Origin of the sequence: Mycobacterium persicum (genome assembly GCF_002086915.1) — a bacterium.
GTDB lineage: Bacteria > Actinomycetota > Actinomycetes > Mycobacteriales > Mycobacteriaceae > Mycobacterium > Mycobacterium persicum.
This window is the reverse complement of record NZ_MWQA01000001.1, coordinates 4,954,734-5,011,626: the sequence shown is the minus strand read 5'-3', so window position 1 is coordinate 5,011,626 and position 56,893 is coordinate 4,954,734. Positions and strand designations below refer to the sequence as shown.

Here is a 56,893-nt window from a genome sequence, read left to right as displayed (position 1 = left end):
ACGGCGGATTCCTCGCGGCCCTTCTGGACGCGGCCACCGGACTGGCGGTCCATTCCGCACTCGATGAACAGCTGACGGCTCCGCATTTCGACTTGACGATTCAGTACCTGCGGCCCGCGGTTCCCGGGACACTGCTGACCTGCGTTGCGCGCACCACCAAGGCCGGTCGCCGCGTCGTCGCTTCGGAGGCGGAGGTTTTCCAGGACGGCAAAATGGTCGCCCGAGCGATCGGCAGTCACGCCGTCGTGTAGTGGACGGCACGCTCCAGGTCTTTGAGTGACGTCTCCAGATGTGCCAGCATCCGCTGCAGATGCGGCATGGCATTGCGGCATCCCACCAGACCGAAGTCGAGGCTGTCGGCGCTGCTGACCAGTGTGATGTTGAGCGCTTGGCCATTTGCCGCGATCGACATCGGATAGTTGCTCTGCAGACGAGCGCCATTGGCATACAGCGGGTTTCGGGAACCTGGCACGTTCGAGATGCACACGTTGAATGGCGGTCGCGTCGCTGACATTCCCGTCACTCCGCCCAGCACCACCGGCGAGAGCAACATCATTCCCAACGCCATCGCCTGCGGCCTGGGCATCTCGGCGAGGACTGCCTTGTTCTGCTGCATGGACGAGCTGATTGCGGCCAGACGCTGAGCGGGGTCGTCGACGTGCGTGGCCAGATTGGCCAGCACCGCCCCGACCGCGTTGCCGCCTGCGGCGTCGCCGGCAGTGCGCAGACTGACCGGAACCATTGCCACCAACGGCTTTTCGGGCAATGCGTGCTGATCGGTCAGATACCCGCGCAGAGCGCCCGCACACATCGCAAGCACCACGTCGTTGACGGAGACGCCCGCGGCATTCTTGACGTCTTTGATGCGCTGCAACGACCACGACTGGGCAGCGCAGCGTCGGGCGCCGCCGATCGGGACGTTGAGCATGGTTCGCGGCGCCTGGAACGGCAGGGTCATCTGCTGTTCGAGCACAGCGGAACGCGCCAAACGGAGGGTCGAGGCTCCAAGGCGCGGGGCCGATTTGATTGTGCTGGCCAGGGTTTGCAGCTTTGACGAAGCTCCGGCGTGCTCGTCGGTTCGAATGGGCGACGCCCACGGCGCACGGATCTCTCGGTCGAGTGGATCCGCACTGAGCGAATTCTGGAGAAAGTTGATGGTCGATATCCCATCGACGAGGCCGTGATGGATCTTGGTGTACACGGCGAAGCGTCCGTCGGCGAGTCCCTCGATGACATGGGTTTCCCACAACGGACGGTGCCGGTCGAGCATGCCGGACTGCAGACGCGATACCAGTTCGAGCAGTTCCCTTACCCGCCCGGGGCCGGGCAGTGCCGAGTGCCGCACGTGGTAGTCGAGGTCGATGTCGGTCGCCGACGACCATGCGGCACTCAGCCCTCCTGGCAGCGTCGCTGGACGCCTGCGAAAAAGAGGCTGCACATCGTCACATGCCCGGAGCCCTTCGTAGTACTCGCGGACGAATTCCCGCCCGGTGTCCTGCGGCGGATCGAACAGCTGCAACCCGGCGACATGCATAGGGTGGCCGGGCGACTCGGCGAGAAACATCATCGACTCGACAGGTGACATCAGGTTCATGGCGTGTCCTTGCGTGGGTAGTTGTTCGAAGGCCCAGACCACAGGCGCGGCGGCGGCGCCGTGCTTGATCATGGGCGAAAAAGCTAGCCGCGCAACGGCTATGAAAGCTCGTGCCGGCGCGCCAACAGCGATCCCGAAGATTGTGAGCGGATTACAAACGCGCCCCCCGCGGTCCCGCTTTTACCCCCGGGCACCGAGGATGGCGCAAAACAGGTTCTCTCGGATCACTCCAGCTGTGCAGACCCAACCTGTTCATCGCATTCGCGCACCCGGTCCCGGTGTCACGACTGTCTGTCCTTCATCGCGTCGGCTGGGCTTGACCACAAGGTCTACCCGGCTGAACCGGGCGATGGCGGCGTCGGCGAATCGTGTCATCGCTCGGCGTCGGATACGTCGACACGCCGCGGCGGGCGCCGGCTCGTTCCTCGCACCAACATTGCCGATCTCCGTTGTGACGTAGTCACAACGGAGTATGTTAAGCCGCCATGGAACCCGCGTGGGAACCACTACGTGAGCCAGACGCCGAGAACGTCTGGAAGGAGCTGCTGCGCCCGATAGCCGCCGAACTGCGTGCTGCCGCCGCGGAATTGGCGCAACGGTGCGTCACCCAGATGCAGACGGAGATGCCGGTCCTATTTCCCGACCCGCAGTCCGTCAGGGAGAACACGGTCAGCACCGAGGCGGGCATCCGCCAACTGGCCGACATCATCGACGTGGCCGGTGACCCTCGCGACGTCGAATTGCCCGCACCGACCCTGGCCATTGCCCGAGCAGGCGTGGTGCGCCAGATTCCGCTGGCCAATTTGATGCGGTTTTACCGGCTGGCCCAAACGTTGCTGTGGCAGTGGATGTGGGACCGGATCACGGCGGCCGCCACCGACCGGACGCAGCAGGCATTGGCGTTTCGACTCGCCACCAGTTGGATGTTCGGCTACGTCGACGCGGCCTTGAACCGCGCGGAGCAGGCCTATGAGGCCGAACGCGAGATCTGGCTGCGTAACACCGCCGCGGCCCGCACGGACGCCATCGACGACATTGTGGCGAGACGCGAGCGTGACCCGCAGCGGGCGTCCAAACGGTTGCGCTACGACGTCAATCGCCACCACGTCGGGGTGGTCGCCTGGGTCGATTCGGCACCGGAGCACCGCGACGCTCAGTCACCGCTGAACGGGGCGCTCACCACGCTTGCACGCGAGATGCGGGCCGACACAACCCTGATCCACCCGGGCGGCTCTCTGGTGGCATTCGGCTGGTTTAGCTGGCGAAGCGACATTGGCACAGCCGGTTTTGACACCACAGGCGTCTCGACACGTCGGCCCACACTTCCGGATGGTGTTCGCGTCGGTATCGGCGAGCCCGGACATGGACTGAAGGGCTTCCGCCGCAGTCATATCGAAGCATCCAATGCCCGTCGGGTCGCGTCGCTGGCCGGCGCCCGCGCCGGCACGCTGACGCATTACCGGGACGTTGCGGTCGCCGCGCTGGCCAGTTGCGACGCCGAACACGCGGCGTCGTTCGTCCATCGGGTGCTTGGTCCGCTGGCCACCGACGACGAGGCGACCTACCGGGTGGCTACGACGTTGTCGGTGTACCTGCAGGAGAACCGCAGCCGGGTCCGAACGGCGCAGCGGCTCACCGTGCATCCCAACACGGTCAGCTACCGCGTTGACCAAGCCGAAAAGATCCTCGGTCGCAGCATCGACACCGACAGCCTCGACCTCGCGGTGGCCCTGGTGCTACTGCCCACGCTGCCGGGGCTCATCCGCGAGCGCCGCGCCGCCGAACCGTGACCTGCCTCCGAGCCGTTCACCACAACCAATTGCCCTCGGGTGTAAGAGATTCCGCGGCAGGGCAGTGCACCTCGTGGCGCCGCGCCACCGGTTGACCAGCCGCTCGGGCAAAGCATCCTGAGCCTTCGTCACGGGTGAGCAAGCCGGCGTGGCTCCATCCGCTCGCACTGTGACGTGAACACAAGCGGGCGCACCAACCTTGGCGTCGCGCGCCAAGGAATTAGCCGCAGCCGCCCTTACCGTTTCAGTCAGTTGGCCGATTGGCCACCAACGATGAAGAAGCAAGGAGCACCCCGATGCAAACGCTGCAAGAGCTCGACGTCAACTACATGAGCGGCGCCGACAATCCCTGGATCCCCTTCACCCCGCTCACCGACAAGGTGTTCCTCAAGTACTGGAAGGTCGACCCGGTTCGCGGCGAGATCATCGTCTCGATGAAGTTTCCCGGCGGGCTCGAGCTGCCCCCTCACTACCACACCGGCATCGTGATCGGGCACACCGTATCCGGGGCTTGGTGCTACCAGGAAAACAACTGGGTCTCCCGCGCCGGCGACACCGTCTACGAGGTGGCCGGCTCCAGGCACACCCCAGAGAGTGTGGAGGATACCGAGGTGTTCTTCGTCATCGTTGGCGAGTTGCTGTTCATCGACGAGAACAACACCATCCTGTGGCAGGAGAACCACAAGACCTCCATCGAGCGCTACACCAGCTACTGCGCCGACCACGGCATCCCAGCCCGCGACCTGACGAGCTGGGACGCGTAATAGACCGGGCGGTCGGCCGAAGCCCTGCTGCAACACCGCCAGTAGGCGGCGCAGGGCGGCCGGCCGCATCCGTGCTAACGAGGTCAGGCCGGCGGCGGAACTTTCCGCCCAAAACTGAGACAATCGCCTCGTGCCCACCGAGCCCCCCAGCCCACGACCGACCGCGCCGAAACCGCGGCAGCACGTCACGGCCGAGGATCTGGAGAGGTTCGGCGACGAGGAGCAGGTGCGCTCGGCGTGGGACGAGAGCCGGCTCCGCGACGAGCAACCGCCGCATCACCATTAGCGTGCCGCGCCGACCCCATCCCAACCGCCGGGGCTGCGCGGAGGCTACCGTGCGCGGCGTTCGATTCGGCCAGTATCCCGGGCCTGCCCGCGTTCGCCGCATCAAAGACCGCGAGATGGGCAGACCGACTCGCACCTCGCGACCTCTGGGACCTCTGGGCGCTAAGCCGGCTCGGCGCAATCGACGCGACCGCTGCCGAGCTGTTCCGCCGATACGGACCTACCGACAAGCCCCCGGCGCCGCACCTGTTCAACCGCGCCGCGTCCGACGCCGACTGGCAGTCACAGCGGGCCGGCCAAACCCGCCTCAGCATCTCCGCGGTGGAAGCGCTCACAGCAGTACGTGAGGCTTGGCGGCAGGCGTTGCTACCCACAGGAACCCTCATCAACGACGAATAGCCGATGACGTCGAAAACTCAGTCTTGAAAAGCATTCTCAGCAGGCGAGGGACCGCCACCAGTGCCGCGCGGCGACCGAGAGCTGTATGCCACGATGGCCCGGGGAACTGGAGCCGACATCGCCGGCTGCCGCGGGTGGACTTCGAGTCAGCCGCGATTCCGCGCCCTAGACGGTTGAGACCTTAAGCGATGCCGCCATATTCGACGCCGCCGTACTTGACACGAAATCCCGGACACACTGTGACGCCGGATCGGAGGAACTGAATTCCTCTGTTGCCGCGGTGTCCTGCGCGAGGCGGAGCAGCTGCGGTCCCTCGTCGATGAGCAATCGGCTAAATCCAAGCGCGGCACAGGTTCTCAGCGCTGGCGCTAGGACGCGCCGCGCTTCGTCGGTCTCGCCAGCTGTCGAGAGGCAGAGCGCCAATTGGAGCGTGGCGCCCAGGTGTGCACGCGGGCGCTTGCCCTGGTCGACATGACGAAGTTGGGCGCGGGCCCGCTCGCAAGCTGCACTGAGCGCCGAGTGGCTGCCGTCGCGCAGGAGCAGTCGGACTTGTGAGTCTTCCCTGAGTTCGGCTGTCTCGTAGCCGATTCCGTCGAGTGCTTGTGCACTTTGACCCATGACTCGCGCAGCGAGCCCCTCGTCGATCTCGTCGGTCGACATCGCGGCTAATCGAACCCGCTCATAAATGAGGCGAGCTTCGAGTCGTGGTAGTCGCGCTGCGGCTGCAATTTCCAGGCCTTCGGCGATACGACGGTCTGCGGCGGGCTTGTCGCCGCGCGCCATTTTCAGCCGTGCTCCCGTCCCGAATGTCGCGAACATGATGTCGACGATTCCACCCTCGGCGCCGAGTTCGTAGGCGTCGTCGAGCAATGCCTCGGCTTCGTCGAGTTGACCGCGTTCGTAGAGAAGCTGCCCCAGCAACGAGCCGGCGAGCTTGGCGATATAGGTGGGGCGACCGGACGGCAGCAGCGCGATTCGGATGCCTTGTCGCAGGTGCGCTTCGGCGCCGGCGACGTCGAGCCGCTCGTTCGCGGCGATCGCGGCAAGACAGTGTCCGTAGGTAACGCTGAGTGCGCCGGAGGTCTTCTGATGGAATGGTCCTGCCCACTTCTGCCAGCGAAGCGCGTCATCGAAGTCCCATACTCGAAGCGCACAAAATGAGGCGAGATCGGCTGCGCGGCAAAGAATCCAGGGGCGCAGTGTATCGGCCCGGTCCACACATGCCTGTACCGCGACATCGGCAAAGGGGTGGACGCGATCCTGGAAGGCGGCGAGTATTGCGACAAGGAGGTCCAATTCGGCGCGCAGGTCGCCGGCCTGATCGCTCGGAACCGAGTCGACGGCGTTCTCAGCCAATCGAAGCGCTTCCAGCACCCCCGCCGAGCGGCTCAGTGCAACGTTCGCCCAGGCAAGGTCTGCCTGCAGCCTGGGGCGCACCTCGGCGTATTGCGCCGGCAACTTGGCCGCAAGCCCGATCAACGTATGCATCTTGTTCTGTTCGTGCAGATCCCCGGCCGCCTGCTCGACAGCGTCGACCGCTTGCCGTGCGTCGCCGGCGAGCAGCAACTGATCGACGGCCTGGCTGAGCATCTGGTGTTCGATAAACCACTGCGCGGCTCGGCGGCGTAGCCCCGGTATGCGGTCAACCGCGTCACGCTCGAGGCGATGCAGCAGGTACTCGGCGAACAGGTCATGATATTGAAACCACGATCCTTTAGCATCGATCCTGCGCAGGAATAGATTGCGCTTTTCAATCTCTTCGAGGAGGCCCTGGCTGTTGTGGTTATTGGTGAGCGCCGTCGCCAACCCGCTGCAGATCTGGTTGGTGACGCAGGTCGACATCAGGAAATCGAGGAGATCCGGCTCAAGGCTGTTTAAGACGTTGGACGCCAAATAGTCGTCTATTGCTTCGTGTGCGTCATGTCGCCCGGACAGATTCTCGATGAGCGCGGCCGGGTCAGCCTGGTCGCGAAGCGACAAGGACGCCAGTTGCAGGGCGGCGGCCCGTCCGCCGGTGGACTCCTCGAGTTCGGCGACATTGGCGGGCGTGAGTTTGAGACCGCGTCGCTTGACCAGCAGCGCCCGGGACTCGTCGATATCGAACTTGAGAAGTGACTCGTCGATTTCTGTGAGCTCCCCCTGGGCCGCCAACCCGTCGAGCGGAAGGCCAGAACGCGTACGACTTGTGACAACCAAATGTAGGTGATGGCAGCCATTCTCAATTAAGTACGCCAATGCGTTCATCGTCTCGCTGTTGTCCACCAGATGCCAATCATCGATCACCAGCGCGAGGGTTTGTTTATCGGAATGTAGGCCATGGAGCAAGGCGTAAAGGACATGTTGTTGTACATTTTCCAAATGCCCTTCGAATTCTTGCTGTAGCGTGTCAGCAAGTTCTGGGAGGGTAGCGCGGACCGCCTTAATCAGGTGAGTGAGAAACCAAACCGCGTTGTTGTCGTCGCTATCTATAGCCAACCATGCGGTCTTCACTTTCTGCTTGGTGAGAGTTTTGACCCACTGCTTGGCGACGGTGCTCTTGCCGTAACCGCCCGGCGCGTGGATCAGGACCAGCTTTGGTCGTGGCCCCGACCCGAGCCGGTCCAGGATTCCTTGCCTCGGCAGGTCTGCGCGCCTCCAGTCGGTGTACGCGTGGAACCCGCTGATGAGTGCCGCGATGAGCACCGGACTCAGAATCGCCAGGGTAAAGCCGATGATGGTCAGGTAGGAGCCGAGAACCGCGGCCATGGTGGGAATCTCTTTCTCCGTACGGCGGATCGGGTGAGCCTGGTGTCGGCGAGGAAATCGTCGACTAGCTCGTCGCAACAGACGGCATGGCCGAAAGATATCGCGGTCATCACGTCGATCGCTGCTCCCCGAAGGGGGTGCTTTTGTCTCCTTTACGGATCATTGCCCAGACCGACACAGCGGTGCACAAGCTTGTTTCCGGCAGGTGAGTTACCCGAACCCTCCGTTCGGGCGATGGTGCTTCGCGGTGCCGCCCCTGTTGACTTGATCCCGACTTGAAATCGGAGGCGTCAACGTGGCAACGGACATCAAGCACTATCAAATGTTCATCAACGGAAAGCATGTCGACTCGGACGAGATGGACGAGATCCGCGACCCGGCGACCGAGGAAGTGTATGCCACGATAGCCCGGGGAACGGCCGAGCACGCCGACGCCGCGGTGGCTGCGGCGCGCGCGGCATTCGAGTCAGCCTCATGGTCGCGGTTGGCTCCAGCCGAGCGATCGCGGGTGCTGACCCAGATCGCCGAGCGCCTAGGCAACGAGATCGAGGACCTCGTCGAGCTGGAGATCCACGCCAACGGCGCCACGGTGCGGCAGGCGACGGGTTTCCATGTCGGCTACGCGGCGCCGCACTTTGCGTACTTCGCCGAGCTTGCCGCCTCTTACCAATGGGAGCGGCAGGTGACGACGCCCGCCTTTCCGACGCTGTCGACGAACGTGATACGCCATGAGCCGCTCGGTGTCTGCGCCGCGATCGTGCCCTGGAATTTCCCTCTGCTGCTGGGCATTTGGAAGATCGGCCCAGCGCTGGCGGCCGGCAACTCGGTGGTCATCAAGCCCGACGAAAAGACTCCGTTGACGCTGCTGCGCCTGTGCGAGATCGCCCACAAATGCGGGGTACCCGACGGTGTCATCAATCTTGTCACCGGTCCCGGCGCAGAAGTGGGGGCCAGGTTGGCCGAACATCCTGATGTCGACAAGGTGGCGTTCACCGGGTCGACCGCAGTCGGCCGCGAAATAATGCGCCTGGCGTCGGGAACCGTGAAGAAGGTCTCCCTCGAGCTCGGCGGCAAGGGCGCGCAGGTGCTGCTCGACGACGCCGACCTCGACGTCGCCATCGACGGGGCACTGTTTGGCTGCATGCTGTACTCCGGCCAGATCTGCGAATCGGGCACCCGCTTGCTGGTGTCCGACAAGATGTACGACCTCGTCGTGGACCGCCTCGTCGACCGCGCGTCGGCGCTCAAGCTCGGGGACACGACCGACTTCAATACCGACGTAGGACCGGTCATTTCCGCCAGACAGCGCGACCGGGTGCTGGCGTTCCTGGACAGCGCGAGGCAAAGCGGCGCCAAGGTCGCTCTCGGTGGCGGCGCGCCGCTGGGAGAGCGGTTCACGAAGGGCTACTGGATCGAGCCGACAATCCTCGCCGAAGTCAGCAATGACATGGAAGTCGCGCGGGAGGAGATCTTCGGGCCGGTCCTGTGTGTCCTGCGCTATACCGATGAAGCCGACGCGATCCGGCAGGCCAACGATTCGCCGTACGGCTTGAGCGCCGGGGTGTGGAGTACCGACTACGAACGTGCGATCGCAGTCGCATCGCAGCTGCGCGCCGGCACAGTGTGGATCAACAACTGGCACCAGATCGATCCGGCACTGCCGTTTGGCGGTTATAAGCAAAGCGGTTTGGGCCGCGAGCTCGGCCCGCACGCGCTCGACGAGTACACCGAGACCAAGCATGTGCATATCGATCTCACGCAGAAGGTCGAGCGCCACATCTTCAATGCGCTGCTGTCGGAGCCACGCGCGTAGCAGACGCTGCCGGGCAGACGCTGCCGGTTCTCGTCGTGACTGCGCGCCGGACGCCGCGGACATTGATGCCACGGTTTGCGGAGCGCCGTCCCAGTCGTCACTTCAGTAACGCGAGCTGGGCGGCACTCGGCCGTGAAACGCGATATCGCCCGCGATATCAACAGGTTTGGGCCTTCGCGCCGATCAGAACATGTCGGTGCCCCCTCGTAGAATCCGGGGTATGTCAGCGAGCACGCGTGAGGAGATCGTGGCAGTCCTTGATGCGTCTGACGACTCCCAGGACCAGTTGTGCGAGTTGACGTTTGATGCGCTGACCACTCCGGAGCTGCTGCGGGTGATGGAGCGCCTGGAACGCCGGGAGCGCCGCTCACGATCGGTGCGCCATGTGCTGATCAACCACCTCGCCACCCGCGCCGGCGAAGAAGAACTCGGCGGCAAACTCCCAGCGGCATTGGCCGATCGGCTGCGCATCACCAAAGCCGAAGCCAACCGCTGGATCGCCGAGGCCGAAGACCTCGGCCAGCGCCGGGCGCTGACCGGGGAGCCGTTGGCGCCGAAGCTGACGGCGACCGCGGCCGCCCAACGCGCCGGGATGATCGGGGACGCGCACATCCGGGTGATCCGTGACTTCGTCTCCCATCTGCCCGCCGCGGTGGACCCCGGCACCCGCGAGGCCGCCGAAAAAGACTTGGCCGGCAAAGCGTGTGACTTCCGCCCCGACCAGGTGGCCAAGTACGCCCATGAGTTGATGGCGCTGCTGCACCCCGATGGCGACTACGCCGAGGAAGAACGGGCCCGCAAACGCGGCCTCATCCTCGGTCGACAGGAATACGACGGTATGTCGCGCCTCAGCGGCCTGATCACCCCCGAACTACGGGCGTTGCTCGAAACCGCCTGGGCCAAACTGGCCGCGCCCGGCGCGTGCCATCCCGAGGACGACACCCCAGTCTTGGAGCCCGACCCGGGCCGCCGCGACACCCGCAGCCAACCCCAACGCCAGCATGACGCCCTGGCCGCCGGTCTGCACGCGCTGTTGGCCTCCGGGGACCTGGGCAGCCACAACGGGCTACCCGTGTCGATCATCGTCACCACCACGCTGAAAGATCTGGAAGCCGGCGCCGGGCGGGCCCGCACCGGCGGGGGGACCCGGGTGCCCATCACTCAGCTGATCCGCTGGGCCGCCACGTCGCATCACTACTTGGCCGTCTTCGATCAAGCCAAACCGCTGGCGTTGTTCCACACCAAGCGCTTTGCCAACCTCGCCCAGCGAATCATGCTGGCGGCCAAGGACGGCGGCTGCACCCGCCCCGGCTGCACCGCCCCGGCCTACCACAGCCAAGCCCATCATGTCAGCGGCTGGCCCAACACTTACTACACCGACATCGGCGACCTGACCCTGGCCTGCGGCGTCGATAACCGCCTCGCCGAAAAAGGTTGGACGACTCGCAAGAATGCAAAAGGTGACACCGAATGGCTCCCACCGGCCCACCTCGACTACGGCCAACCGCGAGTCAACACCTTCCATCACCCCGAGAAACTCTTCGCACCCGACGAGGATGGCGACCCTTAGGTTCAGCCATCAACAGGACCTCCCGCGGCGAATCCGCATGCGCACAACGACTTCGAGCAAACCGAACCGCCGGGCCTTGGTGTGTGCGATCCCCGCACACGTCCACCCCATGCTCTGCTCGACCGCCGGCAGGGCGCCGCAGCGCGTGCTCGTCGCGATCAGCCTGACCTCCGACGAACTTATGGGCGCGGCGTGGCTCGTGCCTAATCACGTTGAGCCGCATGGCTGTCCAATCAAGTCTTGGTGGACTTTTTGGCGACGACCGGCCGCCGGCCGGGCAGCTGCCCGTCGGAGAGCAGTTTGCGCAGCTCCTTCTTGTTGAACTTGCCGACGCTGGTTTTGGGAACCTCGACGATGTAGGCGTACTCGTCGGGAAGCTGCCACTTGGCGAACTGGGCCTTGAGGTGCTCGTTGAGCGCTTCAGGCGTTGCGGCTTCGGCGGCGTCGACCACTACGCACGGCAACGGTCGTTCGGTCCAGCGCTCATCAGGCTTCGCGATCACCGCAACCTCGAGCACCGCCGGGTGCGACATCAGCGCGTTCTCCATCTCTATCGACGAAATCCATTCGCCGCCAGACTTGATCACGTCCTTGGCGCGGTCGGTGATGTGGATATAACCCAGGGGGTCGATTGTCGCGACGTCTCCGGTGCACAACCAGCCGTCATGGAATTTCTCGAGCCCCGCCTGCTGGTCGAGGTAGTAGCCAGACGCGATCCAGGGGCCCGCGAGCTCCAGCTCGCCGCTCTGCTCGCCGTCCCATGGCAGCTCGTTTCCGGATGGGTCGACGATCCGGGCCTCGACAAGCGGGCTGATGCGTCCCGTCTTTGATCGATAGCGCCACAGCTCCTCGCCGGTCGCACCGGCCGGCGCTTCGGCAACCGCTACCAGCGGACTGGTTTCGGTCATGCCGAAGCCCTGGATGAGCGGCGTGCTGAACGCCTCTTCAAACCGTTCCATCAGCGATCTCGGCACAGCCGCCCCGCCGCAGACGACCCGTCGCAGTGTCGACAGTGCCGCCGGCTTGTCCTCAGCTTTGCGCAGCACGTCGCTCCAGATTGTCGGCACCGCAGCGGCATACGTCACACGCTCGGATTCGATCAGCTTCACCAATGGGTCGGCCTGAAGAAAACGGTTCGGCATGATCAGCGGCGCGCCGATCATCCCGCAGGTATACGGCAGGCCCCACGCGTTGGCATGGAACATCGGAACGACCGGAAGGACACGATCGCTGGAACGCACGTCGAGGGTGTCCGTCAGGCACTCGGCCATGGCGTGCAGCACCGTGGAGCGGTGCCCGTAGAGCACGCCCTTCGGGTTGCCGGTGGTGCCGCTGGTGTAACACAGGCTGGCCGCAGCCCGGCCGTCGAGCTCGGGATAGTCGTAGCCGTCAGGCTGATCGGAAATCAGCTCCTCATACCGGCAGACGTTGGGAAGGCTTCCGCTGCTGCCGTCGCCGATGACAATGAACCGCTCGACGCCGCCGATCTCGGGAAGGACCTTCTCGAGCTGCGGAACAAGCGAATCGTCGACGATGATCACCCGGTCTTCCGTGTGGTTGACGACGTAGGCCAGCTGCTCGTCGGAAAGTCGAATGTTCAACGTGTGCAAGACGACACCCATGCAGGGCACCGCAAGATAAGCCTCCAAGTGCTGCTGGGTATTCCACGCGAACGTTGCCACCCGGTCGCCGGGCCGCACACCGAAACCATGCAGAGCGTTGGCTAGTCTGTCGGCTCTGCGAACCACGTCGCCGTACGTGGTTCGAGTGGTGTTCCCGTCGGCGTCGAGCAGTGTGACGACTTCGATCTGGGAGTTCATGGTGCGCATGCGCCGCATGACGTGTTGAAGAGTGATCTCGAACTCGTTTTGGACTAGCGATTCCAACATCGGATTCTTCTCCTCCGGACACAGCGAAGCGGCTCGTCCATGCAAGTCAACGCTATGGACCACCTTGCTCGTGGGCGATCTCCCATCCGTAGGAACTGCCTCTCCCGACCGGCTTTCCAGCCCCAAAGTGGCCTCCTCCGGCAGGTAACGTCCGCGCCGGATGACTTCACAGAGGAGACCAATGAGTACACGCCCAAGTCAGGAGCAGGACTTGGAGACGCGCTTCGTCGACGTCGCCGGCCGCCGAGTGCGGATCGCGGTACGAGAAGGCGACGGGAGCCGTCCCCCGCTGCTGCTGTGCAACGGACTCGGGGTGAGACTCGAGGGACTCCAGCCGTTCGTGGACGCGCTGCGGCCGCAGACGGGTGTGATCCGCTTCGACGTCCCAGGGATCGGGGAGTCGCCGACCCCGTTGCTACCGTATCGGATGTGGGGAATCGCGCGGCTGACAAGCCATTTGCTCGACGTCCTCGAAGTTCCCCAGGTGGACATTCTCGGCGTCTCCTGGGGAGGAGCTCTGGCACAACAGTTTTCGTTCCAACATCGTCACCGGTGCCGCAGGCTGATCCTGGTCAGTACCGCTCTGGGTGTGTTGGGAGGTATACCCGGCCGCCCGCGGGTGATCCCGGAAATGCTTTCCCGCCGGCGTTTCGACGACCCCGAACACGCCCGGCGGATCGCACCGAAAATCTATGGCGGCAAGGCTCGTTCGGAAAAGCAATCAATTCCCATCTTCACGCACATGCGCAATGACCGGCGCGGTCTGTTCTACCAGCAGCTCTCAGCGCTGGGCTGGACCAGCCTTCCGTTTGCCCCCCTGATTCGCCAGCCGACGCTGATCCTGACCGGAGACGACGATCCGGTCATTCCAGCGGTGAACGGCAGGATGCTGCGCCAGGCGCTGCTGAACTCTGAGCTCAAGATTTTTCACGACGGTCACCTGGGACTGGTGACGAGTGCCGACGAGCTCGCCCCTATCGTCGAGGAATTCCTTGATCGGCGATAGCGCGCGAATAGTCGCCTTCGGGGTATAGCGGTGCAACTTCGGCGACCGCCAGCCTGATCGACCGACCAACCGGTCGCAATGACCCGTTACCGCAACCCACCGCAGGGAGAAAAATGATGAATTCCGTTCGCGGCCAGCAAGAGCCGGACTTCTCGACGAGCTTCGTCGAGGTCGACGGCCGTCGGCTCCGGGTCGCCGTCCGAGACGGCGACGGTAGCCGCCCACCGTTGCTGCTGTGCAACGGTCTTGGGGTGAGCCTGGAGGGACTCCAACCTTTCGTCGATGCCCTGCCGCCCCAGACCGGCGTGATCCGCTTCGACGTCCCAGGGGTAGGCGAGTCTGAAACACCATCACGGCCGTATCGGATGCGCGTGCCGGCAAAGTTGACGAGCCACCTGCTCGATGCGCTGCACGTGCCGATCGTCGACGTGCTCGGCGTCTCGTGGGGAGGAGCGCTGGCACAGCAGTTCGCATTTCAATACGGTCACCGGTGCCGCAGGCTGATCGTGGTCAGTAGCACTATGGGCCCCCCGATTCCAGGCGGGCTGGGTGTCGTACGCGAAATGCTTACCCGGCGCCGCTTCGACGATCCCGCCCACGCCCGTCAGGTTGCGCCCACGATTTATGGCGGCAAGGCCAGGACGGGATCCCCGACACCTGCCATCTTCGAGCACATGCACAACGATCGGCGCGGTCTGTTCTACCAGCAGCTCGCCGCGCTGGGTTGGACAAGCGTTCCGTTCGCCCGGTTGATCCGGCAGCCGACGCTGATCCTGACAGGGGACGATGACCCGATCATTCCACCGGTGAACGGAAGACTCATGCGCGCACTACTTCCGAACGCAGAACTGCACGTCTTCCACGATGGTCATCTCGGGCTGGTGACGAGTGCCGACGAGCTCGCCCCGATCGTCGAGGACTTCCTCGATCGGCCCTAACCCGCGAATACTCCCCATTCGGGGTATAACGGTCCATCCTCCGACGGCTTGTCGTGCAATCTCGCACGTCGCACGCTTCGATGACATGCGGTTAGTGATCGTGTCAAAGGAGTTCGGGTGAGCCAAGTTCCGCAGATGCAGGAGCGCACGGTCGAACTGATCGTCGCCGAACGCGAAGAACTCGCCGACGACGTTGTTGGCCTGGTGCTCGAAGAGCCGTCCGGTGGCGACCTGCCGGACTGGAATCCCGGCGCGCACATCGACTTGATATTGACCGACTCGCTGGTGCGACAGTACTCGCTGTGTTCGAGCCCGCTCGACCGGCAGCGATGGAAGGTAGGCGTCCTGCTCGATCCGAACGGCCGCGGCGGATCCAAGCACGTTCATCACGAACTGCACAAGGGCGCCAGGATCCAAGTTCGCGGTCCCCGCAACCATTTCCCTTTCCAACGGGCGAAGCGATACCAGTTTATCGCCGGAGGCATCGGCATCACACCGATGATGCCGATGATCGAGGCGGCTGAGGCGGACGGAGCTGACTGGCACCTGCTGTATGGCGGGCGACAGCGATCATCGATGGCCTTCGTGGATGAACTCTCGAAATACGGTGAGCGGGTCACGATCTGGCCCCTGAACGAGCAGGGAATGCCCGACCTTGCCGGCGTCCTCGGCAGCCCGCGTGACGACACCCTGGTGTACTGCTGCGGGCCCGAAGGCTTACTCAGCGCCGTCGAACAGTTCTGCCAGTCCTGGCCGAAAAACGCTTTGCACATCGAACGATTCGCGGCCAAGCCAGATGCGCACACGCCGTCCGAAGACGCCCTCGACAACTTCCAGGTCGTATGCCAGCGCTCCGGCATCACCGTCGACGTCGGGCCTGGCGAATCAATCCTCGAGGCGATCAAGGCGAAAGGGGTCAGCATGCTGGCGTCGTGTATGGAAGGCATCTGCGGTACGTGCGAGGTGGCCGTGCTGGAAGGCAGCCCCGATCACCGCGATTCGGTGCTCGATGATGACGAAAAGGCCGAGAACGATTGCATGATGATTTGCGTGTCGCGCTCGCTGTCGGAAAAGCTGGTGCTCGACGTATGACCGCGAACTACCCCCGGGACTGCTGGTACGTGGCGGCCGTCAGTGACGAGATCGGCAGAGCGCCCCTTGGCCGCCGGCTGCTGGATCGCCGTGTCGTGCTCTACCGGCAAGAGTCAGGCGAGATCGTTGCGCTGGCCGACCAGTGCGGCCACCGCGGTTATCCGCTGTCCAAGGGACATGTCAAGGGCGACAACATCGAATGTGGTTACCACGGGTTCCAGTACGACCCGACTGGGGCTTGTGTAAAGGTTCCGTCGCAGCCCCACCCGCCGTACGGAGCGTGCGTTGCGCGTTATCCCGTCCGTGAAGTTGCTCCGTTCGTGTGGATTTGGCTCGGCGCGCCCGGGCACTCAGAAGGCCGGCCGCTGCCCGCGCTGCCATGGTTGACCGGGCAGGATTGGGCTTCGTCGGGCACATCGCTTCGCGTGAACGCCAACTACCTGCTCGTGCACGAGCACTATCTCGACCTGACGCACATCCCGTGGGTGCACCCGCAGGAGACGCCGCCGACCATCGGCTCGGTGGCCCCCCTCGACGAAATCGAGGTATCCGAGACGTCGGTGACGTTCTCCCGCGGCATGCCTGTGGCGCCGTTGGCCGACTGGGAAGCGGCGGCAACGTGCCTGCCGCGTGATCGCGATTACCACCGCCGGCATTACGGCACGTTCATCTCGCCCGCCGTGCTGGTGGAAGGGTGGGATCTCTTCGGTGCCGACGGCCAGGCTTTCGGGCAGGTCCGGATTCAAGCCGTGACGCCTGAAACGCCGTGCAGTACTCATCTTTTCTGGCAGTTCGCTCGCAACTACAGCCTCGACGACGAGCAGGTCGGACAGGGGTTACACGAGGTCTTCGAGCGGGTCATGCGGGTCGACGTCGGCGTCGTCGAGACGATCCAGGACACCGTTGGTGAGGCGGGAGCCGCGAATGGATTCCGTGTGTCGGCCGACGCGGGAGTCTTGAAAGCGCGCGGCATCGTCGAGTCGATGCTCACCCAGGAGCGCCAGTACCGCTCCCCCACCGCCGGGACACCGGCGCAAACATGAAAGCGATCAGCACCTGCCTGTCGCCGGAATTGCTCAGTGGCACATCTGCTTTCATCACCGGTGGTGGCAGCGGCATCAACCTGGGCATCGCGCGCTGCTTCGCACAGGTGGGCGCCGACATCGCGATCTGTGGCCGCACCCGGGAGCGGCTGGAGGCGGCCGCCGAAGAACTCGGTCAACTCGGGGCAAGGGTGTCGATATCGGTGGCCGACGTCCGCGACTTGGAGGCGATGTCAGCCGCATTTATTAAGGCGCGCAATGATATCGGTCCGATCTCCACCGTGGTATGCGGGGCCGCCGGCAACTTCCTGGCTCCCGCGGAGAAGATGTCGAGCAATGGATTCCGAACCGTCGTCGACATCGACCTGCTCGGCTCGTTTCATACGGCGCATGCGGCTTTCGATCAACTCAAGGAAACCCGCGGCAGCCTGCTGTTCATCTCGGCGGGTCAGTCCGACGCGCCGTATCTGTATCAGGCACACGTCGGCGCCGCCAAGGCGGCGATCGACAGCCTGGTGCGACACCTCGCCCTGGAGTGGGGTCCGCATGGCATCCGTAGCAACGCCATCGTCCCCGGTCCGATCGAGGGTACGGAAGGAATGAAACGGCTGGCCGCGCAGGCTGGCCGCCAGGCCTGGACCGACGGCATCGCGTTGGGCCGGTTCGGCACGGCCGAAGAGGTCGGAGCCATGGCGGTGGTTCTGGCATCGCCGCTGGCGTCATTCGTGACGGGCGCGCGCATCGTGGTGGACGGTGGCCTGGCGTTGTCCGGGTCGGGCATCTTCAATCACGCGCTCGCGGTGGCGTCGGCAGACCGCACGCCGGCAGGTGATTGATGATGTCGCAATGTGCCTATCGCCATCAGGCACCCCCAACGAGAGATGTGCTTCCGCCGTGTGCCGGATCGTCAGGCGAATCGGCCGGTGGCAACCTGCTTTCATGACCAGATTTGCCGAACACCCCCTGATGATCACGGACCCCGAATTGGACCTAGCCGCCAGGTCATTCTGGGAACAGGACTTCGAGCAACGGGATAAGGCATTCGCGCGATTGCGCACGGAGCAGCCCGTTTCTTATAGCCGGCCGTACGAGTCGACATTGCTCCCGCCGGATGAGAACACGCCCGGATTCTGGTCGGTCACGAAAGCCGCGGATTGTCGCCACGTCTCCCGCAGCAAGGAACTGTTCTGCTCTGGCCTGGGCGTGTTGATGGAGGACATGCCCATAGACGCCATCAGGGCCACAGCGTCGTTTCTGGTGATGGATGGCGAGGACCATCGCAGGCTGCGCGGCCTGATCCAGCAGGCCTTCACCGCGCGCAATATCCGGAAATTGGCTGACTGGGTAGCCCAGACCGCACGGGAGCGCTTGGACGAGATCATCGACCGCGGTGAGGGCGACTTCGCCGATCTGTACGCGAAGTACGTCCCCGGCCGAATCTTCGCTCACTTTTTCGGCGTCGAACGCGACAGTGAAGAGCAACACGTCATCATGGAGGCGGCCGAGCGGATGCTGGCGTGGGACGACCCGCGGATGGCGCTGGGTCGTGACGCCCTGACCACGCACGTAGAGGAAGCCATGCGCATTCAGGCTATCGCGCTCGCGCAGGCTCAGAAGTGCCGCAAGGATCCGAAGGACGATCTGATGAGTTGGGTCGCCAACGCGGAGTTCGAGGGCAAGAAGCTCGACGACCAAGAAATCATGTCGTTTTTCTCGCTGCTGGGTTCGGCCGCCAACGACACCACCCGCCACACCATCGCACACGCGGTGCGGCTGTTCGCGCAGCACCCGGACCAGCGCGATCTGCTGGTTGAGGACCTTCCCGGCCGGCTGGGCACTGCTGTGGAGGAGGTCGTCCGCTACAGCAGCCCGGTCATGCATTTCCGGCGCACCGCCACGGCGGACACGACGATCGGCGACGTTGAGATCAAGAAGGGCGAACACGTCGTGATGTGGTACTGCTCGGCGAACCGCGATGCTGAGGCGTTCGAGAATCCGGGCACGTTCGACATCCTTCGCAACCCGAACGATCACCTTGGCTTCGGCGGCGGCGGCCCGCATTTCTGCCTCGGCAATACCCTTGCGCGTCAGATGCTTAGCGCGGTCTTCACCGAGATTTATACCCGCATTCCCGATATCACGCTGGCTGGTGAGCCCCAGTTCCAGATCAACAATTTCATCCACGGCGTGCACTCGCTGCCGGCGCGCTGGACGCCTCCAACCCGTCGCTGACAATAACCGACAGCAACCGCGCGGCTTTCGGGCTGGCGGGGGGCGCAAAAGTGCTACGGTCACGTTGTCTATGCGATCTAGGGGCGTAATTGGCTCAGGACCTCGTACACGTCGCAGCTCAGGAGGCCGCCGCGGTCGCGGCATCGATTGACGTGGCCGAACTAGCCGAGCGCATCGGCCTGCGCGCGGTGGCGGTGGTCGCAGAACTGCACCAGCCCGAAGACAAGGACCTCGAGCAGTTGACGGTCGAGGCCGCATTGCCCAACGTGCAGGCGGTACTGCGCGGGTTCGCTGCCTGCGAGTCGCCGTCGGCGGCACAGGCCCCGGAGGTGACCCTCAACTGGGTGTCCACCTTGGCGCAGCGAGGCATCAGTGTCGCGGCGATTCCGCGCTGCTATGTGACCGGGTTGGGGTTGTGCGACGCGGCACTACGTGAGGCGGTGCAGCGGCTGGATGTCCCCGAAAAGGTGAAGTGGCAGTTGGCTAATTCCGCCTCCCGGTACCTGTACGGACTCTGCGAAAAGGTCTGCGGTGACCTCGTCGATTATTACCAGCGGGAACGCGAGCTTTGGGTGCGAAGCGCCGACTCGGTTCGCGCGGAACTGGTCCACGCGATGGTGGCGGGGCGTCCAGTTGATCTGCATGCGACGAGCGCGGCGCTCGGATACACCCTGGAACGACGACACGTCGCGTTGATGGTGTGGGTTGATCCCCGCTCGCAACACAAACCGTCGCTGCAGGCATTGAAAGGTGCCGCCGCCGCGGTCGCGCACAAACTCAAGGGCGTCGAGCTGCTGGTCGTTCCGGCGGGCCCGTCGGTGGTTTGGGCTTGGACGGGCGGCCCGAACGTGACCGATTCCCCGCCCGGCGCATTGTCGGTCGACTCCCCGCTGCTCGCCTCGGTCGGGGGAATCGGCGACGGGCTGGACGGGTTTATCCAGTCTCACCGCCAAGCGCGTGACGGCCGCCGCGCGAGCGGTGTGTTTTCCTACGCGGCGGGCACCGTCGCCCGCTACCACGACACGGTGCTGAGCGCTCTGCTGACCCAGGATCTGTCGGCCGCGGGGCAGTTCGTCAAAGCAGAGCTTGGCGAGCTGAGTTTGAACACTGAGCGCAGCCGTAGGCTTCGTGCGACACTTGTCGCCTTCTTCGAGGAGGGGATGAGCTGGTCGAAGACTGCCGAACGGCTGGGCGTGCATCAAAACACCGTGATGTACCGCGTCGAACAGGCGAAGGACCTGCTCGGCCGTTCGCTAGGCGACCGCCGACTCGAGCTTGAGGTGGCGTTACGCCTGGCTGATGCCAGTGCCAACCTCAGCCCCGGCGGGCTGGCCAGTGCGGGCCAATCCGACACGCAAACGTCATAGCGCCGCCCTGTGGCCGGCTTCCAGTGCCCAGTTCGAGATTTGGAAGCGGCTTCCATGTTGAAGGGGCGCACGTCGCCGTAGCTTTGGCCACATGAGTACCGCCACCTTAAATCCACCCGGCACCGCCGATTTCTGGCCCCGATCCGGTGAAAACGTGCTGCGTTTTCCGGAAGTTTGTTCCATCCGCGTTGCCGACGCTGGGGATTGGTCTCTCGTCGGCGAGCCCCTGCGCGATCAGCCATTGAGGGACCGCGTGGTCTCCGCGCTGCACGAGGTCGCCACGCTACCGGGATTCGACAACGTCGGCGCACTCGACGACGACCGCAACTTCATGAGCATTCAAGCGGCCCTGAAGTCGGCCTACGACCGCCTCGCCGAAGTCGCCACCACCAACTCGACAATGATCGCGTTGCTCACCGAAATCTGCCATCTGCAAGTGGAGGTCGCCCAAGCCCAAGGTAGGCAGAAGCAGGACCGTTACGCTGCCACCCGCTCCGCACTGTCGCGATTGCATGGTGTCGACTCGATCGAGCAAATGCTCGAGCGTGCGCCGGCCGAGCTGTGTCGGTGCGGCTTTGACCGCGCCATCGTTTCGCGCGTCGAGGAGTCGACGTGGCGGGTGGAAAGCGTCCATGTCAAGGCCGACGCCGAGTGGGCCAGCGAAATCGCCAGGGTGGGGCGCGCCCATCCGGTGCACATCGACCACATGCTCATTGAAAGCGAAATCATGCGTCGCCGTGCTCCGGTGCTCGTCCGAGACGCGCAACATGCTCGCCGCACCAATGCCGCGATCGGGCAAGCGTCGCTGTCGCGATCCTATGTCGCCGCGCCGATCATGCCCGACGGACGGATCATCGGCTTGCTGCACGCCGACTGCTACGTCAGCCGCCGGCACGTCGATGACGAGGACTTGGCGGTGCTGTGGATGTTCGCCGAGGCGTTCGGCTACGCATTCCAGCGCACGGCGCTCAGCGAGCGATTACGCTCGGCGCGCAACGAGATTCAACGGATGGTGCGTGGCATCGCGACCGCCGCCGATGACCTGTGCACGGCCCGGACCGAGCTCGGCCGCCCGCAGCCACAGACTGATGGTGTCACCGCGCCACCCCCCATCGCCGCATCACTGGCCGCCAATTCCGGCATCGAGTCGCTGCTATCACGCCGTGAAATCGAAGTGGTGGCGCTCATGTCCCAAGGCAAGAGCAACGGTGCGATCGCAACGCACCTGGTGATCTCCGAGGGCACCGTCAAAACGCACGTCAAGCACATTCTGCGAAAGTTGAAGGCATCCAATCGAGCTGAAGCGGTGTTTCGGTACATGCGGCTCAGCGCCGTGCATGGATCCGCACCGCCAGTGCAGGGACGCCTATCAGCCGTCGCGCGCTAGCGACCCGCGCGTTGTTCGAGCTCACCGACGCGCTGCTGTACGCCGACGGGCCGGTGGTCTCGCTGCCCACGCTGGCGCTACCCCACACGTGTCATCAGCTGGGGCCTCGGCGACTCCTGAGCACCGATCTGTTTCGCGAGGCACGGCCATGCCGATAGTGATGCATCATGATGCGGTTGCCGCTATTATCGGATTCGTGCGGACAACGGTGGTGATTGACAGCGATGTCGCCAGTGAGATCGAGCGCCTTCGCCGCGAGGGGATGGGCCTGAGCGAGGCCCTGAATCTCTTGGCGCGCAGAGGGATGGCTCGGGGGGCCCCACCCAAGACGGTTGTGTACAAGCATCGGACCTCGCGTATCGGCCTGAAAGTAGACGTCACGAACGTCGCCGACGTGCTCGATCTGCTCGACGATGATCGTTGACGCGAATTTGCTGCTGTATGCCGTCGACGAGAGCAGCGCCCATAACGTCGCCGCCGCGTCCTGGCTAGAAGAAGTGCTTGACGGCGATAGCCGAGTCGGCTTGCCCTGGCAGACAATTGGTGCGTTCTTGCGAATCGCTACCCATCCAAGAGTCGCCGAGAATCCGTTGTCCGGCCCCGCCGCTTGGAGATACGTAGCGGAGTGGCTCGCCGTCCCAGTGGTGTGGATCCCACCCGCGACCGAGACCACAGCGCGGGTCTACGCGAGACTGTCCGAACAAGTCGAGATCACGGGTAATCTCGTGCCAGATGCGCAACTGGCCGCGCTCGCGGTCGAACACGGGGTCGAATTAGCCTCTGCCGACCCAGATTTCATGCGTTTCCCCGTACTTCGCTGGATTAACCCGCTGAGCGCATAGCTGTCCGCCGGATGAGCGGGTTTGCGGGACAACACTTTCCATAGACTTCCCGGCAAGTATTGGGCTCAGATAGCACTGTCTTGGTGGTTGTCGTGAGGAGCGAGGTCGGGTGGTTCAGTCGCATTGCTGGGCAATGGCTCTGAGGAAGGCGATCGTTTCGATTTCCCGGTTGGTCGACTCGTCGGGAGTGGTGCCGTAGGCGCGGTTGGCGGACAGCTTGACAATGACCACGTCGCGGGAGGGGTCGACGTAGACGAATTGGTTGTAGATGCCGATCGCGGAAAATTCGCCGTGGTCGCCGTCGGGCAGCCACCACTGGTAGCCGTAGCCGAGCGGGACGGCGTGGTCGTTGAGGATGACGCGGCCGGGCTTCAGGTGCGGCGCGCCGGCGGTGATCGAGGAGCGCACCCACGCAGCCGGCACTACCTGCTGACCGCGCCAGGCGCCCGAGTTGCGGAATAGCTCTCCGATTTTGGCGAAGTCTTGCGGGGTGAGCATGAGACCGGCGAAGGCCATCTCCATACCGGTGCTGTCGAGCAGCCAGTAGCCCGGTGCGGCGATGCCGAGCGGCTCGATGAGCTTTTCCTGCATGTATTCCGACAGTGAGCGGTTCGTGGCGTGCACGAGCAGGGAGCCGAGCGCCTGGGTGTCGGTCGAGTTGTAGCGGCACACCGTTCCGGGTTCGCTTTCGCGAACCATGTTGGCCACGAAGGCTTCCAGCGTGCTGATGCCGGCCATCACCGCGCCCAGACGGATGATGTCGGACTCCGGGTCGGAATAGTCCTCTTTCCACCGCGCCCCCGATGACATCTGCAGGACGTGGCCGATGGCGACTCCGTCGTAGGCCGACCCCGGGGACACCGGGATGTAGTCGCTGATCGGATCGTCGATGTCGCCGATGAACCCCTCGTCGATCGCGATACCCACCAGGGCGGAGATGAAGCTCTTGGCGACCGACCACGAGATCCACTGCGTATCAGGCCCGCCGGTCAAGGCATAGGTTTCGTGTCGCACTGCCCCGTTCTGCATGACGAGCAGGGCGGCGGTATCGGTGTCGACGAAGAAGTCGTGCATGGATTTCGTCGAGCCCTCGAAGTCATAGGTGGCCGGCAATTCGACCGGCTCGCCGTGCGGAAAGGTGAATGGCGCGCGGGAGGGCGTCATCTCCCGCGAGGCCACGAAGTCTCTGAGGCGGGGGAAGTTCTGGTGCTGCGGCGCGCCGGTGAACAGGCCGAGGTCGAGGAGCGAGACAGAAGGGGTATTGGGTTCCATGCTCGACCATACTAGCCGTACCAAATGGTTTGTCAACCGTTTGGTACGGCTAGTGTAGGATCCGCGTCATGACAGAGCCGGCATCGCGCATCGACGGCCGCGCGCTGCGCTACCAGCACCGCCGCCCCCAGCTATTGGCAGCCGCCGCCGAATATGTCCTCGACCACGGCATCGCCGACTTGTCGCTCCGACCGCTGGCTCAGGCACTCGGCGTCACTCATGCGACGGTGATCCGGCACTTCACCTCCAAGGAAGCACTGCTCGCCGAGGTCGTCGAGCATCTCCGCGCTGAGCTGCTGACCCAGATAGTTCGCGACGGCGACCTGAGCGCCGCATCCACCGCCGAGCTGCTGCGAGCGTTCTGGCGTCGACTCGATGACCCCAAAGAACGCCGGCAGTTCCTATTGCTGGCCGAGATCTACGGACTGGCCCTGCGCGATCGCAGCAAGTACGCCGGCATCCTGGAGTCAACCTCGCACGCATTCATCACACCGATTGAAGACAGGCTCATCCGCGAGGGATTCTCGCCCAGCCGCGCGCCTGCCGTCGCAACAGCGCTGCTCGCCCAGATCCGCGGCCTTCAACTCGACCTGGCAGCCACCGAGGACCATGACCGCATCGACGAAGCATTCACAATCACACTTGATGCGCTCCTGACAACGCACCAAAATCCCTAAGCGCGACTGGCCAAGTGCCGTGTCCGGAGCCGGACCGCGCGCACCCCGGCCTATTGACCGGCAATCGGAAGAAGACAACGGCGATCACCGCCTGTGCCACCATGCGCCTGCGGTGCAAACAGATTGGCCACGCGCTCGGCGACGAACTTCACGACGGTGACCGCTGGATCGCGAGCCGCCCCCAATCGACTCGGCAGGCCGCTCGTCTCGCATGGCGGGCTCTTCGACTCGACGGAGCGCCCGGGTTTGAGGTCATCACCGCTATCGGCGACGAGTAGCGCCCGACCGTAGGAATCGAAGCGGTCCGTGAGACAAACCGCCTCTCGATCGCCGTGAGACAACTGGAAGTGCCACAGGTCAGCGGACGCCGGACATGTCGTCGAGGATGGGAACCTACAGCGACCGCCTTTGTAGGCTCTCAAGTTTGACTGCACTTTCTCAAGTTCGGCTGCACCAGCGCTGCACTTGTGCATCGAACTTGAGACACCCTGGCGTGGACGGGCTGCCCCAATTTCGACACTGTCATTCGTCCGTAGCCGGGGGCTACTCGATGCTTCCTGCGGGCACGACCCATCGGCAGAGTTGGCCGGTGACCGAGGCGATGAGATCGAAGTCCGCGTCGTAATGCAGAACAGGGATGCCGAGTTCTTCGGCCGCGGCAGCGACGAGCAGGTCGGGAATCTTTCGTCCCCGCTGGCGGCGTGTAGCGAGCAGCCGCTGAACCTGCAACGCTCTATTCACATGAGCGGCAGTTGTTTCCAATGCGTCGAACGCATCGAGGGATCCCACGAGGAGATCCCATTCGTCGGCATTGCGGGCCGAGTAGCCCACTTCGAGGTCGCAGATGCGGGGCCGGCCGAGTTGCCCACCGAGGGCCAGTGGCTCGACGACCTCACGGACCTCGGGCCGTCCGAGCCGCTTGACTACGCTGGTGTCGAGTACGAAGCTCAGCGCCACGCTTCGGAGCGATCGTCGAGGCTGGCCTTTGCGAGCACGTCCATAGCCGCTGTGATCCGGTGTCCGCGAACGGCCGTTGCGCGGCGCAACGCCTCGTTCACCGTGTCCTTTATCGTGCTGGTGCCCAACTCGGCGCGGGCAGCGCCCAGCGTCTCGTCGTCGATGTCGATCAGATGCTTCGTCATCGCACTAGTATATATGTTACCGGTGACGTATATATTCGTTCGGATAGGATAGAGAGCCGGAACCCCTCGCGACCAGCCGCGTGCAGCAATCCGCCTAGGAAATACGGCAATTCGTGAGACAAACCGGCCGGCACCGTCGTGAGACAACTCGGGTAAAGCGCTGCTCGCGGCCGTGGCGAGATGCCATCCGTGGTGAGAACCTACACATATGTAGGCACATATGTAGGTTCTCACGGATCCTGGCGGAATCTCACGAATGATGGCGGAGTGATGGCGGATCCGCCAAGTTCGTGAGACACGCCGGTTACCATGGGCTCGAAGTCCGGGTGTCGCAGAGATCGCGGAGGGCTCGAATGTCGCTCAGCGCCAGCAGTTGAGTGCGCTTCGACCCGACCCAATTCACACGTCGCCGCGATTCTTGTCACGTGCCGCCTTCGCGCTTGCCGGGCGTGAAGGTGACCGGCATCGAGGTCAGTTCGTTGGAGAAGTTCGATGTCAAGCGGGTGATCGGGCCGGCGAATTGCATGTCGGGGGTCCGTCGCATCAGTTCTTCGAAAAGTACCCGCAGTTCGAGGCGCGCCAGTGCGTTGCCGAGGCAGAAATGTGCGCCGCCGCCGCCGAAAGCTTGATGGGGAGGTTTGTGCCGAGACACGTCGAAACGGTCGGGGTTGTCGATTGCCTCCGGGTCACGCGACCCGGCCGGATACCACATCGCGACCCGTTCGCCCTCCTGTAGACGGCGTCCACCAACTTCGGTGTCGCACTGTGTCGTTCGAGTGAAGTAGACGATCGGTGTGACCCAGCGCAACATTTCCTCCACGGCGTTCGGGATGGCGTCGGGGTTGTCGACGAGCTTTAGGCGCTCGCTTTCGTTTTCGATCAGGGCGCGCATGCCACCGGACGCGGTGTTTCGGGTGGTGTCGTTGCCGGCGAACATCAAGATGCCGAAGAAGAAGGTCGCCTCGGCCTCGCTGAGGCGCTCGCCGTCAACTTCCGCGGCGATCAACCTGGACACCAGGTCATCGCCGGGATTCGCCTTGCGCTGCGCGGTAAGTCCCGTCATGTATCCACCGATCTCGATCAAGGCGCCCAACCCCAACTGCGGGTCGGCGGTCGCCGCCGCACGAGACAGGACGTTCGTCCATTCGAACAGCTGCCGGCGGTCGTCCTGCGGCACGCCGAGCATGTCGGCGATGATCCGCAGCGGCAATTCGACGGCGATGTCGTCGACGAAGTCGCAGGCACCCTTTTCGATCACGTCGTCGATGAGCGTCGTGACGGTCGCGCGGATGTTCTCCTCTTTCTGGCGGATCAGCTTGGGAGTGAAGGCAACCTGGACAATGTTGCGGTGTTTGGTGTGACGGGGCGGATCCATGCCGAGGATTGTCTGTGCCAGCATCTCTGGCGGCACTGCCCCCTGCGTGGTCGTGAATACCCCGCCACGGGCGGACGAAAATGTCGCCGGGTCGCGGCTGATGGCCGCGATGTCGGCGGCCTTGGTGAACGACCAGAATCCCGGCTCGTCACCGGTGAGCGCATTCCAGTGTGGGCTTGCTTCGCGGCGCATGCGCGCGAACAGCTCGTAGGGCGGGCCATCGGTGAAGTACGAGAGATCGGTCAGGTCAACCCGGGATAGGTCGACGTTGGCCAGATTAACTGTCGTGGTCATTTTCGGCTCCTTTCACGGCCGTGATGGGATACAAATTCAGTTGTTGACAGGGTTTTTCGCTGTTGCCCAGCCGGGGCGAAGGGCGGCGCGACCCGCTTCTTTGGCGAGCATGACCGCGACGATGTGTCGCGCGCGTAGGGCCGCGGCGTCGGCTTGGAACTCCACCCCGGACCGCCAGCCGTCGTAGCCGGTATGGGCGGCGACTCTTTCCAGGATGACCCGGTCTCGCTCGACGAGCGTGTCGACGACTGATCGCAGCGTGGCGGCTACCGTTTCGTCATCTGGGGCATAGTTGTATGACGCGTACATGAAGACGTGTGTCGCCGTGTCGGTTTCGGGGGAGATCGCATGCGTGCGAACGTTGAAGTAGTTCTTGGCGCCGACCTCCAGGTCCCACCGCTGGATGTGCATCGCCGGTGAGGCGAAGGTCCCGCTTTCGCGGCGGGTGCAAGAACCTGCGTGATCCAGTCCGGTGGCCTCGGCCTCCCATTCCGCGAGCGGCGCCTGCGGTAGCAGACGACTGTAGGAGACGGTGGTCTCGCTGACCTCGACGTCGTTGAACGCCGGCAACCGCCGCATCCCGGGCGGTACCTGCTGGCGGTAAACGATGGGCGCGTAGGAGAAGTCCAGGTAATGCTCGTGCACCATCAGGTAGTTGGCCCGCACCCGCCAGGCGTCGTTGAAGGACGACCATCCCGCCTCGTGCAGCCATGGGGTGCGCGGTGGTCGACTCAGTGCGGCGGCCGCAGGCGGTCCGAGCCAGATCCAGATGAAGGGCGGTTCCTCCAGTATCGGGAACGACCGTACGCCCATCCGCGCCGGAACGTCGGATTGTGTTGGAACGTGCACGCATTGGCCGTCGGCGACGTAGCAGCAGCCGTGGTATCCGCACACCAGGCGGTCGCCATCAACATGGCCGTCCGACAGTGGGAAGCCACGATGCGCGCAGCGGTCGTCGAATGCCACGGCCTGGCCGTCGTGCGATCGCCATAGAACGATGTCGCGGTCGAGCAACCGACGCCCTAGCGGAGCACCCGCAAGCTCCTCGGAGGTGGCGGCCACATACCAGCACTTGGTGGGATAGTTCGCGGTCATAGATCTAACACCAACTTCTCGCTGCACGAACGGGATACACACGTGAGGATCTTGTTGCCGCAGGCCCGTTCGGCCTCGGTCAGCATGGAGTCGCGATGATCCGGTGTGCCCTCCAACACCGTTGCCTCGCAGGTGCCGCAGATCCCTTCCAAACATGACGACAGGATCGGGACTTCAGCGCCCTCCAACGCCTCCAGGATCGACGTATCCTCGGGCACCTCTACGGTCACACCGGAGCGCTGGCACACCACCTGGAATACCTCCAGGGCCTCGACGCGGGGTTCGGCGACTTGCGCCTTGGCCGCGAATCGCTCAATGTGCAGGCTGCCCTCTGGCCAAGGGCTGCACTCCGCCTCGACCGCAGACAGCAGTGGTTCAGGTCCGCAGCAATACACCAGCGTCTGATCCGCGGGCTCGCTGAGCGCGGCCTTGAGGTCGAATCGCCCGTTCTCGTCGTCCGGCCAAAGGGTGACGGGGTCACCGTAGGTGTCGGACAGCTCTGCAGCGAACGCCATCGTCGAGCGGCTTCGCCCCAGGTAGAGCAGTGTCCAGTCGCCGCCGGCACTGTGCGCGGAAGTAATCATCGACATGATCGGGGTGATCCCGATGCCGCCGGCGATGAACAGGTATCGGGGTGCGTCCACGAGCGCGAAATGGTTGCGCGGCCCCCGGACTCGCACTTTGGTGCCTTCGAGAAGGTGGTCGTGGACGTGGCGTGAGCCGCCGCGGCTTTGGGGGTCGAGCAGCACACCGACCCGCCAGGTTTTCGCATCGCGCGGATCACCGCACAGGGAGTACTGGCGGACCAGCCCCTCGTCGAGCAGTAGGTCGATGTGGGCCCCGGGCTCCCAGGCCGGCAGCTCGCCGCCCTGCGGGTCCACCAGGTCTAGCGCCACGACCCCGTCGGCCGCCGTCTGCCGTCGGCGCACGACCAGGTCGGTGGTGAATTCGTGCACCTTTGCGGCGGAGGCGAGCGCCGGCGCTTCTTGAGTCCAAGTCATCAGCTTGAACTCCCTTCTGTGGTGACCAACCCGGCCAGTTCGGCCAATTCCAGGCCGATGTCGTGCATCAATTCCCATGCGTCCGGTAGTGATTGGGCGTCTGCGACGATCCCGATATCGAGTCCGTTGCGGTAGCTGGTGACCGTGATGTTGAGGGTGAATCCGTGGAACACCAGGCTCGTCGGGTAGTGTGCGAGCAGCGGCGCGCCGCAGCAGGTCAGCTGCACCGGCGACCCCGGCACGTTTGAGATGATCAGGTTTACCGGGGGGCGCACGAATCGGGACGACACCAATTCCATCAGCCCTTTGGCGGCGACGCCGAAGATCGGCACCGGGATGGGTTCGTTCACGTCGCTCATCAGCGTCGGCGGCGCTTGGCGTGAGCGCTCCTTCCCGCGCGCCAACGTTTCGTGGGTGAATCTGAGGCGTTCACGGGCGCAGGCCAGGTGGGTCGGGATCGGCGCGATGATCGAGGAGATCGCGTTGCCGTAGCGGTCTTTCGCGTCCGGCAGCCTGGTCGACACGGGAATGTAGGCGACCAGCGGTTCTGCCGGCAGATCGCCGGTCGAGGTCATCCTGCGACGCAAGGCACCGGCACACAGGGCGATCACGACGTCGTTGACGGTAACGCCCAGCTCGTACTTTATCGCCTTGACGGTGGTCAACGAGATGGTGCCGAACGCAACGGAGCGTCGGTCCGAAAGCTTGGCGTTGAAGCGAGTCCGGGGTGCGTCGAGCCGCTTGGCACTCAGGTCACCCCTTCCGATCCGCGACAAAGTATGGGTCCCTGGCAGGGACCGCAACACCGGAACTTGATCCAGATGCGCCAGGGTGCCGGGGAGAGACCGCAGAGCGCGGATTCGCCGACCCGGAATGGCTGCAATACCACGCGCCACCAATGCGGCCCTGTTCGGCGCGGCATCAGCGTGAATCTCGCTGGGGTCCGAGGATATTTCTGCCGGCCCGTCGAGCAGCGTCGCGAAGATCTCAGCCGCCGCGACGCCGTCCGCCGCGGCATGATGCAGCGTCATGACTACGGCGGTGCGTCCTGGCATTCCATGGAACACCCGCAGGCTCCACAATGGCTTGTTGCGGTTCAGCGGCGCCGCGAGCATCGTCGCTACCTCGCCAGCCAGCGCCACTTCGTCGGCGGGCGCGGCCAGTGTCGTCTCGGTGACGTGATGGTTGAGATCGACCTCGGTGTCGACAAACACCGGGTGGTCCAGACCGAGCGGAACCATGACCACCTTCCACCGCAGGGGTGGGCAATGGCCCAACCTCGTGGCGAACCGTTCCCGCATCGTCGCGGCCGTGATCGGCTTCGCCTTGCCGGTCTGATAGATCGCGATCCCGCAGTAGTGCGAGATGGCATTGCCGCTCTCGGCGGCCAAGAACTGCGCGTCCAAGCTTGAAAGGCGATGCATCAGAAAATCTTTCGCATGACCTGGACCGCGTTCCTGGTGTACGGCGGATACACCATCTGCAAATCGGGCCGGGCCCGCTTGGCCAGGACCGCCCTGCGGTGACTCATCGCCTCGAAGCCCCAGCGACCGTGGTAGGCGCCCATTCCGCTGGCGCCGACGCCGCCGAACGGCAGCTGTGGCACCATGCAGTGCATGGCGACGTGGTTGACCACCGCGCCGCCCGACGGGATCCGGTCGATGAGTGCCCGCGCAACACGTCGCGAGCCCGTAAATACATATAACGCCAACGATTTTGGCTTGCCGTTGACGAAATCGGCGGCTGAATCGAGAGAGTCGACCGCCATGACGGGCAGGATCGGGCCGAAAATCTCGTCGGTCATCACCGCGTCGGTGTGCGACGGACCGACGACCACGGTGGGTTCGATGCGTAACGCGGAGCGCTCCGAGCCGCCGCCCGTGACGATCTTGCCGTCGGTGGCCGCGAGCAGGGAGACGAGACGATCGAACTGGCGCGCATTGACGATCCGCAGCGACGGATCGCTGTGGCCGGAACGGAATTCGCGGATGTTGGCGACGATCTTGTCGGTAAGCTCATCGGCGATGGACTTCTCGGCAAGCACATAGTCGGGAGCGATGCAGGTTTGGCCGGAGTTCAGTAGCTTCACCCAGGCGATGCGCCGAGCCGCCACGTCGATGTCGGCGTCGGCCGCCACGATGACCGGGCTCTTGCCACCGAGCTCGAGCGTGACCGGCGTCAACGTCGGGGCGGCGGCGGCCATGATCTTCTGGCCGACCTCGGTGCCGCCGGTGAATAGGGCGTGGTCGAAACCCTGAGCCAGCAGCGCCTGGGTGACCGCCGCGTCGCCCTCGACGACCCGTACCGCCTCGGGATCCAGGTACCGCGGCACGAGTCGCGCCAGCAGAGCCGAGGTGGCCGGCGCGAGTTCCGACGGCTTGACCACGGCGCAGTTTCCGGCGGACACCGCCGCCACCAGCGGTGCCAGACTCAGGTACAGCGGGTAGTTCCACGGGCCGATCACCAGCACCACCCCGAGCGGGTCGTATTGCACCCAGGCTCGCCCGGGTAATTGGTTCAGCGGCAGCCGAACTCGGCGGCGACGCAGCCACCTCTTCAGGTGCTTGCGGGCATACGTCGCCTCCGCCTTGGTCGAGGCGATGTCGCCGAGCCACGCCTCCACCGGCCCGCGGCCCAGATCCTCGGCCAGGGCCGCGGCGACCTCCGCTTCCCGCTCGTCGCAGAGCCGCTCAATCCCACGTAGTTGGTTGAGGCGCCATGACAATTCGCGGGTGCGCCCGCTGCTGAACACCCGTTGTAGTTCGTGGAGCGCGGTAGCGGCGTCGACGGACGCGGTCTGGCTTGGCATGTCAGATCTCCGGCGCCGGGATGACCCCGGTGAGCACCGCTCCGGTCGCCCCGCCGTCGACGACGAGGGCGTGCCCGTTGATCCACTGCGCCTGCTCGGAGGCGAGAAAGACGATCACGCCCGCAACGTCGTGCGGAGTGGCGTGACGCCCGAGGAGGGCCTTCAGGCCGTCGAGGGTGGCCTTGCCCATGGTGTCCTCGAAGTCGGCCAAGATGGGCGTCTGCACCGGGCCGGGCAGCACCGCGTTGATGCGAAACCCGTTCTGAGCAACCAGAATTCCCATGGACATCGCGTACACGGTCGCGGCTTCCTTGGAGAAGTTGTACGCGTTGCCCTGCTGGGGGTTCGCCTTGAACCAAGCCGCTCCATCGTCAAAGCTATTGGTCGCGAGCAGCTCTTCGATCACGTGCAGCCGCGCGGGCCAGCCGAAGCCTGCCGTCGACGACACGATCGTCACTGTCCCCCCGGGCTTGAGCCGCGCGAACATCGACTCGGACAAGTGCCGCACGGCGAGGGTGTTGACGGCCAGCACGACGTCGGCGGGTGCGGTGCCGGGAACACCGGCCACGTTCATCAACCCGTCGAACTCGCCGTCGAGTTGCTCCACGGCCGCGTCGATGCTTTGTGGGTTCGCCAAGTCGACATCAATGTGGCCGGTGACCGTGGCCGTCGGGCGGTTGCGGTCCAGCGAGTAAACCTGGGCCCCGACCGCGAGCAGCCGCTCAGCCACCGCGTGGCCGATCCCCGATGCCGCGCCGGTGACGACGAAGCGTTTGGTGGCGAACTCAGACATGGGTGCTTCCCCTTGTGTAGCGGTCGGCAAGGACTCGTTTGACCAGCTTTCCCGTTGCCGACCTGGGTAATTCGGTGACGAAGTCCACCGACTTGGGCGCCTTGTAGCGCGCGATGCGCTCCCGGACGTAGGCGATGATCTCGGCTGCCAGGTCGTCGGACGGTGCGATGCCGTCCCGCAGCGCCACGACGGCCTTCACCTGTTCACCCATCTCGGGATCCGGCACGCCGATCACGGCGACGTCGAAGATCTTCGGGTGCAGGGCGAGGACGTTCTCTATCTCCTGGGGGTAAATGTTGACCCCGCCGGAGATGATCATGAAGCCCTTGCGATCCGTCAGGAACAGGTAGCCGTCCTCGTCGAGGTAGCCCACATCGCCGACCGTGCACCAGTTGTCATGCGCGGGATGCCGTGACGCCGAGGTCTTTTCCGGGTCGTTGTGGTATTCGAACGGCGCGGCGTCGCGCTCGAAGTAGATCGTGCCGATCTCGCCGGCGGTGAGGTCATTGCCGTCGTCGTCGCAGATATGCAGCACGCCCATCGCGGCCCTGCCGACCGACCCCCGTTTGGTCCGCCATTCGTCGGTCGTGATGACCGTGGTGCCGTGCTGCTCGGTGGCGCCGTAGTATTCGACGAGAATCGGGCCCCACCACGAGATCATCGCGTCCTTCACCTCGGGTGGGCACGGCGCGGCGGCGTGCACGGCCAGTCGCAGGGAGGACGTGTCATATGCGGTCCGGGTCTGTTTGGGCAACTGCAGCATTCGCACGAACATGGTGGGCACCACTTGGGTGGCCGTGACCCGGAACCGCTCGATCGCGGCCAGCGTTTCCTCGGCGTCGAAGCGTTCCATCAGCACGACCGTTCCGCCCAGAGCCTGGACCGCTGCGCACCACTTCAGCGGTGCGGTGTGATAGATGGGCGCCGGCGAGAGGTAGACGTCGTTCTGGTTGATCCCGAACGCGCTCCCGAGGAGCGCGACCACCGGGTCGCCCGGCTCGTCGACGTCACCGGGCAGCCGACGGGGCTTGATGCCCTTGGGCCTGCCGGTGGTGCCCGACGAGTACAGCATCTCCGCACCGCGGGGCGCCTCGGCAAGACGTGGCCCCGCGGTCGCCAGCAACTCGGCGTAGGGCTGGTAACCGGGTACTTTCCCGCCGAACACATACCAATGACGAACCCCGGGGACCAGCGAGACGATGGGTTCGGCCACAGCCCGGACTCCGGCCGAGACGATCACGGCTCGAGCGCCGCTGTCACGCAGGATGTAGGCGGCCTCTTCCGGCGACAGGTGCCAGTTCACGGCCGTGATGTACAGCCCGGAACGCAGTGCGGCCCAATATACTTCAAACGCCTCGGCCGAATTGTCGGAGATCAGGGCAACCACGTCGCCCGGACGCAGCCCGAGGGCGTGCAGGGCCGCCGCGAGGCGTGCCGAGTTGTCGTCGAGCTCGCGGTAGGTCAACGTCTTGCCCGAGCCGGCCATCACGACGGCTGGACGCTTGGGCGCGGTTGCCGCGTGGCTTCCAGGAAACATAGTGGTCTTTCGTGATCAGGCTGACGCCGGCTGCGGCTCGGCGACGAGTGAAAGCAGTTCTCTTGTTTGCAATCTGGCGTTCGAATTTCGCCGTCACCGGAAACGTTATGGAGGGCGACGTGGTCTCACTACGTCGTCCGTCGACCAACTTTCGACCGGCATTCATCGAATCGTTGTCGGCCACCCACAAAACTGGCGTCCAGCCTCATTGCATGGAGTTCGGGCGCAGCGCGCCATAGAGTCGACCAATGGCAGGCAGATGCCCCGAGGACGAGGCGCTGGTCGCCGAGTCGACTGCGCTGATCGTCGGCCGGCTCGATGACAAGCTGGCCGACATCACGCGATCTCTGCAGGAGGTGCTGGTCAGCGAGCTGCCAGAGATTGGCGGCGACGGTGAGCTGCTGGCGTTGGTGCATGACTCGGTGAAGGGAAACCTCGACACCTTCTTTCCGGCCATTCGCCACGGCATCTCCATCGATCGCATCGCGCCGCCCGCGGCGGCGCTTGAGCATGCGCGGCGTTTGGCGCAACGCGAAGTGGACGCCGACTTCTTGGTGCGGACCTACCGGCTCGGTCACCAGTGGTTACTGCGAATCGTCCTCGAGGAAATTCGCGCCGCGAAGTTGGATGCCCACCACGCGCTCGACGTGTTCGAAGAGATCACCTCAAGGTCGTTTCGGTATATCGACAGGGTGTCGCGATTGGTGTTGGCCGACTACCACAGTGAACGGGACCGGTGGTTGGCGAATCAGAACCGGGTGCGGGCACTGCGCGTGCGTGAGGTCATCGATGGGAGCGAGGTCGACGTCGACGAGGTGACGAATTCCATTCGCTACCCGCTGCACAGAATTCACCTGTCTCTCATCCTGTGGTGCGACGAGTCCGACACTGCAAACGAACTCGTCGGGATGGAGCGAACTGCGAACGAACTGGCGAGTGCGTTGGGCTCGAATGAGCGGCCGTTGTTCGTCGCCGCGGACCGCGTCACCGGATGGGCATGGATACCGCTCGCGGTCGAAACGGCACGAGGTGTGAAGGGCCGCATTCGCGAATTCGCCGAGGCGCGCACGGACGCGCCCTGGATTGCGGCCGGTGATCCGCTGACCGGCGTCGACGGCTTCCGCCGCTCGCATCGGCAGGCACAGCTCGCGCGCGCTGTGGTGCTGGCGTCGGGATCACACCCACGCGCGGTCACGATGTACAACGATCCCGGCCTCGTGGTGGCCGCCCAGTTCTGCGCTGACCTCGAGCACACCCGGGCCTGGGTCCGCGACGTGCTGGGACCTCTTGCTTCCGCGACGGACAGCGACGAACGGATGCGTGAAACACTGCGGAGTTTCCTGCGCACCGGATCCAGCCTCAAGGCCACCGCCGACGAGTTGCACTTGCACGTCAATTCGGTGAAGTACCGGGTGCAGCGCGCACTCGAACGTCGCGGCAAGCCGATCACCGACGATCGACTTGATGTGGAAGTCACTCTGCTCCTCTGCAATTGGTTCGACACTGCGGTTCTGAGCTAGCGACCGCGATGCGCTGCAGGCGGCGATGCTCACGGCTCAAGCAGGATCTACCAACACGCGAAGATCGACATCGTTGAGGGCGCGAAAGAGGTGCTGCAATGCGGCATTGCTCGGCCCTTGACCGCGCCATCAAGACGCTGCCGGAGGCCGTCGCCGTACTCAACGACCGTGGACGCCTTCCGCACCCGACCACTGGGCGCCGGCCCTATACGTTCGTGGCCGCCGACGCGCTGGTGCTCAAAGTCAGCGCTGGCGGTCACACGTCTTCCACGACACCCGACCGAGCAGGGCCACCCCCGCGGCACTGACTGCCTGAACCATCACATCGAAGAATCACACGACGACGTCTTTTACCACGTCCGGGGACTTGACCAAGCGGGGCAGCCGCCTAACGGCTCCGCAGGCCCGTGTGCTGGCCCACACCATCGAACAGCTGGTGCGCGGCCGATTATTCACAGATGCACCGACCGGCTGGCACAGCAACCAAGCTTGACACGAACGACGGTTGGAAGTGTGTGCGGCCTCTAGTCACTGGCGGCGCCCCACACATTTTCTCGTCCAACGTTGGCAGGCGTCACCGACAGCAGCCGATTTGGGGTGGCAGGTAACCCGTTTGAGAGATCGACCCCCGCCAGGCCAGGCGGTTTACTGGCAATCTGCCCTCGAGCAGCGACGAGGTAGTCATGGCTTTCGTGATAGCAGCACCATGTGTGGCCGATTATTCATGCCTGGAGAGTTGTCCGGTCGGGTGTATCCACCCCGCTCCCGATGATCCGGCGTTCGATCGGGCCGAACAGCTCTATATCGACCCCGCTTCATGTATCGATTGCGCGGCCTGTGTTGAGGCGTGCCCGGTCAACGCCGTGTTCGATGCCGCACAACTCCCCGAACGGTGGCGCCACTACATGGACGTCAATCGGGACTACTTCGGAGCTGATGCACGTGGCTAGTACAGAGAGGCTTCGGATCGCCGTGGTGGGGGCGGGACCGGCGGGTGTATATGCCGCCAGGCATCTACTCGGCGTCGACGGCGGCACCTATGTCGCCGGGCGCACAGCGCCGTTGACCGACCGCGCGGTCGAAGTCGACCTGTTCGAAAGGCTGCCGACTCCGCATGGACTGGTTCGAGCCGGTGTGGCTCCGGACCACCCGGAGAAGAAGTTGATGGGCCAGCTGTTCGATGCTATTGCCAGGCGTCCGGAATTCAGATTTTTCGGCAATGTCGAGATTGGCCGGGACGTTACCGTCGGGGAGTTATCCGACTGGTACGACGCGGTGGTCTATGCGGTCGGTGCCGCGAGCGACCGCGCTCTCGGCATCCCTGGCGAGGATTTGCCGGGTAGCCCGAAGTTGCGACCGTCTGGATAGGTGATTTGGGCTTTGACGTGGGGTTTTGATGGTTTTGGGTGTTTTGGGTCTGACTACGCTGCGATGGCGAGGGGGATGGTGGCCTTGATGAGGTCGAAGGCGCGGCGTTGGTCGTGGGTGGGTTCGGTGAGAGTCTCGATTTCGATGTTGGTGTCCTGGTAGCGGATTCGGTTGCGGGTCAAGGTGGCCAGGTGATCGAGCAGAGCGCGGAAGCTGCGCAGTGGGGTGGCGTCGGTGGTTTGGTGGCGAGATGCTTTGGTGTGCGCGTGTGGTGAGCGTTGTGCGGGTGCGACGGGGTTGTCGCGGGTTGGTGGGTGTTCGTCGGTGTAGGTCAGCGGCGCCCAGGCTTTGCGTAAGTGCCAGGTCACATAGCAGGCCAGCAGGCAGATCAGTACGTGGGCTTTGACGCGCTCAGACAGCCGGTGGTGGATGGGGCGTAGGTCGAGGTCGTCGGTTTTGATGCTGCGGAAGTCGCGTTCGACATGGGCCAGGTTTTTATACCCGGTGACCACGGCAGGGGCGTTGAGGTCGGTGGCGGGCACCGAGGTGCGCAGGACGTAGATGCCGTCGAGGGCGGCTTCGGCGGTGATGGCTGCGTGGTCGCGTTCATAGGCGAAGCTGGTGTCGGTGATGGTGCGGTGAAAGTGCTTGCTTACCTTGTATTTGTTGACGATCTGCCCGACAGCTTCGCCGATCTTGCCGGCCCCGGCCAGGCTGCCGCGCTCGACCCGTTCGGCGATGCGCGCGAGGGCGGTCTCGGTGGCGGCCAGCAGTTCATTGCGTTTGCGGGCCCGTTCGGCGGCCAGGGCGGGGTTGCGGCAGGCGATCAGCCGTTCGTGTGGGTAGTCGGGGTGGGTGATCTCGGCCAGGTCGTGGGTATCGAACAGGCTCATCTGCAGCGGCCCGTCGTCGGCGGCCAGTTTGGCAATCGCTGGCGCGCGCAGCGCGGTGATCCACCCGAAATCGGTTCCGGTGTCGTTGAGTTCTTTGATCGCGGCGATGCGAGCGGCGGTGATCATGCCGCGGTCGCCGACTAGCACCAGCCGGTCCAGCCCGAAGCCGGTGCGGATGACCTCGACGATGTCGGTGAAGGCGACCGGATCGGCGGTATCACCGGCAAAGACCCGCACCGCCACCGGCCGGCCGGCGGGGTCGGTGAGTACCCCGTATTCGATTTGCGGTAAGCCCTTTTTGCGGTCGCGGGAATAGCCGCGCTTGGCCAGCTCGCAATGGCGGCCCGTCACCCACGATGAGGTCAGGTCAAACAACGCCATCCGTGACGGATTGGCTTGTGGACCAAGGTGTTTAGCGGCGAGCCTGTTTTCGATGCCGTCTTGGCGGTCGCTGAGCCAGTCCATCGCCGCATAGATCTCGTCGGTGGATGCGTCGGCGATCTGCAGGTCTGCGCCCAGGGTGCAATCGGCCCAGCGCGACAGCGTCGAGAGCTTGGATGCCGGATTGATCACCCGCGAGACGATCAGCCCGTAGATCAGATCGCGGGACCGACACGGCGACCCCAGCAGGGCGGGCAGTCCCAGATGGCGGGCCATCGCCGCGACCGCGGCTACATGCCCATGCGGCAACGCGCGTAGCACCGTCAACTCCTGACCAGCGGGCACCAGGCTGTGTCCCTTCAGCGTCGCCTCCAGCGCGGCGATCGCCGCCTCGGGCAACATCGACAAGTTGGCCACGGTCTCGTTGCGCACCTTGGGCCCGTCGCGGAAGGTGCGGCGCAACAGCACCGACTGATAGACGCGCTGTTTGCCCTGCTTATCCACATGCGTCTTTTTAACTCTGACTACGTGAGCTTTGCCCTGGTTGCGCGGCATACAAAGCATCATAGACTGATTGCGCCGATCAGACACGAATGACACACACATATTCGTGACTACACATCAGGACGAGACAGCAGCCCATATCGCCAGCTCAGAACACTAATCCCCAGTCAGAACCCGTCGTAACTTCGGGCGTGGCGGCGCGTCAGTTCGTCGGCTGGTACAACGGCCATCCCGATCACGCCGACCTTGACGTCGACCTCGGCAGCGAGCGGGCAGTGATCATCGGCAACGGCAATGTCGCTCTCGACGTAGCGCGGGTGCTGTGCCTGCGCCCAGAAGAGTTGCGGCACACCGACATAGCTCCGCACGCCCTAGCGGCGCTGGAAGACAGTCGAATTCGAGAAGTCGTCGTCATGGGCCGTCGAAGTCACCTTCATGCCGCATTCGCCAACGCCGAGCTGGAGGAACTCGGCCGACTCGACGACGTCGAGATCGCCGTGGATGCAGGCGAGTTGGCGCTCGCCGAGGACACGCCCGGCCATGGGCCAGTCCGGCGCAAGCACGACCTCCTGGTCCAGTACGCGGCCAACCGTCGTACGAACGCACGCCGACGGATAGCACTGCGCTTCCTGTGCACGCCGACAGAGGTCATGGGCGCCGACAAGGTCGAGGGCTTGCTTTGGACGCGGACGAAGGCCCAGCCCGCTGCCACGGACGTCATCCCGACGGGCCTGCTGATCAGGTCCATCGGCTATCGGGGAAATCCCCTGCCGGGGTTGCCGTTCGACGACACTCACGGCGTCATCGAGCACTCCGATGGCCGCGTAGTAGGGCGCCCGGGGAGCTACGTCACGGGATGGATCAAACGCGGACCCACAGGCGTGATCGGGACCAATAAGAAGTGCGCCCGCGACACCGTGCGGGCACTGCTGGACGACGCCGATGCCGGTCTGCTGTCCACCGACCGCTCACTCGATCGGCCTGCGGTTGCTGCGCGGCTACGGCAGCGTAGACGAGACGTCGTGGATCTGACCGGGTGGAATGCGATCGATCTCAGCGAACGCCGGGCCGGCCGCGCCGAGGGACGCCCGCGTCACAAGCTCACCCGGGTGCCAGAGCTGGTCGCGGCCTCGCAGGACAGCCGCTCCGGCAGTCCTCGCCGCTACGACGTCATCGTGGTCGGATCGGGACTGGGCGGTTTGTCCAGCGCGGCGTGTCTTGCGGCGTCGGGCAAGTCCGTTCTGGTGCTCGAGCAGCATGAGATTCTCGGCGGATGCTCCCAGGTGTTTCGACGTAAGGGCAAGTGGGAGTTCGATTGTGGCGTTCACTACGTCGGCGGGTGCGTGCCCGGTTCGGATGGTCTCATTCCGACGGTTCTTCGGGGCTTGGGAGTCGAGGACCGCATCGAGTGGTCTCGGTTGGATGACGACGGGATGGACACCGTCGTGCTGCCGGAGCACACCTTTCGGGTGCCGACCAACTGGGACGGATTCGCCCAGAACCTGGCCGAAACCTTTCCGGCGGACGCCGCCGGGCTCCGCAGCTGCGTCGCGGAACTGCGCGTCATCGGTGAGGGCGCCGACCGCATCAACGACGTCCCGCACTCGGTACGGGTCGTACTACCTCTGGCCCGACGCCCGCGCGAGTTGGCTGTCATCGTGCGGGCACTGGAGCAGCCGATCGGCCGCCTGTTCGACCGCCACCGGCTCGGCCCGCATGCCCGCGCCGCGCTGCTGTCGTTGATCCATCTGCACAACACGCCGCCGTCACGGACGCCGGCGTTGCTGGTGGCGGTGCTCTTGCGGCACTACTTCAAGGCCGGCGCGTACTTCCCCACCCAGGGCGGTCAGGTGCTCGCCGCCAACCTCGTCGAGGTGATCCTCGGACATGGCGGAACGGTCCGCACGAAGGCACGGGTGCGCTCGATCGACGTCGAAGGGGGCCGGGTTACCGGTGTCACCTTGACCGACGGCGAAACCATCCGCGCCGACGTCGTGGTCAGCAACGCCGATGCCCATCGCACCTTCCAGGACCTCATCGCACCTCAGCATCTGCGCCGCCGCACACTTGACCGAATCCGGAACTTGCGGCGCCCCCATTCGATTTTCTCCACCTACATCGCCGCCGATATCGACATCTCCGCAACGCGGCCGGCGACGAACTACCTCCTCCATGACCGCTACGACTTCCAGACGACCTACGACATGCTCGACGCGGGGCAGTGGGATCCGCGGGGCTGGTTGGCGATCAGCTCACCGACGCTGAAAACCGGTGGCCGTCGACACTTCGGAGCGGCCGGTCACAGCAGTATCGAAGCCTTCATGGCCGTCCCCGCGGAATACGAGTTCTGGGGCGGTGGTGATCCCATGAAGGGCACCGACTACAAGTGGTCGCCCACCTACATCAAGCGCAAGGCGGAAATCGAGGAGACCGTCATGGAGCGGCTTCTGGACACGCTGCCGGAACTGAATGGCCATGTGGTGTGGCAGGAATCGGCCACGCCGCTGACCCATGAGCGCTTCACGCTGTCGCGGATGCCGTACGGACCCGAGCTCGCCAAGGACCAGATCGGACCCGGGCGCCGTCTGTCGGTGCGCACCGAGATCGACGGTCTGTTTCTGGCCGGTGCATCGACGGTGTACCTCTTCGGCATCGCGTTCACCCTGCGCGGCGGTGTCGGCACCGCGTCGCACATTCTCGGACGCGACCTGCTCAAAGCCTTCTGGGCCGGCGAGGTCATCAGCGATCCTGCCGCGCTGCCGGCACACGGTCCTGACTGGGATCCGTTCGACGTCTGTCGTAGTCATGCGCTCAAGGGGAGCCGGCGGGAGCACCAGCTGTCAGCGGCCACGCTCACCGGGGCGTAGCGCGGCGCTTCGGGCACTGCGCTCGTATCTGTAACTCATCTGGGCACAGCGTTCCCTCCTTGAGCGACAAACCGCGATCAGAGCACGCTTGCGGGACTTAGGCATCCAAGTTGAAGGCGAGCCCCCGCCCGCCCAGGTCCGGCAGGCCCACAACCGAACCGAGGGCTGCCTCCGAACGGCAATTCCCCTCCTGCCGAGGGGAACCCGGAGGTGGGACCGGCCAGTCGCCCTAGCGAAAAGCCCCTCGGCGGCCAGAGCCTCTGGGACGAAAACGGTGGCGAATGGCGCTACTTTCCTGGAGATCGATAGCCCAATGCGCATTGGGATTATAATCCTCATGCCACCGCGAACTCTCGGTGGCAAACATTCCTATCGGAGATCTCCCATCTCCCAAATGATTGGAGAAGAATGGCCGTCTTTCGCGTGAAAGCCGATAGCTACTGTGGCGACGAAGCCATTCTAGCTTATGCGGATCGTGCGGGAATGCGTATGTTTAATTCGGCTGTGATCTCAGCGCAAAAAAACGGCCAAGCGAGTTTCGAGGTCGATGGAATTGAACATCAAATAACCCGGCAAGAAAATGCGGCCGATATCGAGCAGTGGTCGCGAACCGTAGTGTGGCGACTCGACGATGCAAAACTAGTGGAACTCCTTGATCTAATAGAACCCCTGATTGATGCTGAGGGCCGTGGTCATCAATACTTAGACATAAATAGCCCAGCTTCAACACTCACCTTATCCGTTGACGAGTACAACTTACTTGATCCAGACCACCCGGTGGGGGTCCCAAGGCGAAATGGTTCGAGCAGGCGTTAGGTTTCACCCGCCAGAATGAATCCGACCTTGCCAGGCAGATCGTTTCTAACGATAGCAAAGCTGTACAAACGGGTGTGACACAATATGGGATAAATACAATCAAGTAATCTCAATCACGGGAGCGAATGGAAAGATTATTGACGTAACACTTGCATGGATACGCGGCAATGACGGAGTCGTGCCTTTGGTGACGGCGATTCCTGCCAGTAGATGAGAGAACGACAGACATGAAACCCAAAGAACACGATGTAGTCCAATTGCGGCGGCCACTGTTGGAGTACAACCTTCCGGCCGGTTCAAGGGGGGCAGTCGTGTTGGACTATACGAAGTCTTCGCATGGCGACCTGCCCCCTGCTTACGAAGTGGAATTCTCAGACGCCGACGGTATCACCCAAGCCTTGGTCACAGTTCGCGAAGAGGACCTGGAGGTCGTCTGGCGTCCAGATCCGGACAAGTAGCCGTCCGCCCCGACTCAGCTTTTGTGTTCTCGTGCCTTGGTTCTGTCTGCTCAAGATATTCGATTCCGCTCGCGCGGCCTCCTTCGCCGTAACTGAATACCGGGTACGCGAGAGCGCCGAGGTTGACGAGGTGCAGTCATCGGCAGAGAGCGAATGAGTCATTTCGCAGGGGTCAAGGCCACATCGCCGTATTGTGCTGTGCCACAGCCGTGTAGTTGCGATGCGCTAGTTCAGTATTTTTCCGCAGCGCGGAAAGCCGTTCGCGCATCTGCTGGTCGGCTGTTACCCACTCCTGGTGATATTCACGTTCGGCCTCAGCGCCCTGACCCTGCCAGGTGCCGTGCAGCTCAGCTACGCATTGGTCTACGGCCGTCGCAATCTGTTCGGCTTGCGAATTGAAATTGGCCAAGGCGCTCCTGCATGTCCAACCACAAATCGGCCATACCGCCGGACACCGTTCCCACCTTGCTCGCGGGCTGGACCGGTCACGATCTGGCCGCCCACATCGTGTCGCGCGAGCGCGGTCTGGCGGCCGGCGTATGCATTGTGCTTGTTTCGCGGCAGTTTTCGTGAGTCAAGCCGGGCACTTGCGGTTTGGCGCTCCTGGCGCCAATATAGCGCCATGCCCAGTGTGCAGATCAAGGACGTTCCGGAGGACACTCACCGAGTTCTGCGGGAGCGAGCCGCACGCGCACATCAATCCCTACAGGAATACCTCCGAAGTCGGCTGATCGCCGACGCGAATCAACCCACGCTGGATGAGGTGTTCGACCGCATCACCACACGTCGCGGCGGCCGCGTGTCTTTCAGAGCCGCCGTCGATGACGTTCGGGCTGATCGTGATCGTCGTTGATGCGAGCGTACTGGCCGTAGCGCTGGGCGACGACGGGTCGGACGGCCGGCTCGCGCGGGAACGTTTGGCGCACGAGACGCTGGTTGCTCCGGAACTCATCGACCTCGAGGTGGTCTCGGTGTGGCGCCGCCACGTCGCGGCAAAACGGATGCCGGCTCGCAGGGCCGCGAGCGCGGTGGCGGACCTGACGGATCTGGCGCTGCGTCGGTCCCCACATCAGCCATTGCTCCACCGGGTATGGGAACTGCGGCATGTCCTGACAACCTACGATGCCGCCTACGTTGCGCTGGCCGAGGCTCTCGACGTCGTACTGGTCACCGCAGATGCACGCCTTTCCGGGGCTTCGGGCACCCGTTGCGAGATCGATGTTTTGGGCAAAGTCGGCGACTACTGACAGCCGTCGCGGGGTCTGCTGGAGACCAGGCCCGCCACCACAATGGACGATGGCGGGACGGCGTTGATCTGGTTGCCGCGCTCACCGGAGTCCTGGTGCGCCAGTCACATTGGTAATATCGGTTTTCGCCGAACCGGTAGGCAATTTGCCGGGCTCACTCGGAAGTTCATGGTGACCAGTAGTTGGTGGGCCGGCTGCCCGCAGGTGTTGGGCGGCGTCGGTGGGGTTGGTGGCGGCGCCGACGGGCGTGTGGGGGTGCCGGTGAGATTCGTGCGTTCGAGCCGCAACGATGGCGGTTCGCCCGGCGGCGGATGGCTGATCCGACTGTCATTCCGCCGTATCGACTGTGCGGTGGCGGCTTTGAGTGTGTGTGTAGGGCGGCACCCAAGGCGGGACCGAATTTTCGCCATGAGTACACGCTCGGCGCGGGTCTACGTGTGAACGATCGGCTTGTGCTCATCGGTCCGACGTGGGCGACACGGGCGGCTACCGAACCGATCGCACCCGGCGGACGCGCTTTCGGGTCTCGAACAGCCCTCAGTCGCAACATCGTCCGCATCCGGCCACCCAAGTAAGCTGCTAACGGACCTCGATGACGGCGTTCGATAACACCGGCGTGCCGCGGTCCTTGCAGAGCGCTTCGACGAACACCGCCTCGGGTTCCTGCCACATCCGAACGGTGATCGTTTCCCCGGGGAATACCACTCCGGCGAATCGGGCGCGGTAGCGTCCGACCCGGCCGACATCTCCGTCCAGCGCCGAGTCGACCACCGCCTTCAAGACCATCCCGTAGCTGCACAGGCCGTGCAGAATGGGCTGATCGAAACCGCCCTTGCGGGCGAACTCGGGGTCGGCATGGATCGGGTTCATGTCACCGGACAGGCGATAAAGCAGCGCCTGTTGCGGCAGGGTCCGGCAGTCAACTTCGAAGTCCGGCTGCCGGGCCGGTGGAGCCGGCGGCGGTGATGCCGATCGCGCACCATCGCCTTGGCCAAACCCTCCCTCACCCCGAATGAACGCGCTGAACCGGTTGGTGACCAGAGGCTGATCGCTCTCGGCGTCGCGGGTGACGGTCTCGAGCACCACCAGCGCCGCCTTGCCCTTATCCACGACGTCGCGAATCCTTGCCGACGTTCGAACCGCGCCATTGATGGGCAGAGGTCCGTACAGTTCCATCTCCTGCTCGCCGTGCAGAAGCTTGCTCAGGTCGACGTCCATGCCGGGCAGCTCCAGCATGTCGAACAACATTGGGGAGGCAGGGATCACCCCGAATGACGGCAGAACTTTGAGCTGGCCTTCATAGGTATAGGCAAGCTCAGCGGGATCGGTGGGCGGAAAGCCGGCGCCCAAACCCAGGTGGTAGAGGATGACATCGCTCGCGTTCCACGAGCCCTGCCGCTCCGCGAGCTCTGCGCCAAGGACCGAATCGACATCAATGGGCATGTCATCAACCCTGGGACTGCTTGAAGACGTACGTGCCGGGAGCCGGGTCGAGCGGCGTGTACCGACTATTGCCGAGTCGGTCTGGTGCCGTTGTCTTCTCGCCCGCCCGCTCGGCGAGCCACGGCGCCCAGTCCTGCCACCAGGTGCCCTTGTGCACCTGCGCGGACCGCAGCCATTCCTCCGGCGTCGGGCACAACTCGTCGCCAATGCGGTAGGCCGATTTCGGATTCCCGGGAGGGTGGATGACCGCGGCGATGTGGCCGCTGGTCGACAGAGCGAAACGTGTCTTGCCGCCCAGCATTTCGACGCTGCGATAGCAACTCGGCCAGGGCGTGAGGTGGTCGGTTTCGCCCGCGGCGATATAGGCGTCGCAGGTGATCTGGGCCAGATCGATCGGCGTGCCGAGCACCCTGAGGGCACCCGGGTTCGCTAACGGATTGGCGAGCGCGAGGTCCACCAGATCGGCGTGCAGCCCCGCCGGCATGTTCATCGAGTCCAGATTCCAGAACAACAGGTCGAGCGCCGGCGGTTTGTTGCCGAGGTAGTAGTTGTTGACAAAGTTGTTCCACACCATGTCGTTGGGTCGCAGCCACGCGAAAGTTCGCGACAACTCTGTTCCGGCGAGGTAACCCTTGCGCTTGATTTTCGCTTTGGCCGCTTTGGCGACATCGGGCGAGGCGATGCTGAGGATGGGACCGCCGCGGCGGACGTCAAGCACGGTGACCATAAGGCTCAGACTCGCGACCCGATCGATGTGGCCCAGCGCGGCCAGATGCGCGACGGCGGTAGTGGTGGCGATTCCGCCAGCACAGAAGGCCACCACGTGAACCGCGTCGGCTCCGGCGATCTCGCGTGTGGTCTCGATCGCCTCGACGATTGATTCGAGGTAGTCCTCGAGGTTCCAGCCTGCGTTGTCGCGGGTCGGGTTCGCCCACGACAGTGCGAACGGCTGCAGCCCGCGGTCACCAAGAAACTCCACCATGCTCTTGCCCGGCGAAAGGTCAACGACATAGAACTTGCTGATCATTGGTGGGATGAGCAGTACCGGGACCTTATGCACCTCTTCGGCTCGCGGCTCGTACTGGATGAGTTCGAAGCGATCATCGCGGCGCACCACGGCACCGGGCGATGCGGCCATCGTCTTCCCGACTTCGAACGGGGTGCGATCGACACTAGCCGGCAGCTTTATCGGGGAACGGGCATCGCGCACTGCGGCGCGTGCGCCCGTGACGAAGTTCTCTCCTCCGCGATCGATCGTCGTCTTCCACACGGTGGGGTTGGTCAGCGGAAAGTTCGTCGGGGCCAGCGCGTCGATCAGGTTGTCGACCACCAGGCGCAGGCGTTCGTGGTCGGCCCAGTCCAAGCCTGACTCATCGGCCAGAGCGCGCGCGTAGTCGCTGATGCTCAGATACCCCTGGCAGATCCGACGAAATAGCCAACTTTGCGTCCAGGCGGGATCGCGGAATCGTGAATCACCTTTTGGCGGAGTGCGTCCGGACCGACCCGCGATCACCCGGGCAAGATCGGCTGCGACCGTCGCGGTTTGGTTCGCTAGTAGGCGGGGCCGCAGCGCAAGCCCACCGGCCGCCTTGAGAAACTCCGCGCCGGGGACGAACCGGCTCTCGGCGCTGGCAGCCTCGGTCAGCAGCTGGTCGAGGCCGACATTCTGCACCTGACCGCTGCGATCGGTGATCTCCGGCCGCACGGCCCCGGATCGCGCCTGCGCCGGCGGCCCACCGTCGTTGTCGGACCTCGATGATCGCGTTCCCGCTCTAGACTTCGGCTCGGCGCCGTTCGTCCCCGAAACGGGAGTCGCCCTCGAAGCACGGCTTCTTCGCGTTGGTGCGTCCATAGCAACACGGTATGAACCTCGCGAAGTGTTGGGGACCTCCCGTTCGCCGTAACTACCTCTCCCAAATGGGCTTTCGCGAGCCGAAGCAGCCCCAATCCTGGGTACCGTTCATGTCGTGCCATGTAATTCGGCACTGTTCTTCGCATCGAAAGGAGTTCGCGTGCCTGTCGATCGCCTGCTGCCCACCGACGAGGCTCGCGAGCTGATCCGTCTCACGCGGGAAATCGCAGATAAGGCGCTCGAGCCGATCGTCGACCACCACGAGCGGATGGAGACCTATCCAGAGGGGGCCTTCGCGATCCTCGGCGCCGCGGGGCTGCTGAGCCTGCCGTATCCCGAGGAATGGGGGGGCGGGAATCAGCCGTACGAGGTTTACCTGCAAGTGTTGGAAGAGATCGCCGCACGATGGGCGGCGGTCGCGGTGGCAGTGAGCGTCCACAGCCTGGCCTGCCATCCGTTGGTCGCGTTCGGCACCGACGCGCAGAAGCACACATGGCTTCCAGAGATGCTGAGCGGCAACATGATCGGCGCCTACAGCCTGTCCGAACCACAGGCCGGCTCCGACGCGGCCGCGCTGCTATGCAGTGCTGCTGCCGTGGACAATGGGTACCGGGTTAACGGCGCCAAGGCGTGGATCACGCACGGTGGTATCGCCGACTTCTACACCCTGTTCGCGCGCACCGCCAAAGGCGCACAAGGCATTTCCTGCTTCCTGGTGCCCAAAGACGCCGAGGGGCTCACCTTCGGCAGACCCGAAGAGAAGATGGGCCTGCACGCGGTGCCGACAACGACGGCGCACTACGACGACGTGTTCATCGCTGTTGAGCGGCGCATCGGCAACGAAGGACAGGGCCTACCAATCGCGTTCAGCGCACTGGACAGCGGACGCCTCGGAATCGCCGCCATTGCCGTCGGATTAGCGCAGGCCGCGCTCCATGAAGCGGTCGCCTATAGCCAGCAGCGGACCACCTTCGGCCGCAAGATCATCGACCACCAGGGCCTGGGATTCCTGCTGGCGGACGCCGCCGCAGCGGTGGATTCCGCACGCGCGACGTACTTGGACGCCGCCCGACGCCGCGATGCGGGGCTACCCTACTCTCGGCACGCGTCCGTCGCAAAGCTGGTCGCCACCGACGCCGCCATGAAAGTCACCACCGACGCTGTCCAGGTGTTCGGCGGCGTCGGTTACACCCGTGACTACCGCGTGGAACGCTACATGCGGGAGGCCAAGATCATGCAGATCTTCGAGGGCACCAATCAAATCCAGCGACTGGTGATCAGTCGCAGTCTCGCCAGTCACTAGGCAGCTCCCGCAAGAGGAGCCGCGGGCGCGAACCGCACTGAAACGAAAGGAGATGCCGAGTGGAGACCAAAGACGCGGTGGCCGTAGTCACCGGAGGCACGTCCGGCCTCGGTCTAGCCACCACGAGGCGGCTGCTTGACGCAGGTGCGCACGTCGTCGCGCTCGATCTGAAGGGCGAGGAGGTGCTCGCCGAGCTCGGCAGCGATCGTGTCCAGTTCGCCGGGGGCAGCGTCACCGACGAGGTGGCCGTGGCCGCGGCGCTAGACGCCGCGGAATCGCTGGGCCCGCTGCGCATTGTGGTCAACTGTGCCGGGGTGGTCAACGCCGACGAGTACGCCGCGTTGGCCGTCCACATCGTCGAGAACCCCATGCTCAACGGCGAAGTCATTCGCCTCGACGGCGCGATCCGGATGGCGCCGCGATGAACGTTTCCGAGAAGAGCGAAGCAGAACCGATGCCTGCGCCCGCGATCGCCCGATGGCTCGAGTTCATGGAGCACGGAAAGATAGACGTCCTCGACAATTTGCTCGCCGCAGATGCCGTCTTCTACTCCCCAGCTGCATTCGCCCCACAAGAGGGTCGGGCGAAGGTAGCCGGGTACTTGCGCGCCGCAGAGCTCATGTTCTGCGACGCCGACTTCCGCTATGTCGCACAGTGGTTCGACGATCGCTGCGCCGTTCTGCAATTCACCGCGAATCTCGAAGGCGTGCATATCGGCGAGTTGTTAGCGCGGGACGAACGGCAATGAAGGTCTTCTCGCTGCTCGACAGGCCATCCGGGACAGCTAGTCCAACTGTGGAGCATCGAACGCCGCAGATTAGGAAGGAGACAACGAATGCAAATCTCAGCTGCGGTGGTGCCAGAAGTGGGCGCGCCGTTCACTCTCACCGAGGTCGAACTTCAAGACCCAGCACCTGATGAGGTGCTAATCGAGATCGCCGGAGCCGGCATCTGTCACACCGACATCGCGGTGCAGCACGGGCAATTGCCGTTCCCGCTGCCCGGCGTCCTGGGCCATGAGGGCAGTGGAACCGTGGTGCAGGTCGGCGCCGACGTGAAGTCGCTCACCGTAGGTGATCAGGTCGCTGTCAGCTTTAACAGCTGCGGCGCATGCCCCACTTGCGCGACAGGTGAACCCGCCTATTGTCAGGACTTTCTCGCATACAACTTTGGCGGCGTGCGCCCCAACGGATCCTCCGGGTTAGCCTCTGCCGGAACAACATTGGGGGCCAACTTCTTCGGCCAGTCATCGTTGGCGACGCACGCGCTGGCTCACGAACGCAACGTGGTGAAGCTACCGCCGGGTACCCCGGTCGAACTCGTGGGGCCGCTCGGATGCGGCATCCAGACCGGGGCCGGCGCAGTGATGAATTCGCTTGACGTCCAACCCGAATCGACGGTGGTAGTCGCCGGCGCGGGGGCGGTCGGCCTGTCCGCGGTGCTGGCGGCCGTGGTGCGCGAGGCCACGTCCATCATCGCAATCGATCTGCACGAGAGCAGGCGGAAGCTGGCCATCGATCTTGGCGCCACCCATGCTATCGACCCGAACGCTGGCCCTCTGGCCGACCAGATTAGAGAGATCTCACCGGCGGGCGCCGGTTACGCGATTGACACTACGGCGGTGCCGCCCGTCACCGAGCAGCTGCTTGCCTGCCTTGGCGTGCGGGGCAAGCTGGGGTTGCTGGGCGTGCCTGCCAGTCCGGAGGCCGTCTTTTCGGTTGGGCTATTCCAGCCACCCCTGCTCGGCCTCACTATCCGAGGCATCATCGAAGGCGACGCCGACCCGCAAGTCTTCATCCCCTACCTGCTCGATCTGCATCGTCAGGGCAAGTTCCCGTTCGACAAGCTGATCACCACGATGCCGCTGGCCCAGATCAACGAGGCGGTGCAGGCACAGCACCGCGGCGAGATCCTCAAAGCCGTGCTGACTCCGTGATTGGAGTTGCGCAATGACCGAATACGAGGCCATCGTCCTTGAGTCATCCGGGCCGATTGCCCGCATCACCTTGAATCGCCCCGATACCGCTAACGCGATGAATGACACACTGCTCCGCGAGCTTGCTGATGCGGCCAAGCGCTGCGATCGCGGTGCCACCAAGGTTGTCGTCCTCACCGGTGCTGGACGATTCTTCAGCGCCGGCGGAGATCTCAGGGCGATGGCATCGTCATCGAGCACGCCCGGCGACTACGTCAAGGCGATGGCCGACGACCTGCACCGCGCCATCTCCACGTTCGCCCGGATGGACGCGGTACTGATCACCGCCGTCAACGGGGTTGCGGCTGGAGCCGGTTTCAGTCTGGCGGTGACGGGCGACCTGGTGCTTGCGGCAGAGTCGGCGTCGTTCACGATGGCTTACACCACAGCCGGTTTGAGCCCCGACGGCAGCTCGTCGTTCTATCTGCCCCGGCTCATCGGCGTCCGCAGGACGCAGGAGTTGATGTTGACCAATCGAGCACTGTCCGCGGCTGAGGCGTTGGCGTGGGGCTTGGTGACGGAAGTCGCCGAGGGTACGGAGCTGGCTGCCCGCACGGATGCGCTCGCGGAGAAAGTCGCTTCTGGCGCAAGGCAATCCGCGTCAGCAGTGAAGAAGCTGGTGTTGATGTCGTTCAAAAACGGCCTCGAGGAACAGATGGAGTTGGAGGGTCGGCTCATCGCCGAATGCGCCGATTCCTCCGACGGAAACGAGGGCATCAACGCGTTTCTCGAAAAGCGCCGACCGCAGTTCGCACATTAAGCGCCGAGCGACTGGACCGAATCTCCACGCAAGGAAACCGGCTGCAGCTGCTGTCGGGTCGAGACCTGACCCGCACACTGCCAGGAGCAGCCAGAATATTTGATCAGGTACGACGCTGACGTTTCCGCTGTATTGTCGTCAATTCGGCGGAGCCCGCCCGGATGCCGCCGCGGTGTGCAACGCGTTGACGGCTACGGCCCTAGCGCCGAGATCGGCAGGACGTGAACCCCGTCGGTTCGTTTCCCACCACCGCCGGTCGCAGTCACGACAACGAGAGCAGACGGGTTGCCATGCTTCGAGGCATCCACGTCGGTCGCGAAGTGTAGGAGGCCCTTCGCCGCGCTGTCGATGACGTTTTGGTCGCCCGTCAGCTTCACCTCGAATGCGGCCCAGCCGTCCGGTGTGTCGACGATCGCATCAACCTCCTTGCGACCATGAGACTCGCGCCAGGAGTACATCGCGCCGCCGAGCGGCTGGGCATAGATGCGAAGGTCGCGGACTGCCATCGCCTCGAAGTGGAATCCGGCGGCCTCGATGTCAGCAAGCAGATCCCGCGATCCAACCTGGAGCGCGGCGGTGCCCAGTGACGGGTCGACGAAGTAACGAACCGGCGCCTCGCGTAGTTCGGTGCGCGAACGCATCTGGGGCTTCCACGCCGGCGAGTTCTCGGTCAGCTTGAGTCGGTCAAGCGCGTCGAGGTAGGAGTTCACCGTCTCCTTTGCCGGAGCCCGGTGATCGTCACCGGCGATGTCTGCGCCTAGTGCGGTGACTTTGATCGCCGTCCCGACGGATCGCCCGAGCGACGCGAGTGCACGGCGAAGTCGGTCCGGAGTGCGCTTGCCGGTGCCGAGCTCAGGAATGTCGATGTCGACGACTTGGGCAAGGTAGTCGGCAAGCCACCCCCGCGCAGTGCGCTCGGACTGATCGAGCAACGCCGGCCAGCCGCCGATGACGATCCGCTCCATGAGGCCCGGGACCGTCATTGCGGTCCGCTTCGCTTGCTGGTCTTCGCCGCGCAGCAGAGCAGCCAGCGAAACCTCACCCGTCGAGTGGCCGGATTCGAATAGGCTCATCGGCCGCATCCGGAGGGTGCCGATCCGACCCGCGCCGGAGTGCAATTCGCGCTCATATCTCGGAGTCGCCGATCCGGTCAAGATGTACAGGCCACGGCGGCGCAGATCGTCGACATGCCGCCGTACCTGGTCCCATATCTCCGGCGCGCGCTGCCATTCATCGAAGAGAATCGGCGTTTCTTGGTCGAACAGCTCGTCCGGGTTGAGTCCCAGTAGCGCCCGCGCGTTCGGGTCGGTATCGAAGCGAACTGAACTCTTCGCCTGCTGGAGGGCGGTTTCCGTCTTGCCGCAGCCCTTCGGCCCATCGATGAGAACAGCACCGATCGAGGTCAGCCGCTCGGACAGCTCGGCGTCGAGGACGCGTGCGCGATAGTCGAACATGACGCCAGTCTACGTTTCCGACAACTTTCATTCGCTGTTTTCGACAGTTCATCCTCGCCGTTTTCGACAGTCTAGATTCGCCCGTTCCGGCAACCGCGGGCGATACATCAAAATCCATGAAGTAATCCCGCCAGGAAACCGGACCATGTCCCCATGCCTGAATGCGCGACACCCTAACCGCTCGTTGTCGCCAAAAATCGACCCAGACGACCCGAACAGCTAACGTCGTAGCGAAGAGTAAGGCGCGGTCAGGATGGATTGATCACTGGTGGAGCTAAGGGGACTCGAACCCCTGGATCTGGTCCTCGTCAACCCCACTAGCTGGGCCTTTGACCTTACTCGATCGATTTCAGTGCAATTCGTCACCTGCGGTTTTCGGTTCGGCGCGTTGACGGCGTCAACACAGCGCAACGTCTCCATTGTTTCAGCGATGGTCTCAGGCTTGGACCGAAAAAATAACTCGACCATCGCCGAACACCGCGGGTGCTGCCACCTGTCACACGGACACCACCCCCGACGACCTGCACCTACTGGGACAAGGCCGGCTGGGATGCCGAGGCCGTGCGCGACGATCTGAGACAACGTCGTCTTAGTGGCCCCGCCCGTTATCAACGGGTAGCAACACGCTCGAATCTATGTATGCGACAAGGGGGCTGATGCTGGGCAAGTCATCGTTGTTGCCGGTTCATGGGCTGGCGAAGCAGCACGCCTGGACCGTGATCATGTCGACCTCGACGCCGGTGTGGTGCGCATCGCTAACTCGAAATACGACAAATCCAGGCAGATCTTGCTGCACCACACCACAATTGCGGTGCTGCGCGATTACAGCCAGCTGCGAGAGCACACCGCCGGCACCGAGGGGTGGTCAGCGTTTTTCGTCTCGGCCAGCGGCCGATTGGTGGTCAACACGATCGACTACACCTTCGCCGATCTGCTCGGTCCCGCCGGAATCCATACCACCACCGGCCAGCCGCATCCGAGGGTCGGTGATCTGCGTCATTCCTTCGCAGTGCGCACTCTTCTGGAGTGCTATCGCGGTGGCGCCGACGTCCAAGCGCAGCTGCCGCTGCTATCGACTTGGATGGGCCATATTTCGCCACGAAGGTGGGCCTCCGCTGCTGATCGGGGCGGGGGGACGCCACGAATCGACGGGTCGTCGAGTTCGGGGGCGGGTGGATTTCTGGTGGTGGCGACGTGGAGCAATTCGCTCAGACCGCGCGCGGAGTGCGAACTGCGTAGAAGGAGGCGGGTCGAGACGGTTCGCCTCGGCTGGTCGCATTGGGCTATTTCGCGCTCGGGGATGGTGCCGCCGTGGCCGCGAGGACCTACCTGGGTCACTATTACGGCTTCAGCGGTGAGTATGCCAAGCACGTGATCTCGGGGGCGATGAAGAGCCGCGATGAGGTGGTCGAAGCCATCGGCGCCTTCAGCGCGGCGGGCTGCGACGAGCTGATCATGTTTCCGTGCATCGCCGATCCCGAGCAGGTCGATCATCTCGCCGTCGCTGCGAACCTCAAACCGGGCAGCACCCAGTGACAGTGCGTTCGCTCACGACGCCATCTCAGCCGAATACCAAGACGCAAATAGCGGGGGATTTCATGACGAATACCAGTAAAGATCCCATCGTGGTCATTGGAGCGACCGGCCAGCAGGGTTCGGCAACGGTGGACGCATTGGTCGATCGTGGGATGGCTGTCCGCGCTCTTACGCGCAGCGTCGACAGCGCTGCAGCGCGGGCGCTGGCCGGACGTGGAGTGGAAGTCGTTGAGGCCGAGTTGGATGCGCCGGACTCCATCCGGCGTGCCTTCGAGGGCGCCGGAGCCGCTTTCGCGATGACGAGCTTGTTGGGACCGCGCGGCGTCGACGGTGAGGTCGCGCACGGCAAAGTTATCGTCGAGGCGGCGCACGCCGCCCAACTACCATTTCTCGTGTACAGCTCGGTTGGTGGTGCCGAGCGCAAGTCCGGGGTGCCCCATTTCGAGAGCAAGAGGCGGGTCGAGGAGTTTCTGATCGGCGCGGTGCCCGCGAACATCATCCGGCCGGCGTTCTTCATGGAGAACCTGTTGGAGATGATCGATAGAAAGGATGGCAAGCTGGCGTTCAGCATGGCCATGCCCGGAAACGTTCCGCTGCAGATGATTTCGGTTCGCGACATCGGTAGCGTGGCCGCGACTCTACTGGTTCGCCGCGACTCCGCCGCTGCGCCGGTGGAGATTGCCGGCGACGAAGTTAGCGGCGAGCAGATCGCCAACCTGGTGGCTCAGCGGTTTGGTGAATCTGCCACATTCGTTGAGCTGCCGCTCGATGTATTCGGCGACGATGACGACGGCAGAGCTATGTTTCGTTGGTTCTCCGATCCGCCTTCCTATCGCGCCGATTTCGCTCGTACTCGCGACCTCGGCGACGACGTAGAGGATCTGTCGCGCTGGCTGGCGAGGCAGCCCAGCCCGTACTCCGAGGCTCAATCCTAGGATCTGAAAACTCTTCCGCCCCAACGCGGTTGATCGGGCCACCCACTCCGCAGGGCCTGTGCTCCCGAGATATGAGCATCATTCGTTTCGCGCCTCACCAAAACACCCGTGTCACGGGCCTGAGGAAAGTCCGACACGCTTCTGAGCTCGTCTATGCGGCTCGGTATACCTTGTGCTGCATGCCCAGTCGGTTGTCGCCGGCGGGGAGTAGACGGCCTTCGCCGATAAAGACTGCACGGTTGACCCAGTTGTAGCGCGGATCGCCGGTGGTCAGCGTCCAGGTGGTGCGAATCGATTGGTCGGTGAATTCGGTTGGTGTGAGCGATTGGACGGCCTGTAAGAAGGCCTCGGTGGGTTCGACGAAGCCTTGGTACGCGACGTGGATGAGTGCTCCGTCGTCGGTTTGCATCAGGACGCGCACGTCGATGGCGGCGTAGCCGTCATCGAGTTGGCGGAACAGGTCGGTGCCGGGGTGAACGCTGTTTGCGTTCAATCGGTCACCGATGAGCCGTGCCGAGGGAAGTACATGGTGGTGAAGCACGCCGTTGTCGAGTCGACCTATGTCGGAGGGCTGTTCGGCCGCGACGGTCCACTCAAATTCGTAGGTCAAACGCATCGATTTCTCTCCTCCCACCGCTGACGGTTAGTTAATTATCGATGATCTTCAGGACATCAATTACCGCAGAGCCCGGATCGATGAGAGCGCCGAATTCTTTGATGGACGAACGAAAGTGCGCGCTTTGTTCATGCTCGGCGACCGCGGCGATCGAGGCCCACCGATCATGGAGGTAGAAGGTGAGGCCGTCTTCGCCGCGGCTGACGGTGTATAG

General features: G+C 64.0%; 54 protein-coding genes and 3 pseudogenes (2 of these 57 only partly in view). 37 read left to right on the top strand and 20 right to left on the bottom strand.

All coding sequences use genetic code 11. The features are described from left to right. Positions 1-251, top strand: the 3' portion of a protein-coding gene (locus tag B4U45_RS29565; protein WP_239988057.1) for a PaaI family thioesterase. Its footprint begins 115 nt before the window's first position; only the last 251 of its 366 coding nucleotides appear in the window; the start codon falls outside the window, past its left edge; the stop codon is at positions 249-251. On the opposite strand, the gene B4U45_RS22925 is transcribed toward B4U45_RS29565, so the two are convergent. Next, positions 236-1,594 (bottom strand): WS/DGAT/MGAT family O-acyltransferase, encoded by a 1,359-nt coding sequence (locus tag B4U45_RS22925; protein WP_075546571.1) that lies wholly within the window; start codon positions 1,592-1,594, stop codon positions 236-238. The two genes, B4U45_RS29565 and B4U45_RS22925, sit on opposite strands and share 16 nt — an antisense overlap. A 485-nt stretch (positions 1,595-2,079) precedes the next feature. Here B4U45_RS22925 and B4U45_RS22920 point away from each other — a divergent pair, with 485 nt between their 5' ends. The 4 genes from B4U45_RS22920 to B4U45_RS22905 all read left to right on the top strand — a co-directional run bounded on the left by B4U45_RS22920 (position 2,080) and on the right by B4U45_RS22905 (position 4,832). After that, positions 2,080-3,384, top strand: coding sequence for a PucR family transcriptional regulator (locus tag B4U45_RS22920; protein ID WP_075546535.1), 1,305 nt, complete (start codon positions 2,080-2,082; stop codon positions 3,382-3,384). A 296-nt stretch (positions 3,385-3,680) separates the two neighbouring features. Then, the gene (locus B4U45_RS22915) at positions 3,681-4,148 is read left to right on the top strand and encodes a 2,4'-dihydroxyacetophenone dioxygenase family protein (protein ID WP_075546536.1); all 468 of its coding nucleotides are present in this window, start codon (positions 3,681-3,683) and stop codon (positions 4,146-4,148) included. 130 nt (positions 4,149-4,278) lie between these two features. After that, positions 4,279-4,434: a hypothetical protein gene (locus tag B4U45_RS22910; protein WP_162877273.1), complete on the top strand. Its 156-nt coding sequence runs from the start codon at positions 4,279-4,281 to the stop codon at positions 4,432-4,434. After that, the gene (locus tag B4U45_RS22905; protein ID WP_116526583.1) at positions 4,386-4,832 is read left to right on the top strand and encodes a nucleotidyl transferase AbiEii/AbiGii toxin family protein; all 447 of its coding nucleotides are present in this window, start codon (positions 4,386-4,388) and stop codon (positions 4,830-4,832) included. The genes B4U45_RS22910 and B4U45_RS22905 overlap by 49 nt, the downstream gene beginning before the upstream one ends. Positions 4,833-4,997: 165 nt before the next feature. Here the strand turns inward: B4U45_RS22905 and B4U45_RS22900 are convergent, their stop codons facing one another. Then, positions 4,998-7,577, bottom strand: coding sequence for a winged helix-turn-helix domain-containing protein (locus B4U45_RS22900; RefSeq protein ID WP_075546537.1), 2,580 nt, complete (start codon positions 7,575-7,577; stop codon positions 4,998-5,000). A 322-nt stretch (positions 7,578-7,899) separates the two neighbouring features. Here B4U45_RS22900 and B4U45_RS22895 point away from each other — a divergent pair, with 322 nt between their 5' ends. Both B4U45_RS22895 and B4U45_RS22890 read left to right on the top strand, forming a co-directional pair. Beyond that, the gene (locus B4U45_RS22895) at positions 7,900-9,390 is read left to right on the top strand and encodes an aldehyde dehydrogenase family protein (RefSeq protein WP_075546572.1); all 1,491 of its coding nucleotides are present in this window, start codon (positions 7,900-7,902) and stop codon (positions 9,388-9,390) included. Between the two features lie 220 nt (positions 9,391-9,610). Then, a complete protein-coding gene (locus B4U45_RS22890; protein WP_075546538.1) occupies positions 9,611-10,960 on the top strand; it encodes an HNH endonuclease signature motif containing protein in 1,350 nt (449 codons plus the stop codon). A 233-nt stretch (positions 10,961-11,193) separates the two neighbouring features. Here B4U45_RS22890 and B4U45_RS22885 read toward each other — a convergent pair whose 3' ends face one another. Then, positions 11,194-12,849 carry a long-chain fatty acid--CoA ligase gene (locus tag B4U45_RS22885; protein WP_075546539.1) on the bottom strand — a complete coding sequence of 552 codons (1,656 nt, stop codon included), beginning with the start codon at positions 12,847-12,849 and terminating at the stop codon, positions 11,194-11,196. 181 nt (positions 12,850-13,030) lie between these two features. Here B4U45_RS22885 and phaZ point away from each other — a divergent pair, with 181 nt between their 5' ends. The 10 genes from phaZ to B4U45_RS22835 all read left to right on the top strand — a co-directional run bounded on the left by phaZ (position 13,031) and on the right by B4U45_RS22835 (position 22,756). Further along, complete coding sequence (gene phaZ, locus B4U45_RS22880; RefSeq protein ID WP_075546540.1) at positions 13,031-13,855, top strand: poly(3-hydroxyalkanoate) depolymerase; 825 nt, start codon at positions 13,031-13,033, stop codon at positions 13,853-13,855. Between the two features lie 116 nt (positions 13,856-13,971). Next, on the top strand, positions 13,972-14,793 hold the full coding sequence (locus B4U45_RS22875; RefSeq protein WP_075546573.1) for an alpha/beta fold hydrolase: 822 nt from the start codon (positions 13,972-13,974) through the stop codon (positions 14,791-14,793). Positions 14,794-14,928: 135 nt separating this feature from the next. Beyond that, positions 14,929-15,885, top strand: coding sequence for a PDR/VanB family oxidoreductase (locus tag B4U45_RS22870; RefSeq protein ID WP_075546541.1), 957 nt, complete (start codon positions 14,929-14,931; stop codon positions 15,883-15,885). After that, positions 15,882-16,928, top strand: a complete 1,047-nt coding sequence (locus B4U45_RS22865) for an aromatic ring-hydroxylating oxygenase subunit alpha (RefSeq protein ID WP_083135048.1) — start codon at positions 15,882-15,884, stop codon at positions 16,926-16,928. Before B4U45_RS22870 ends, B4U45_RS22865 begins: the two co-directional genes overlap by 4 nt. Further along, positions 16,925-17,764 carry an SDR family oxidoreductase gene (locus B4U45_RS22860; RefSeq protein WP_075546543.1) on the top strand — a complete coding sequence of 280 codons (840 nt, stop codon included), beginning with the start codon at positions 16,925-16,927 and terminating at the stop codon, positions 17,762-17,764. Before B4U45_RS22865 ends, B4U45_RS22860 begins: the two co-directional genes overlap by 4 nt. A 130-nt stretch (positions 17,765-17,894) precedes the next feature. Further along, a complete protein-coding gene (locus B4U45_RS22855; RefSeq protein WP_244899386.1) occupies positions 17,895-19,160 on the top strand; it encodes a cytochrome P450 in 1,266 nt (421 codons plus the stop codon). 89 nt (positions 19,161-19,249) lie between these two features. Next, positions 19,250-20,527 (top strand): PucR family transcriptional regulator, encoded by a 1,278-nt coding sequence (locus B4U45_RS22850; protein WP_122526390.1) that lies wholly within the window; start codon positions 19,250-19,252, stop codon positions 20,525-20,527. Positions 20,528-20,618: 91 nt separating this feature from the next. Beyond that, positions 20,619-21,914 (top strand): LuxR C-terminal-related transcriptional regulator, encoded by a 1,296-nt coding sequence (locus tag B4U45_RS22845; RefSeq protein WP_075546546.1) that lies wholly within the window; start codon positions 20,619-20,621, stop codon positions 21,912-21,914. A gap of 196 nt (positions 21,915-22,110) precedes the next feature. Next, complete coding sequence (locus B4U45_RS22840; RefSeq protein WP_075546574.1) at positions 22,111-22,338, top strand: CopG family transcriptional regulator; 228 nt, start codon at positions 22,111-22,113, stop codon at positions 22,336-22,338. Then, a complete protein-coding gene (locus B4U45_RS22835; RefSeq protein WP_075546547.1) occupies positions 22,328-22,756 on the top strand; it encodes a TA system VapC family ribonuclease toxin in 429 nt (142 codons plus the stop codon). Before B4U45_RS22840 ends, B4U45_RS22835 begins: the two co-directional genes overlap by 11 nt. A 114-nt stretch (positions 22,757-22,870) precedes the next feature. Here B4U45_RS22835 and B4U45_RS22830 read toward each other — a convergent pair whose 3' ends face one another. After that, entirely contained in the window at positions 22,871-24,028 is a 1,158-nt protein-coding gene (locus B4U45_RS22830; protein WP_075546548.1) for a serine hydrolase domain-containing protein, read from the bottom strand. Between the two features lie 68 nt (positions 24,029-24,096). On the opposite strand from B4U45_RS22830, the gene B4U45_RS22825 reads away from it, so the two are divergent. Next, complete coding sequence (locus B4U45_RS22825; RefSeq protein ID WP_075546549.1) at positions 24,097-24,705, top strand: TetR/AcrR family transcriptional regulator; 609 nt, start codon at positions 24,097-24,099, stop codon at positions 24,703-24,705. Between the two features lie 543 nt (positions 24,706-25,248). Here the strand turns inward: B4U45_RS22825 and B4U45_RS22820 are convergent. From B4U45_RS22820 to B4U45_RS22780, 9 genes are all read right to left on the bottom strand, one after another. Then, a complete protein-coding gene (locus B4U45_RS22820) occupies positions 25,249-25,662 on the bottom strand; it encodes a PIN domain nuclease (protein ID WP_075546551.1) in 414 nt (137 codons plus the stop codon). Next, positions 25,653-25,847: a hypothetical protein gene (locus B4U45_RS22815; RefSeq protein ID WP_075546552.1), complete on the bottom strand. Its 195-nt coding sequence runs from the start codon at positions 25,845-25,847 to the stop codon at positions 25,653-25,655. The genes B4U45_RS22820 and B4U45_RS22815 overlap by 10 nt, the downstream gene beginning before the upstream one ends. Positions 25,848-26,268: 421 nt before the next feature. Continuing rightward, positions 26,269-27,516 carry a cytochrome P450 gene (locus B4U45_RS22810; protein WP_075546553.1) on the bottom strand — a complete coding sequence of 416 codons (1,248 nt, stop codon included), beginning with the start codon at positions 27,514-27,516 and terminating at the stop codon, positions 26,269-26,271. Positions 27,517-27,552: 36 nt separating this feature from the next. After that, entirely contained in the window at positions 27,553-28,611 is a 1,059-nt protein-coding gene (locus B4U45_RS22805) for an aromatic ring-hydroxylating dioxygenase subunit alpha (RefSeq protein ID WP_075546554.1), read from the bottom strand. Next, complete coding sequence (locus B4U45_RS22800) at positions 28,608-29,612, bottom strand: PDR/VanB family oxidoreductase (RefSeq protein ID WP_075546555.1); 1,005 nt, start codon at positions 29,610-29,612, stop codon at positions 28,608-28,610. The genes B4U45_RS22805 and B4U45_RS22800 overlap by 4 nt, the downstream gene beginning before the upstream one ends. Further along, the gene (locus B4U45_RS22795) at positions 29,612-31,036 is read right to left on the bottom strand and encodes a wax ester/triacylglycerol synthase family O-acyltransferase (RefSeq protein WP_075546556.1); all 1,425 of its coding nucleotides are present in this window, start codon (positions 31,034-31,036) and stop codon (positions 29,612-29,614) included. The genes B4U45_RS22800 and B4U45_RS22795 overlap by 1 nt, the downstream gene beginning before the upstream one ends. Next, positions 31,036-32,421, bottom strand: a complete 1,386-nt coding sequence (locus B4U45_RS22790) for an aldehyde dehydrogenase family protein (protein WP_075546557.1) — start codon at positions 32,419-32,421, stop codon at positions 31,036-31,038. The genes B4U45_RS22795 and B4U45_RS22790 overlap by 1 nt, the downstream gene beginning before the upstream one ends. A gap of 1 nt (position 32,422) precedes the next feature. Further along, entirely contained in the window at positions 32,423-33,214 is a 792-nt protein-coding gene (locus tag B4U45_RS22785) for a coniferyl-alcohol dehydrogenase (RefSeq protein ID WP_075546558.1), read from the bottom strand. Then, on the bottom strand, positions 33,207-34,751 hold the full coding sequence (locus tag B4U45_RS22780; RefSeq protein WP_075546559.1) for an acyl-CoA synthetase: 1,545 nt from the start codon (positions 34,749-34,751) through the stop codon (positions 33,207-33,209). The genes B4U45_RS22785 and B4U45_RS22780 overlap by 8 nt, the downstream gene beginning before the upstream one ends. Positions 34,752-34,999: 248 nt before the next feature. Here B4U45_RS22780 and B4U45_RS22775 point away from each other — a divergent pair, with 248 nt between their 5' ends. The 4 genes and pseudogenes from B4U45_RS22775 (at position 35,000) to B4U45_RS22760 (ending at position 37,639) form a co-directional block, all read left to right on the top strand. Then, complete coding sequence (locus B4U45_RS22775; protein WP_075546560.1) at positions 35,000-36,271, top strand: RsbRD N-terminal domain-containing protein; 1,272 nt, start codon at positions 35,000-35,002, stop codon at positions 36,269-36,271. A gap of 168 nt (positions 36,272-36,439) precedes the next feature. Beyond that, a pseudogene (locus tag B4U45_RS30560) lies at positions 36,440-36,528 on the top strand (hypothetical protein); the annotation flags it as partial. A 426-nt stretch (positions 36,529-36,954) separates the two neighbouring features. After that, positions 36,955-37,221 (top strand): 4Fe-4S dicluster domain-containing protein, encoded by a 267-nt coding sequence (locus tag B4U45_RS22765; protein WP_075546562.1) that lies wholly within the window; start codon positions 36,955-36,957, stop codon positions 37,219-37,221. Continuing rightward, positions 37,214-37,639: an FAD-dependent oxidoreductase gene (locus B4U45_RS22760; protein WP_131808278.1), complete on the top strand. Its 426-nt coding sequence runs from the start codon at positions 37,214-37,216 to the stop codon at positions 37,637-37,639. Before B4U45_RS22765 ends, B4U45_RS22760 begins: the two co-directional genes overlap by 8 nt. A 53-nt stretch (positions 37,640-37,692) precedes the next feature. Here the strand turns inward: B4U45_RS22760 and B4U45_RS22755 are convergent, their stop codons facing one another. Continuing rightward, on the bottom strand, positions 37,693-39,468 hold the full coding sequence (locus B4U45_RS22755) for an IS1634 family transposase (protein WP_240316428.1): 1,776 nt from the start codon (positions 39,466-39,468) through the stop codon (positions 37,693-37,695). A gap of 140 nt (positions 39,469-39,608) precedes the next feature. Here B4U45_RS22755 and B4U45_RS22750 point away from each other — a divergent pair, with 140 nt between their 5' ends. The 4 genes and pseudogenes from B4U45_RS22750 to B4U45_RS22740 all read left to right on the top strand — a co-directional run bounded on the left by B4U45_RS22750 (position 39,609) and on the right by B4U45_RS22740 (position 43,558). Further along, the gene (locus B4U45_RS22750) at positions 39,609-42,284 is read left to right on the top strand and encodes an FAD-dependent oxidoreductase (RefSeq protein ID WP_241780178.1); all 2,676 of its coding nucleotides are present in this window, start codon (positions 39,609-39,611) and stop codon (positions 42,282-42,284) included. 52 nt (positions 42,285-42,336) lie between these two features. Further along, positions 42,337-42,682, top strand: a pseudogene (locus B4U45_RS30555) (hypothetical protein); the annotation flags it as partial. A gap of 10 nt (positions 42,683-42,692) precedes the next feature. Further along, positions 42,693-43,100, top strand: a complete 408-nt coding sequence (locus tag B4U45_RS22745; protein WP_241780180.1) for a hypothetical protein — start codon at positions 42,693-42,695, stop codon at positions 43,098-43,100. A gap of 227 nt (positions 43,101-43,327) precedes the next feature. After that, positions 43,328-43,558: a DUF4926 domain-containing protein gene (locus B4U45_RS22740; protein ID WP_075545888.1), complete on the top strand. Its 231-nt coding sequence runs from the start codon at positions 43,328-43,330 to the stop codon at positions 43,556-43,558. A 172-nt stretch (positions 43,559-43,730) separates the two neighbouring features. On the opposite strand, the gene B4U45_RS22735 is transcribed toward B4U45_RS22740, so the two are convergent. Continuing rightward, positions 43,731-43,967 (bottom strand): WXG100 family type VII secretion target, encoded by a 237-nt coding sequence (locus tag B4U45_RS22735; protein ID WP_241780181.1) that lies wholly within the window; start codon positions 43,965-43,967, stop codon positions 43,731-43,733. Between the two features lie 11 nt (positions 43,968-43,978). Here B4U45_RS22735 and B4U45_RS22730 point away from each other — a divergent pair, with 11 nt between their 5' ends. Genes B4U45_RS22730 through B4U45_RS22725 form a run of 3 tightly spaced genes read left to right on the top strand, consistent with a single transcriptional unit; the run spans position 43,979 to position 44,805 of the window. Further along, positions 43,979-44,131, top strand: coding sequence for a hypothetical protein (locus B4U45_RS22730; protein ID WP_371686971.1), 153 nt, complete (start codon positions 43,979-43,981; stop codon positions 44,129-44,131). Between the two features lie 49 nt (positions 44,132-44,180). Further along, a complete protein-coding gene (locus B4U45_RS30550) occupies positions 44,181-44,411 on the top strand; it encodes a FitA-like ribbon-helix-helix domain-containing protein (protein WP_075510669.1) in 231 nt (76 codons plus the stop codon). After that, complete coding sequence (locus B4U45_RS22725) at positions 44,380-44,805, top strand: type II toxin-antitoxin system VapC family toxin (protein ID WP_241780182.1); 426 nt, start codon at positions 44,380-44,382, stop codon at positions 44,803-44,805. Before B4U45_RS30550 ends, B4U45_RS22725 begins: the two co-directional genes overlap by 32 nt. Before the next feature lie 579 nt (positions 44,806-45,384). On the opposite strand, the gene B4U45_RS22720 is transcribed toward B4U45_RS22725, so the two are convergent. Further along, positions 45,385-46,248, bottom strand: coding sequence for a MaoC/PaaZ C-terminal domain-containing protein (locus B4U45_RS22720; RefSeq protein ID WP_075545890.1), 864 nt, complete (start codon positions 46,246-46,248; stop codon positions 45,385-45,387). Between the two features lie 4 nt (positions 46,249-46,252). Beyond that, complete coding sequence (locus B4U45_RS22715) at positions 46,253-47,953, bottom strand: PHA/PHB synthase family protein (protein ID WP_158006307.1); 1,701 nt, start codon at positions 47,951-47,953, stop codon at positions 46,253-46,255. Positions 47,954-48,260: 307 nt separating this feature from the next. On the opposite strand from B4U45_RS22715, the gene B4U45_RS22710 reads away from it, so the two are divergent. From B4U45_RS22710 to B4U45_RS22690, 5 genes are all read left to right on the top strand, one after another. Beyond that, entirely contained in the window at positions 48,261-49,403 is a 1,143-nt protein-coding gene (locus B4U45_RS22710; RefSeq protein ID WP_075545891.1) for an acyl-CoA dehydrogenase family protein, read from the top strand. Between the two features lie 59 nt (positions 49,404-49,462). Next, positions 49,463-49,828, top strand: a complete 366-nt coding sequence (locus B4U45_RS22705) for an SDR family NAD(P)-dependent oxidoreductase (RefSeq protein ID WP_075545892.1) — start codon at positions 49,463-49,465, stop codon at positions 49,826-49,828. Further along, positions 49,825-50,151: a nuclear transport factor 2 family protein gene (locus B4U45_RS22700; protein ID WP_075545893.1), complete on the top strand. Its 327-nt coding sequence runs from the start codon at positions 49,825-49,827 to the stop codon at positions 50,149-50,151. The genes B4U45_RS22705 and B4U45_RS22700 overlap by 4 nt, the downstream gene beginning before the upstream one ends. Before the next feature lie 87 nt (positions 50,152-50,238). Further along, positions 50,239-51,339, top strand: a complete 1,101-nt coding sequence (locus tag B4U45_RS22695) for an NAD(P)-dependent alcohol dehydrogenase (protein WP_075545894.1) — start codon at positions 50,239-50,241, stop codon at positions 51,337-51,339. A 13-nt stretch (positions 51,340-51,352) separates the two neighbouring features. After that, a complete protein-coding gene (locus B4U45_RS22690; protein ID WP_075545895.1) occupies positions 51,353-52,138 on the top strand; it encodes an enoyl-CoA hydratase/isomerase family protein in 786 nt (261 codons plus the stop codon). A 191-nt stretch (positions 52,139-52,329) separates the two neighbouring features. On the opposite strand, the gene B4U45_RS22685 is transcribed toward B4U45_RS22690, so the two are convergent. Beyond that, on the bottom strand, positions 52,330-53,592 hold the full coding sequence (locus tag B4U45_RS22685) for an ATP-binding protein (RefSeq protein WP_075545896.1): 1,263 nt from the start codon (positions 53,590-53,592) through the stop codon (positions 52,330-52,332). Positions 53,593-54,223: 631 nt separating this feature from the next. Here B4U45_RS22685 and B4U45_RS30545 point away from each other — a divergent pair. The 3 genes from B4U45_RS30545 (at position 54,224) to B4U45_RS22670 (ending at position 56,063) form a co-directional block, all read left to right on the top strand. After that, positions 54,224-54,967, top strand: a complete 744-nt coding sequence (locus B4U45_RS30545; RefSeq protein ID WP_080691691.1) for a tyrosine-type recombinase/integrase — start codon at positions 54,224-54,226, stop codon at positions 54,965-54,967. Further along, positions 54,904-55,128, top strand: a complete 225-nt coding sequence (locus B4U45_RS22675; RefSeq protein WP_131808264.1) for a hypothetical protein — start codon at positions 54,904-54,906, stop codon at positions 55,126-55,128. The genes B4U45_RS30545 and B4U45_RS22675 overlap by 64 nt, the downstream gene beginning before the upstream one ends. A 62-nt stretch (positions 55,129-55,190) precedes the next feature. After that, positions 55,191-56,063: an NmrA family NAD(P)-binding protein gene (locus B4U45_RS22670; RefSeq protein WP_071321539.1), complete on the top strand. Its 873-nt coding sequence runs from the start codon at positions 55,191-55,193 to the stop codon at positions 56,061-56,063. Positions 56,064-56,214: 151 nt separating this feature from the next. Here the strand turns inward: B4U45_RS22670 and B4U45_RS22665 are convergent, their stop codons facing one another. After that, positions 56,215-56,679 (bottom strand): DUF3237 domain-containing protein, encoded by a 465-nt coding sequence (locus tag B4U45_RS22665; protein WP_075545898.1) that lies wholly within the window; start codon positions 56,677-56,679, stop codon positions 56,215-56,217. Positions 56,680-56,710: 31 nt separating this feature from the next. Next, positions 56,711-56,893 (bottom strand): annotated as a pseudogene (locus tag B4U45_RS22660) (putative quinol monooxygenase) (its annotated part continues 57 nt past the right edge of the window); the annotation flags it as partial.

Coding starts and splice junctions, on each gene's coding strand:
- B4U45_RS22925 (WP_075546571.1), bottom strand. CDS start 1,594: ATGAACCTGATGTCACCTGTCGAGTCGATGATGTTTCTCGCCGAGTCG.
- B4U45_RS22920 (WP_075546535.1), top strand. CDS start 2,080: ATGGAACCCGCGTGGGAACCACTACGTGAGCCAGACGCCGAGAACGTC.
- B4U45_RS22915 (WP_075546536.1), top strand. CDS start 3,681: ATGCAAACGCTGCAAGAGCTCGACGTCAACTACATGAGCGGCGCCGAC.
- B4U45_RS22900 (WP_075546537.1), bottom strand. CDS start 7,577: ATGGCCGCGGTTCTCGGCTCCTACCTGACCATCATCGGCTTTACCCTG.
- B4U45_RS22895 (WP_075546572.1), top strand. CDS start 7,900: ATGTTCATCAACGGAAAGCATGTCGACTCGGACGAGATGGACGAGATC.
- B4U45_RS22890 (WP_075546538.1), top strand. CDS start 9,611: ATGTCAGCGAGCACGCGTGAGGAGATCGTGGCAGTCCTTGATGCGTCT.
- B4U45_RS22885 (WP_075546539.1), bottom strand. CDS start 12,849: ATGTTGGAATCGCTAGTCCAAAACGAGTTCGAGATCACTCTTCAACAC.
- phaZ (WP_075546540.1), top strand. CDS start 13,031: ATGAGTACACGCCCAAGTCAGGAGCAGGACTTGGAGACGCGCTTCGTC.
- B4U45_RS22875 (WP_075546573.1), top strand. CDS start 13,972: ATGAATTCCGTTCGCGGCCAGCAAGAGCCGGACTTCTCGACGAGCTTC.
- B4U45_RS22870 (WP_075546541.1), top strand. CDS start 14,929: ATGCAGGAGCGCACGGTCGAACTGATCGTCGCCGAACGCGAAGAACTC.
- B4U45_RS22865 (WP_083135048.1), top strand. CDS start 15,882: ATGACCGCGAACTACCCCCGGGACTGCTGGTACGTGGCGGCCGTCAGT.
- B4U45_RS22860 (WP_075546543.1), top strand. CDS start 16,925: ATGAAAGCGATCAGCACCTGCCTGTCGCCGGAATTGCTCAGTGGCACA.
- B4U45_RS22855 (WP_244899386.1), top strand. CDS start 17,895: ATGATCACGGACCCCGAATTGGACCTAGCCGCCAGGTCATTCTGGGAA.
- B4U45_RS22845 (WP_075546546.1), top strand. CDS start 20,619: ATGAGTACCGCCACCTTAAATCCACCCGGCACCGCCGATTTCTGGCCC.
- B4U45_RS22835 (WP_075546547.1), top strand. CDS start 22,328: ATGATCGTTGACGCGAATTTGCTGCTGTATGCCGTCGACGAGAGCAGC.
- B4U45_RS22830 (WP_075546548.1), bottom strand. CDS start 24,028: ATGGAACCCAATACCCCTTCTGTCTCGCTCCTCGACCTCGGCCTGTTC.
- B4U45_RS22825 (WP_075546549.1), top strand. CDS start 24,097: ATGACAGAGCCGGCATCGCGCATCGACGGCCGCGCGCTGCGCTACCAG.
- B4U45_RS22815 (WP_075546552.1), bottom strand. CDS start 25,847: ATGACGAAGCATCTGATCGACATCGACGACGAGACGCTGGGCGCTGCC.
- B4U45_RS22810 (WP_075546553.1), bottom strand. CDS start 27,516: ATGACCACGACAGTTAATCTGGCCAACGTCGACCTATCCCGGGTTGAC.
- B4U45_RS22805 (WP_075546554.1), bottom strand. CDS start 28,611: ATGACCGCGAACTATCCCACCAAGTGCTGGTATGTGGCCGCCACCTCC.
- B4U45_RS22800 (WP_075546555.1), bottom strand. CDS start 29,612: ATGACTTGGACTCAAGAAGCGCCGGCGCTCGCCTCCGCCGCAAAGGTG.
- B4U45_RS22795 (WP_075546556.1), bottom strand. CDS start 31,036: ATGCATCGCCTTTCAAGCTTGGACGCGCAGTTCTTGGCCGCCGAGAGC.
- B4U45_RS22790 (WP_075546557.1), bottom strand. CDS start 32,421: ATGCCAAGCCAGACCGCGTCCGTCGACGCCGCTACCGCGCTCCACGAA.
- B4U45_RS22785 (WP_075546558.1), bottom strand. CDS start 33,214: ATGTCTGAGTTCGCCACCAAACGCTTCGTCGTCACCGGCGCGGCATCG.
- B4U45_RS22780 (WP_075546559.1), bottom strand. CDS start 34,751: ATGTTTCCTGGAAGCCACGCGGCAACCGCGCCCAAGCGTCCAGCCGTC.
- B4U45_RS22775 (WP_075546560.1), top strand. CDS start 35,000: ATGGCAGGCAGATGCCCCGAGGACGAGGCGCTGGTCGCCGAGTCGACT.
- B4U45_RS22765 (WP_075546562.1), top strand. CDS start 36,955: ATGGCTTTCGTGATAGCAGCACCATGTGTGGCCGATTATTCATGCCTG.
- B4U45_RS22755 (WP_240316428.1), bottom strand. CDS start 39,468: ATGCCGCGCAACCAGGGCAAAGCTCACGTAGTCAGAGTTAAAAAGACG.
- B4U45_RS22745 (WP_241780180.1), top strand. CDS start 42,693: ATGGCCGTCTTTCGCGTGAAAGCCGATAGCTACTGTGGCGACGAAGCC.
- B4U45_RS22740 (WP_075545888.1), top strand. CDS start 43,328: ATGAAACCCAAAGAACACGATGTAGTCCAATTGCGGCGGCCACTGTTG.
- B4U45_RS22730 (WP_371686971.1), top strand. CDS start 43,979: ATGTCCAACCACAAATCGGCCATACCGCCGGACACCGTTCCCACCTTG.
- B4U45_RS30550 (WP_075510669.1), top strand. CDS start 44,181: ATGCCCAGTGTGCAGATCAAGGACGTTCCGGAGGACACTCACCGAGTT.
- B4U45_RS22725 (WP_241780182.1), top strand. CDS start 44,380: ATGACGTTCGGGCTGATCGTGATCGTCGTTGATGCGAGCGTACTGGCC.
- B4U45_RS22720 (WP_075545890.1), bottom strand. CDS start 46,248: ATGCCCATTGATGTCGATTCGGTCCTTGGCGCAGAGCTCGCGGAGCGG.
- B4U45_RS22700 (WP_075545893.1), top strand. CDS start 49,825: ATGAACGTTTCCGAGAAGAGCGAAGCAGAACCGATGCCTGCGCCCGCG.
- B4U45_RS22695 (WP_075545894.1), top strand. CDS start 50,239: ATGCAAATCTCAGCTGCGGTGGTGCCAGAAGTGGGCGCGCCGTTCACT.
- B4U45_RS22690 (WP_075545895.1), top strand. CDS start 51,353: ATGACCGAATACGAGGCCATCGTCCTTGAGTCATCCGGGCCGATTGCC.
- B4U45_RS22685 (WP_075545896.1), bottom strand. CDS start 53,592: ATGTTCGACTATCGCGCACGCGTCCTCGACGCCGAGCTGTCCGAGCGG.
- B4U45_RS22670 (WP_071321539.1), top strand. CDS start 55,191: ATGACGAATACCAGTAAAGATCCCATCGTGGTCATTGGAGCGACCGGC.
- B4U45_RS22665 (WP_075545898.1), bottom strand. CDS start 56,679: ATGCGTTTGACCTACGAATTTGAGTGGACCGTCGCGGCCGAACAGCCC.